General features: G+C 44.2%; 49 protein-coding genes, 2 tRNA genes and 3 rRNA genes (2 of these 54 running past the window's edge). 46 read left to right on the top strand and 8 right to left on the bottom strand.

Features of this window, described 5'->3' with window-relative positions; genetic code table 11:
• From OGM16_18265 to hemW, 8 genes are all read left to right on the top strand, one after another.
• Positions 1-392, top strand: partial view of a sugar ABC transporter permease gene (locus tag OGM16_18265; GenBank protein UYJ46677.1) — the end only. It extends 469 nt beyond the left edge of the window; only the last 392 of its 861 coding nucleotides appear in the window; the start codon falls outside the window, past its left edge; it ends in the stop codon at positions 390-392.
• Between the two features lie 4 nt (positions 393-396).
• Complete coding sequence (locus tag OGM16_18260; GenBank protein UYJ46676.1) at positions 397-1242, top strand: carbohydrate ABC transporter permease; 846 nt, start codon at positions 397-399, stop codon at positions 1240-1242.
• A 152-nt stretch (positions 1243-1394) separates the two neighbouring features.
• The gene (locus OGM16_18255) at positions 1395-1961 is read left to right on the top strand and encodes a glycerol-3-phosphate responsive antiterminator (protein ID UYJ46675.1); all 567 of its coding nucleotides are present in this window, start codon (positions 1395-1397) and stop codon (positions 1959-1961) included.
• Between the two features lie 230 nt (positions 1962-2191).
• Positions 2192-3157, top strand: coding sequence for a GPR endopeptidase (gene gpr, locus OGM16_18250; GenBank protein UYJ46674.1), 966 nt, complete (start codon positions 2192-2194; stop codon positions 3155-3157).
• 246 nt (positions 3158-3403) lie between these two features.
• Entirely contained in the window at positions 3404-4303 is a 900-nt protein-coding gene (locus OGM16_18245) for a DMT family transporter (protein UYJ46673.1), read from the top strand.
• 59 nt (positions 4304-4362) lie between these two features.
• Entirely contained in the window at positions 4363-5610 is a 1248-nt protein-coding gene (locus OGM16_18240) for a stage II sporulation protein P (protein ID UYJ46672.1), read from the top strand.
• Between the two features lie 147 nt (positions 5611-5757).
• Positions 5758-7572 (top strand): translation elongation factor 4, encoded by a 1815-nt coding sequence (gene lepA, locus OGM16_18235; protein UYJ46671.1) that lies wholly within the window; start codon positions 5758-5760, stop codon positions 7570-7572.
• Positions 7573-7743: 171 nt separating this feature from the next.
• Complete coding sequence (hemW, locus tag OGM16_18230) at positions 7744-8949, top strand: radical SAM family heme chaperone HemW (GenBank protein ID UYJ48515.1); 1206 nt, start codon at positions 7744-7746, stop codon at positions 8947-8949.
• Positions 8950-9045: 96 nt separating this feature from the next.
• On the opposite strand, the gene OGM16_18225 is transcribed toward hemW, so the two are convergent.
• The 3 genes from OGM16_18225 to OGM16_18215 are packed head-to-tail and all read right to left on the bottom strand — an operon-like array spanning position 9046 to position 11088.
• Entirely contained in the window at positions 9046-9351 is a 306-nt protein-coding gene (locus tag OGM16_18225) for an AzlD domain-containing protein (protein ID UYJ46670.1), read from the bottom strand.
• Positions 9352-10059: an AzlC family ABC transporter permease gene (locus OGM16_18220; protein ID UYJ46669.1), complete on the bottom strand. Its 708-nt coding sequence runs from the start codon at positions 10057-10059 to the stop codon at positions 9352-9354.
• An 18-nt stretch (positions 10060-10077) separates the two neighbouring features.
• A complete protein-coding gene (locus OGM16_18215; protein UYJ46668.1) occupies positions 10078-11088 on the bottom strand; it encodes an asparaginase in 1011 nt (336 codons plus the stop codon).
• Positions 11089-11408: 320 nt separating this feature from the next.
• On the opposite strand from OGM16_18215, the gene OGM16_18210 reads away from it, so the two are divergent.
• The 6 genes from OGM16_18210 (at position 11409) to ilvC (ending at position 17206) form a co-directional block, all read left to right on the top strand.
• Positions 11409-12347 carry an SPFH/Band 7/PHB domain protein gene (locus OGM16_18210; protein ID UYJ48514.1) on the top strand — a complete coding sequence of 313 codons (939 nt, stop codon included), beginning with the start codon at positions 11409-11411 and terminating at the stop codon, positions 12345-12347.
• Between the two features lie 96 nt (positions 12348-12443).
• A complete protein-coding gene (locus OGM16_18205) occupies positions 12444-13841 on the top strand; it encodes an MATE family efflux transporter (GenBank protein UYJ46667.1) in 1398 nt (465 codons plus the stop codon).
• Between the two features lie 30 nt (positions 13842-13871).
• On the top strand, positions 13872-14732 hold the full coding sequence (gene nudC / locus OGM16_18200; protein UYJ46666.1) for an NAD(+) diphosphatase: 861 nt from the start codon (positions 13872-13874) through the stop codon (positions 14730-14732).
• Between the two features lie 29 nt (positions 14733-14761).
• A complete protein-coding gene (locus OGM16_18195) occupies positions 14762-15418 on the top strand; it encodes an HAD family hydrolase (protein ID UYJ46665.1) in 657 nt (218 codons plus the stop codon).
• A 130-nt stretch (positions 15419-15548) separates the two neighbouring features.
• A complete protein-coding gene (ilvN, locus tag OGM16_18190; protein UYJ48513.1) occupies positions 15549-16052 on the top strand; it encodes an acetolactate synthase small subunit in 504 nt (167 codons plus the stop codon).
• 134 nt (positions 16053-16186) lie between these two features.
• Positions 16187-17206 (top strand): ketol-acid reductoisomerase, encoded by a 1020-nt coding sequence (gene ilvC / locus OGM16_18185; GenBank protein ID UYJ46664.1) that lies wholly within the window; start codon positions 16187-16189, stop codon positions 17204-17206.
• A 141-nt stretch (positions 17207-17347) separates the two neighbouring features.
• Here the strand turns inward: ilvC and OGM16_18180 are convergent, their stop codons facing one another.
• Together OGM16_18180 and OGM16_18175 are read right to left on the bottom strand one after the other, a co-directional pair.
• Entirely contained in the window at positions 17348-18229 is an 882-nt protein-coding gene (locus OGM16_18180) for a LysR family transcriptional regulator (GenBank protein ID UYJ46663.1), read from the bottom strand.
• Between the two features lie 129 nt (positions 18230-18358).
• A complete protein-coding gene (locus OGM16_18175; GenBank protein ID UYJ46662.1) occupies positions 18359-19240 on the bottom strand; it encodes a LysR family transcriptional regulator in 882 nt (293 codons plus the stop codon).
• Between the two features lie 166 nt (positions 19241-19406).
• Here OGM16_18175 and OGM16_18170 point away from each other — a divergent pair, with 166 nt between their 5' ends.
• On the top strand, positions 19407-20684 hold the full coding sequence (locus OGM16_18170) for an L-serine ammonia-lyase, iron-sulfur-dependent, subunit alpha (protein ID UYJ46661.1): 1278 nt from the start codon (positions 19407-19409) through the stop codon (positions 20682-20684).
• A 111-nt stretch (positions 20685-20795) separates the two neighbouring features.
• Here the strand turns inward: OGM16_18170 and OGM16_18165 are convergent, their stop codons facing one another.
• Positions 20796-21071: a type II toxin-antitoxin system HicB family antitoxin gene (locus OGM16_18165; GenBank protein ID UYJ46660.1), complete on the bottom strand. Its 276-nt coding sequence runs from the start codon at positions 21069-21071 to the stop codon at positions 20796-20798.
• Positions 21072-21260: 189 nt separating this feature from the next.
• On the opposite strand from OGM16_18165, the gene hydF reads away from it, so the two are divergent.
• From hydF to OGM16_18015, 30 genes are all read left to right on the top strand, one after another.
• A complete protein-coding gene (gene hydF / locus OGM16_18160) occupies positions 21261-22472 on the top strand; it encodes a [FeFe] hydrogenase H-cluster maturation GTPase HydF (protein ID UYJ46659.1) in 1212 nt (403 codons plus the stop codon).
• Positions 22473-22820: 348 nt separating this feature from the next.
• Complete coding sequence (locus OGM16_18155) at positions 22821-23288, top strand: ribosome maturation factor RimP (GenBank protein ID UYJ46658.1); 468 nt, start codon at positions 22821-22823, stop codon at positions 23286-23288.
• A 201-nt stretch (positions 23289-23489) separates the two neighbouring features.
• Entirely contained in the window at positions 23490-24626 is a 1137-nt protein-coding gene (gene nusA / locus OGM16_18150) for a transcription termination factor NusA (protein UYJ46657.1), read from the top strand.
• 81 nt (positions 24627-24707) lie between these two features.
• Complete coding sequence (locus OGM16_18145) at positions 24708-24932, top strand: YlxR family protein (GenBank protein ID UYJ48512.1); 225 nt, start codon at positions 24708-24710, stop codon at positions 24930-24932.
• On the top strand, positions 24922-25257 hold the full coding sequence (locus tag OGM16_18140) for a ribosomal L7Ae/L30e/S12e/Gadd45 family protein (protein UYJ46656.1): 336 nt from the start codon (positions 24922-24924) through the stop codon (positions 25255-25257). The genes OGM16_18145 and OGM16_18140 overlap by 11 nt, the downstream gene beginning before the upstream one ends.
• Positions 25244-28090 carry a translation initiation factor IF-2 gene (infB, locus tag OGM16_18135; GenBank protein ID UYJ46655.1) on the top strand — a complete coding sequence of 949 codons (2847 nt, stop codon included), beginning with the start codon at positions 25244-25246 and terminating at the stop codon, positions 28088-28090. The genes OGM16_18140 and infB overlap by 14 nt, the downstream gene beginning before the upstream one ends.
• A gap of 42 nt (positions 28091-28132) precedes the next feature.
• Complete coding sequence (gene rbfA, locus OGM16_18130; protein UYJ46654.1) at positions 28133-28516, top strand: 30S ribosome-binding factor RbfA; 384 nt, start codon at positions 28133-28135, stop codon at positions 28514-28516.
• Positions 28513-29481 carry a bifunctional oligoribonuclease/PAP phosphatase NrnA gene (locus OGM16_18125; protein ID UYJ46653.1) on the top strand — a complete coding sequence of 323 codons (969 nt, stop codon included), beginning with the start codon at positions 28513-28515 and terminating at the stop codon, positions 29479-29481. Before rbfA ends, OGM16_18125 begins: the two co-directional genes overlap by 4 nt.
• The gene (gene truB, locus OGM16_18120; protein ID UYJ46652.1) at positions 29482-30423 is read left to right on the top strand and encodes a tRNA pseudouridine(55) synthase TruB; all 942 of its coding nucleotides are present in this window, start codon (positions 29482-29484) and stop codon (positions 30421-30423) included.
• Positions 30420-31373, top strand: coding sequence for a bifunctional riboflavin kinase/FAD synthetase (locus OGM16_18115; protein ID UYJ46651.1), 954 nt, complete (start codon positions 30420-30422; stop codon positions 31371-31373). The genes truB and OGM16_18115 overlap by 4 nt, the downstream gene beginning before the upstream one ends.
• Positions 31374-31478: 105 nt before the next feature.
• A complete protein-coding gene (rpsO, locus tag OGM16_18110; GenBank protein UYJ46650.1) occupies positions 31479-31745 on the top strand; it encodes a 30S ribosomal protein S15 in 267 nt (88 codons plus the stop codon).
• Between the two features lie 300 nt (positions 31746-32045).
• Positions 32046-34154: a polyribonucleotide nucleotidyltransferase gene (locus OGM16_18105; protein ID UYJ46649.1), complete on the top strand. Its 2109-nt coding sequence runs from the start codon at positions 32046-32048 to the stop codon at positions 34152-34154.
• A 17-nt stretch (positions 34155-34171) separates the two neighbouring features.
• Entirely contained in the window at positions 34172-35620 is a 1449-nt protein-coding gene (gene gltX, locus OGM16_18100; GenBank protein ID UYJ46648.1) for a glutamate--tRNA ligase, read from the top strand.
• A gap of 3 nt (positions 35621-35623) precedes the next feature.
• The gene (locus OGM16_18095) at positions 35624-37522 is read left to right on the top strand and encodes an ATP-dependent helicase (GenBank protein ID UYJ46647.1); all 1899 of its coding nucleotides are present in this window, start codon (positions 35624-35626) and stop codon (positions 37520-37522) included.
• A gap of 4 nt (positions 37523-37526) precedes the next feature.
• Positions 37527-38069, top strand: coding sequence for a cob(I)yrinic acid a,c-diamide adenosyltransferase (locus tag OGM16_18090; GenBank protein UYJ48511.1), 543 nt, complete (start codon positions 37527-37529; stop codon positions 38067-38069).
• A gap of 89 nt (positions 38070-38158) precedes the next feature.
• Positions 38159-38482 (top strand): DUF1292 domain-containing protein, encoded by a 324-nt coding sequence (locus tag OGM16_18085; GenBank protein UYJ46646.1) that lies wholly within the window; start codon positions 38159-38161, stop codon positions 38480-38482.
• Between the two features lie 216 nt (positions 38483-38698).
• The gene (locus OGM16_18080) at positions 38699-39379 is read left to right on the top strand and encodes a response regulator transcription factor (GenBank protein UYJ46645.1); all 681 of its coding nucleotides are present in this window, start codon (positions 38699-38701) and stop codon (positions 39377-39379) included.
• Positions 39376-40899, top strand: a complete 1524-nt coding sequence (locus OGM16_18075; GenBank protein ID UYJ46644.1) for a HAMP domain-containing histidine kinase — start codon at positions 39376-39378, stop codon at positions 40897-40899. The genes OGM16_18080 and OGM16_18075 overlap by 4 nt, the downstream gene beginning before the upstream one ends.
• A gap of 415 nt (positions 40900-41314) precedes the next feature.
• Positions 41315-42842: ribosomal RNA gene (locus tag OGM16_18070) — 16S ribosomal RNA — on the top strand.
• Between the two features lie 75 nt (positions 42843-42917).
• Positions 42918-43035 (top strand): 5S ribosomal RNA (gene rrf / locus OGM16_18065).
• Positions 43036-43040: 5 nt separating this feature from the next.
• A tRNA-Ala gene (locus tag OGM16_18060) sits at positions 43041-43113 on the top strand.
• A gap of 308 nt (positions 43114-43421) precedes the next feature.
• Positions 43422-46311: ribosomal RNA gene (locus tag OGM16_18055) — 23S ribosomal RNA — on the top strand.
• Together the 16S, 23S and 5S rRNA genes with 2 tRNA genes alongside form the textbook arrangement of a ribosomal RNA operon.
• 87 nt (positions 46312-46398) lie before the next feature.
• Positions 46399-46470 (top strand) — tRNA-Gly (locus OGM16_18050).
• 148 nt (positions 46471-46618) lie between these two features.
• Positions 46619-47797 carry an aminotransferase class I/II-fold pyridoxal phosphate-dependent enzyme gene (locus OGM16_18045; GenBank protein ID UYJ46643.1) on the top strand — a complete coding sequence of 393 codons (1179 nt, stop codon included), beginning with the start codon at positions 46619-46621 and terminating at the stop codon, positions 47795-47797.
• The gene (locus OGM16_18040; protein UYJ46642.1) at positions 47794-48333 is read left to right on the top strand and encodes a VanZ family protein; all 540 of its coding nucleotides are present in this window, start codon (positions 47794-47796) and stop codon (positions 48331-48333) included. The genes OGM16_18045 and OGM16_18040 overlap by 4 nt, the downstream gene beginning before the upstream one ends.
• The gene (truA, locus tag OGM16_18035) at positions 48323-49150 is read left to right on the top strand and encodes a tRNA pseudouridine(38-40) synthase TruA (GenBank protein UYJ46641.1); all 828 of its coding nucleotides are present in this window, start codon (positions 48323-48325) and stop codon (positions 49148-49150) included. The genes OGM16_18040 and truA overlap by 11 nt, the downstream gene beginning before the upstream one ends.
• A complete protein-coding gene (locus OGM16_18030; GenBank protein ID UYJ46640.1) occupies positions 49150-50340 on the top strand; it encodes a cation diffusion facilitator family transporter in 1191 nt (396 codons plus the stop codon). Before truA ends, OGM16_18030 begins: the two co-directional genes overlap by 1 nt.
• A gap of 310 nt (positions 50341-50650) precedes the next feature.
• Positions 50651-51832, top strand: coding sequence for a transposase (locus tag OGM16_18025; protein UYJ46639.1), 1182 nt, complete (start codon positions 50651-50653; stop codon positions 51830-51832).
• Positions 51833-52100: 268 nt separating this feature from the next.
• On the top strand, positions 52101-52961 hold the full coding sequence (locus tag OGM16_18020; GenBank protein UYJ46638.1) for a DegV family protein: 861 nt from the start codon (positions 52101-52103) through the stop codon (positions 52959-52961).
• A 15-nt stretch (positions 52962-52976) separates the two neighbouring features.
• On the top strand, positions 52977-54224 hold the full coding sequence (locus OGM16_18015; GenBank protein UYJ46637.1) for a CapA family protein: 1248 nt from the start codon (positions 52977-52979) through the stop codon (positions 54222-54224).
• A 657-nt stretch (positions 54225-54881) separates the two neighbouring features.
• Here OGM16_18015 and OGM16_18010 read toward each other — a convergent pair.
• On the bottom strand, positions 54882-55829 hold the full coding sequence (locus OGM16_18010) for a TIGR01212 family radical SAM protein (protein ID UYJ46636.1): 948 nt from the start codon (positions 55827-55829) through the stop codon (positions 54882-54884).
• 264 nt (positions 55830-56093) lie between these two features.
• Between OGM16_18010 and OGM16_18005 the strand changes: the two genes are divergently transcribed.
• Positions 56094-57383: a galactokinase gene (locus OGM16_18005; protein ID UYJ46635.1), complete on the top strand. Its 1290-nt coding sequence runs from the start codon at positions 56094-56096 to the stop codon at positions 57381-57383.
• A 123-nt stretch (positions 57384-57506) separates the two neighbouring features.
• Here OGM16_18005 and OGM16_18000 read toward each other — a convergent pair whose 3' ends face one another.
• On the bottom strand, positions 57507-57671 hold the end of the coding sequence (locus OGM16_18000; protein UYJ46634.1) for a nicotinate phosphoribosyltransferase. It continues 1293 nt past the right edge of the window; 165 of the gene's 1458 nt are visible here — the last part of the coding sequence; its start codon lies beyond the right edge, outside the window — the gene reads right to left on this strand; it ends in the stop codon at positions 57507-57509.

Genomic DNA, 57671 nt, shown 5'->3' with positions numbered 1-57671 from the left:
TGATGGCTACATGGAAAGGCTGTGGATACTGGATGATGTACATTTTAGCAGGTTTAAAGGGTGTGGATACATCCATTTATGAATCTGCAAAGCTGGATGGAGCTGGATTTTTTACTATGCTGTTCCATATTACACTTCCGTTGATCAAAAGAACATTGCTTTTTGTATTTGTAGCAAATACTTCTGCAAATATGCTGTTATTTGCTCCAATGAAGCTGATTACAGAAGGGGGACCTCAGAACAGCACAAACGTGTTGATGTATGAAGTTTATAAATCAGCGTTCAGAAATGGCAATGCATCCAGAGCAGGTGCACTGACAACCATTCTGCTGCTGATCGTACTTGCTGTTGTTGTAATACAGTTCCGTTTATTAAATGAGAAGGAGGAATAAGGCCATGAAGGAGACAAAAACACCTTTGGAAAAAGCAGTTTTATATGTGGTTTTGACCGTCATTGCTTTCATTGCTATTTTTCCTCTGCTTTATATTATTTTAGCTTCATTTAGGACCAATAAAGAGATTTTTGAGTACGCACTTCCATTTACGTGGAAAACACTGATTCCTCAAAATTGGACCATGAACAACTATGTGGCTATTTTTTCAGAGATGGGCTATGGAACAGCTTTGAAAAATACACTGATTGTAGTTGCTATTTTGGTGCCTTTAAGCATGCTGATCTCAGCTCTGGGAGGTTTTACCTTTGCATTCTTTGATTTTAAAGGTAAAAACATTTTGTTTGCAATTTGCCTGATCTCATTTATGGTACCCGAAGATGCAGTAGCATTGCCACTTTATAATCTGGTCTCTTCCCTGGGAATGGTCAATTCTTATTCAGCTCTTATTTTTCCAGGAGCTGCCAGTGGACTTGCCATGTTCTTATTTACCCAGTTTTTTAAAGAGATTCCCAAAAGTCTTGTAGAAGCAGCGCGTATTGACGGAGCTTCCTGGATCCAGGTATTTTTCAGTGTAATCTTACCGCTTTCTGTTCCGGTAGCCATCACTGCCGGGCTGATGATTTTTGTAAATGAGTGGAATAACTTTTTCTGGCCGTTGCTTGCAACACGTACGGAAGCAGCAAGAACGATTCAGGTAGCTTTATCTTATTTTTCAGATGAGAACCAGGTATATTTCAGCTACATTTTTGCAGGTTCCGCAATTTCTGCTGTTGTACCTGTTCTGTTATTCCTTCCATTACAGAAGTATTTTGTACAGGGAATTACCAGCAGTGGTGTAAAGGGATAAAAATCAAAATTTACCAAAACACGATAAATACAAAAAATCCGCAGGTGTCATATGGCACAGGCGGATTTTTTATGCTGTACATATTTTGCAGATGTATGTTACAATGGTCGGGGAGAAAAAATAAACAATACCTACGATGAGGATGAAAAATAATGAAAACAACCTTACAGGATATTATAAAAAAGAACCCTATTATGGCGGCTCTCTGTAGAGAAGAAGATCTGGATGATCTTTGCCTTTCACGGGTAAAATTGGCATATATTTTCTGTGGAAACCTGAAAACGCTGCCATTTATTGTGGAGCGAGTGAGAAAAGCAGGAATTGAACCCTTTGTGTATATGGATTTTATAGATGGGCTGTCATCAAAGGACAGCGCAGTGGAATTTGTGAAATGTTATACAAGTGCAGCAGGAATCGTAACTACAAAATCCAATCAGGTAAGAAGAGCAAAGGCATTGGACTTGCTGGCAATCCAGCGTTTTTTTGTGTTTGATGCTATTTCACAGGCCAATATCCGCCATCAGATCAAGAGTTGTACAGCAGACGGTGTGGAGATTCTTCCAGGTGTCATATTAAGTGTTATAAGTGATCTTTCCAAAGAAAGTCGGATCCCTTTTATAACTGGTGGTTTTATTAATACGAAAAATGAGATCGAGGCTGCTATGGAAAGTGGAGCAGCAGGTATCACTACTTCTGTGCCTAATCTCTGGTTTTTATAATAAAACAGGCTATTCTGCTTAAACTAACCTTTATATTGATATTATGTTCTTTCGGAATCTTTCTGTACCTGATTTTGTGAGAAGATTTTTTGTCAGTTGTGCCCAAATTTCTGAGGCGTACGCGGTGCGTACGGTGATGAAATTCGGGTGCGACTGGCGGAAAATCGGCCACAAAGGCAGGTGTAGGAAAGACTCCGAGAGGACATTATTATTTAAGGAGGGCGAACAGAATGAAAACAGCCAGATTTGAAATACGCACAGATCTTGCCCTGGAAGAAAGAGAAGGATTAAAAGAGCAGGCAAAAGAAGTATCAGGTGTTTCTTTTCGAAAATGGAAGGGAAAGACGGAAGATGTGCAGATCACGGAAGTGAAGGTATTAAATGAGGCGGGAGCACAGATTTTAGGAAAGCCGGTAGGAAGTTATCTCACATTAGAAGCAGACAGACTGCTTCTGCCGGATGAGGATTTCCACAGTGAAGTTTCAGATGAGCTGGCAAACGTATTAAAAGAGCTGGCAGAGCATGCGCTGGGGAAAAAGGAAGGGGAAGAAAAGGTAGCTCCCTTTTTGCACGGCCAGCCGGTCATATTAGTTGCCGGTCTTGGAAACCAGAGCGTAACACCGGATTCCCTTGGTCCGCGCACTGTAAATAATCTTAGTGTTTCGCAAAATGAAACGGGATTAAAAGCTATTGCACCTGGTGTCATGGCACAAACAGGTATGGAAACGGCCCGGATATTATCAGGTCTCATCCGCGAAATAAAACCGGATCTGGTCATTGCCATCGATGCGCTGGCGGCAAGAAGCATCCGGCGTCTGGGAACTACCATACAGCTGACTGATACAGGGATACATCCTGGATCCGGAGTGGGAAATCACAGGCACAGCCTGACAAAGGAAACTCTGGGGATACCTGTGCTGGCTGTTGGCGTTCCTACAGTGGTGGGAGCAGCAGCCATTGTCCACGATACCATTTCTGCCCTGACCGGAGTGCTGGCATCAGAAGAAGCTACGAAAAATACAGGCAAATGGATCGAAAACATGAACCCGGAAGATCAGTACCGCATGATCCGGGAACTGCTGGAGCCAGAATTTGGAAGTCTTTATGTAACGCCTCCGGATATTGACCAGAGAGTGAAGCAGCTAAGCTTTACGATTTCGGAGGGGATACACAGAGCTGTAACAGTATTCAGATAACACGATATTTATGTCAGCCTGTGTTGGTGATTTTAGAAAATAAGATTTCAGAAACAGATAAAATGTACTCTCGGAGTCTTTCATGCACCTGCCTTTGCGGCCGATTTTCCGTCAGTCGCACCCGAATTTTAGAGGCGGACGCAACGCCAACGCCTCAAAAATCTGGGCACAACTGACAAAAAATCTTCTCGCAAAATCAAGTATAAAAAGATTCCGAGAGTACATTAAAATGAAAAGGAGCAGAAAATGAGTACACAAAAGACAAGAGTAGCCGGACATATGGCTGCTATTTTTACGATGCTGATATGGGGAACTACCTTTATATCTACCAAGGTACTGTTAGAAAGCCTGTCACCATTGGAAATACTGGTGCTGCGCTTTGTGGCCGGTTATATTTTCCTGTGGCTGATCCGCCCGGTGCCTCTTAAGCTGAAAAGCGTGAAAGAAGAACTGATCATGGTTGTTGCCGGTATTACCGGTATCGGCATTTACTATCTTCTGGAAAATATTGCCCTCACCATGACTCAGGCTTCCAATGTCAGTGTTATCGTATCTGTTGCACCGATTTTTACAGGGATCATGGCCCACTTTTTCTTAGACGGGGAGAAGATGAAGAAAAGCATTGTGGCAGGTTTTATCTGTGCCATGTTGGGAATCTGCCTGATCACTTTCCAGAAAGGTGAAAAATTAGAGTTGAACCCGGTAGGAGATTTTCTTGGTCTGGCAGCAGCAGCCATATGGGGCGTTTATTCTGTGTGTACCAGAAAGATTGGCGGTTTTGGCTATGATACCATTGTTACAACCAGAAGGACATTCTTTTATGGGATCCTTTTCATGCTGTTAGCTCTGCCGTTTATGGATTTCCATCTGCAGGTCCCGGCACTCCTTCAGCCGGTAAATCTTGCAAATGTAATATACCTGGGAATCGGTGCATCTGCTATATGCTTTGTTACCTGGAACTATGCAGTAAAATCTCTGGGTGCAACCAAAGCCAGCGTTTACATTTACGGTATTCCTGTGGTGACTATTTTAATGTCCATTCCGCTGCTTCATGAAGTTATTACTCTTCAGGCTATGGCAGGAACAGTGCTTACTCTTGCGGGACTTCTGATTTCTGAATGGCCATTTTCTGCTAATAAAAAGTAAAAAAATAATGCTTTCCTGCGTAAACTGTAAGTAGAGTGTGTGTCTTAAGGCAGGAAAATATGAGAATAAAACCTAAAATTGTAAAAAAATGGAAGATCCTGCAAAAGACAGCCCCATTTCTTATAATAGGAATGGCAGTTATCACAGCAGGATCTTTTTTTTGCGGCAGATATTTTTATACAGATATAGAAAGAGAAAAAAAACAGCTGGCGGCTGCTTTTTGGAATGCAGGGGAAGAGATTCTCTGGAAGCAGATATTTCCACTGGAAGTCAGGAAAAACAATGAAGACGGGTATGAGGGGACAGACAACCTGAAAAAGCAGAATACCGGATCTGACCCGGCTTATGAAAAATACCGTCAGACCAGTGAATTTTACCGTACCCATGGATATCTGGCGTGGATCGGAAAAGATGAGGCGGATTTTGATATGGATGAAGCAGGGGGCGTGAGCAGTCTGACAGCAGGAACAGGAGAAAATGTGTCCTCCAATGAGGAAAATGGACCGGACGGAAACACTGCCGCAAATCTCCGTATTGCCACATATCCGCTGCAGAAACTTATGGATTATGACTTCCTCATGAAACATTTCTATAATGTACATACATCCACCACAGCAGACCGCCAATTAATGAATGCTGAAAATCTTCTCTCAAAGGATATAACATTGCAAAAAGAAGAAACTCCAGATCCACAAACACCTCAGATCCTTATTTACCACACCCATTCCCAGGAAAGCTATAAAAACAGTGGGTCTGATGAAACTGTGACTGCGGTCGGTGGGTATCTGGCAAAGCTTCTTACAGAAAAAGGCTGGAGTGTTTACCATGATAAAGGCGTTTATGATCTGCAAAAGGGTAAAATGGATCGGAGCAAAGCCTATAATTATGCCTTGGAAGGACTTAACCAGATCCTGGCAAAATACCCGTCCATCCAGGTAATATTAGATATCCACAGGGACGGAGTGGGAGAAAATGTTTATTTAAAAACGGATATAAATGGAAAGGCCACTGCCAGGATCATGTTTTTTAATGGTTTAAGCCAGACTCCGGAAGGTCCCATTTCCTATCTTCCCAATCCCTACAGGGAAGAAAATCTGGCGTTCAGCTTGAAAATGCAGTTAAAAGCAGAAGAATATTATCCGGGGTTTACAAGAAAAATATATTTAAAAGGTCTGCGTTACAACGAACATCTGCGTCCAAGGTCCGCCCTTATTGAAGTAGGCGCCCAGACAAATACCTTTGAAGAAGCAAAAAATGCCATGGAGCCTCTGGCAGAACTTTTGGATATGGTGTTGCAAGGAAATTGAAAACATAGTAAAATGGATACGATATTCTAAAAGACAGTATTATCAAAGGGGTCAAAATACCTTTTGACCCCCAAATCCAAGAAAGAATATATTATTTAAAATATTATTAAAGAACAGAAAGAAAAATATGGAGAAAGAGGATAAAGAATGGCAGCAATTGACCAGAGTAAAATACGTAATTTTTGTATTATTGCCCATATAGACCACGGTAAATCCACACTGGCAGACCGAATCATTGAAAAAACCGGACTTCTTACCAGCCGTGAGATGCAGGAACAGGTTCTCGACAATATGGACCTGGAACGTGAGCGCGGCATTACCATTAAATCCCAGGCTGTACGTACTGTATACAAAGCAAAAGACGGAAACGAATATATTTTTAACCTGATCGATACACCGGGACATGTGGATTTTAACTATGAGGTATCCCGAAGCCTGGCAGCCTGCGATGGCGCTGTGCTGGTAGTAGATGCTTCCCAGGGAATCGAGGCCCAGACTCTGGCCAATGTATATCTGGCGCTGGATCATGACCTGGATGTATTCCCGGTCATTAACAAGATCGATCTTCCAAGTGCAGATCCGGACCGTGTGGCAGCAGAGATTGAAGATGTGATCGGCCTGGAAGCCCATGATGCACCAAAGATCTCCGCAAAAACGGGACTGAATGTAGAAGAAGTCTTAGAAGCTATCGTTCGTAAGATCCCGGCTCCTACTGGAGATCCAAATGCACCATTAAAGGCACTGATCTTTGATTCTGTTTACGATTCCTATAAGGGTGTTATCATTTTCTGCCGTGTTATGGAAGGAACAGTGAAAAAAGGTACGCCGATCCGTATGATGGCAACAGGGGCAGAGGAAGAAGTAGTAGAAGTGGGTTATTTTGGAGCAGGACAGTTTTTCCCCTGTGATGAACTGGCTGCCGGAATGGTTGGCTATATTACAGCCAGCATTAAAAATGTCCGTGATACCCGTGTAGGTGATACTGTAACAGACAGCAGCAACCCATGTGACGAACCACTGCCAGGCTATAAAAAAGTCACACCAATGGTTTACTGTGGACTTTATCCGGCAGATGGTGCCAAGTACAATGATCTTCGTGATGCATTGGAGAAGCTTCAGTTAAATGACGCTTCATTGTTCTATGAGCCGGAGACTTCTGTAGCATTAGGCTTTGGTTTCCGTTGTGGATTCTTAGGACTGCTGCACTTAGAGATCATCCAGGAACGTCTGGAACGTGAATACAATCTGGATCTTGTTACAACAGCACCAGGTGTTGTATACCGCGTACACAAGACCACAGGTGAGATGATCGAGCTGACTAATCCATCCAACCTTCCGGATCCAACTGAGATCGAATACATGGAAGAGCCGATCGTCAGTGCTGAGATTATGGTAACTACAGAATATGTAGGAGCTATCATGACTCTCTGCCAGGAACGAAGAGGCGTATATCTTGGAATGGAATATATTGAGACCACCAGAGCCTTATTAAAATATGAACTTCCGTTAAATGAGATTATTTACGATTTCTTTGATGCCTTAAAATCACGTTCCAGAGGTTACGCTTCCTTTGATTATGAGTTAAAGGGTTATGAGCGTTCTGAATTGGTGAAGCTGGATATTTTGGTAAATAGAGAAGAAGTGGATGCCCTTTCCTTTATTGTACATGCAGCATCTGCTTATGAAAAAGGCAGAAGAATGTGTGAAAAGTTAAAAGATGAAATTCCAAGGCATTTATTTGAAGTACCGATCCAGGCTGCTATTGGTGGCAAGATTATTGCCAGAGAAACTGTAAAGGCAGTGCGCAAGGATGTACTTGCCAAATGCTATGGCGGTGATATTTCACGTAAGAGAAAGCTGTTAGAGAAGCAGAAGGAAGGAAAAAAGCGTATGCGTCAGATCGGCAATGTGGAGATTCCGCAGAAGGCCTTTATGAGCGTGCTGAAGCTGGATGACGAATAGAGCGTAACAATTCAGCCATGCGCTGGTTTGAACAAGAAAGAGTGTTGCAAGCTTGCTTGCATAAGCTCTTTCTTGTTCAAATCGGCATATCGTGAACCAACGATGCCTCTTGTTTTCGTATATATGGAAACAAGAAGAGAAGCATGGCTGGATCAGCAGAGAAACAAGATGATGACTAACATGAAGAAAAAGCCCATTGAACTATATATCCATATCCCATTTTGTGTGAAGAAATGTGATTACTGTGATTTTCTCTCTTTTCGAGCCCTTTCATCGGTCCATGAGGCCTATGTAGAGCAGTTGATAAAAGAGATCAAGGCCCAGAGCTGTTACTGCCTGGATTGTCAGGTTGAAACTGTATTTATAGGTGGAGGGACCCCTTCTTTACTGGAGCCTTCCTGTATCCGCCGTATTGTGGAAACAGTATTTGAATGTTTTCAGGTAGAAGAAAATGCAGAGATCACCATTGAAGCAAATCCGGGAACTCTTGTAGGAAAGAAACTTCCTGTTTATAAGAAATGCGGTATCAACCGGGTAAGCTTCGGTCTGCAGTCTGCGGACAATGAGGAACTTAAAAACCTGGGAAGGATCCATTCCTTTGAGGAATTTTTAAAAAGCTTTCAAAGTGCAAGAATGGCGGGCTTTACAAACATTAGTATTGACCTGATGAGCGGGATACCGGGACAGACTTTGGAATCCTGGAAAAATACATTAAAAAAAGTCACTATGTTAAAGCCGGAACATATTTCCGCCTACAGTCTGATCATTGAAGAGGGAACTCCTTTTTGGAACCGTTTCGGGGAGAAAAACTGCAGCTGCGGATATACAGGTCCGGCTCTTCCAGATGAGGATACAGAAAATAAAATCTACCGTTTTACACGGAAATTTCTTCAGGAACAGGGCTTTGAGCGCTATGAGATATCTAACTATGCAAAACCGGGAAAAGCCTGCCGCCATAATATTGGTTACTGGACAGAGGTTGCCTATTTAGGCATTGGTCTTGGCGCATCTTCCTATATGGAAGGCTGCCGCTTTACCAATGAAAGAGACTTGGATAAGTATCTGGCTTTAGATTTTGGCAGCGAAGTACCGGAAGAGAGGGAAGCTGCCCTTAAAAAGCTTTGGGGACCTATTGAAGAGCTGACCCAGGCCCAACGCATGGAAGAATTCATGTTTTTAGGACTTCGAATGTTAAGAGGTGTATCCGATGTGGATTTTATCAGGCTTTTTGGCGTGAAAATGGAAACAGTTTACGGGGATGTGATCGCCAGGCTGATCTCCAATGGCCTGTTGAAAAAAGAAGGAAGCAGCCTTGCTCTTACAGAATGGGGCATGGATGTGAGCAATTTTGTATTAAGTGAGTTCTTGTTAGGCTGATCAGAACAGGAACATGTGTGTAAAACATAAACAAAGACCCTTGGGCGGAAAATGGGATTGATATGACCGGATCTCTGCCTGGGGGTCTTTTACTTATTAAACGAAAAATTCTAATATAAACACAACTGCACAGGCTACAATAGAAACCTGGAAAAGACTTTTTCCTTTATATGCCAGGATCAATGCTGCGATCAGCGCTGCAGCTCCTGAAACAGGGGAAGCAGTAGCGTATACAATAGCAGGAAATGTCATTACAGACAGTGTAACATAAGGTACATAGTATAAAAAAGACCGGATAAAAGGATTTTTTATCTCCTGTTTAATCAGTGTCAGTGGAAGCACCCGGATCAGGTACGTCACAATGGCCATGACCGCTATGTAAAGATATACAGGATAATTCATTTATTCTTCCTCCTTTACAGGGAACAGATAAGCGGCAGCACCTGCCACGATAAATGTAAGAATGATGATCTTAAAGCCGGAGGAAATATCCTTTAAAACCGGGATCAAAGTAAAGAGAAAGCTTAGTGCCATGGAAATAAGGATAACCATGTGCAGTACTTTCTTTTCTCTTGCCGGCGGGATGATCACTGCTAAAAACATTCCATAAAGAGCTACATTTAATGCACTTAACAGCCTTGCAGGAAGAAGGCTTCCGGAAACAGCACCAAGGAGTGTTCCAATGGTCCAGCCAGGAACTGCCACAGCCATAAGACCGTAGCTGAAATAAGGGCTAAGAATCCCGCTTTTGCATACAGATACACCAAAAATTTCGTCTGTTATACCATAAGACATAAGAAGACGGTGAAAAAATGGCATGTGACTGTCTAATTTCTGTGAAAGAGAGCAGGACATAAGACAGTAGCGCAGGTTGATGATCAGCTGGGCCAGAGCCATTTCTAATAAAGAAGAACCTGCGGTGATGATGCCAAGGCCTGCAAACTGTCCGGCACTGGTCAGGTTGGTAAGAGACAGGACTACGGCCTCTAAGGTAGTAAGTCCGGCGCCTTTAGCCATGATGCCGAAAGTAAAGGAAACTGCCAGATATCCCAGTCCAATAGGAATCCCGTCTTTTAATCCCCTTTTGAATTGTAAAATATGTTCATTCATGTAAAACCTCACAGAAATTTAAGAAGACTTCCACAAAATATCATGGTTTACGGTCTGATAGAACAGCTCCCGCACTTTTTCCGGTTCCCTTGTCTGGGTGAGGATCCACATGATCTTGGTAACAGCTGCCTCTAAGGTCATATCATAAGCTTCCAACAGGCCGAATTCACGCTTGATCTTTTTGCCTACCTCATAAACAGACATATTGCTGCCTTCGTTTGTAACCTGTGTGGTCATGATCACAGTTTTGCCAAGGCTGATCCAGTGGGCTACTGCACGGTAATAATCCCCACCGTCATCATAAGAAGGCAGTCCACCGACACCAAAGGATTCGATAATCACTGCATCATAGTGGGCAGCCATGTAGTCTAAAAGAGAAGCATCCGCAGAAGGGATCAGCTTCATCAGTCCTACGCTGGAATCCATCTGATGATAAAATTTTAATGGCCCGCAAAGCTGTGCCTTATCATCTAAATAAAATAGGATATGGTCTTCCTGGATAATGGCGATATAAGGAAAATTAATGCTGGAAAAGGCGTTATAGCTTTTAGTACGCTCTTTTTTGCCTCTGGTACCTGCAATGACCTTGCCGTCAAATACGATATTGACTCCGTGAGCCTTGTCATGGGAAGTAAAACGAAGGCTGTCAGCCAGATTTGTGCGGGCGTCTGTGTTTTCCATATCAATAGGCTTCTGTGCACCGGTAATGACAATAGGCTTTGGTGAATTCTGGATCAGATAAGAAAGAGCAGCAGCTGTATAAGCCATGGTATCTGTTCCGTGAGTGATCACAAAGCCGTCATATTCATCATAGTGCTCCTCAATGGCTTTTGCAACTGCCAGCCAGTGGGAAGGCTGTATATTGGTACTGTCAATATTTAAAATCTGTATACTGTCGATCTGGCAGTAATTACGGCTGTCCGGTACATAAGTTAAGATTTCTTCGGAAGTAATGACTGGCTTTAAGCCATCTGGTGTACGTTTGCAGGCAATAGTGCCGCCTGTTCCTAACAGAAGGATTTTTTTCATATACTAAGTATCTCCTTGCTATATTGTGATTTAACTTTTAACAATTACGATTATATTAAGAATTCATCACTTTTACAATCCTTGATTGAATAAAATCAGAAATATGTTAAACTATACTCATACAACTAAATATACTCTCGGAGTCTTTCCTGCATTTGCTTTTGCGGCCGATTTTCCGCCAGTTGCACCCGAATTTCATTAACGTACGCACCGCGTACGTTAATGAAATTTGGGCACAACTGACAAAAAATCTTCTCGCAAAATCAAGTACAAAAAGATTCCGAGAGTACATCTAAAAATTCAGGAGGTAGTATATGTTGATGTTTGGAGGTTCCGTGATATTTCTTATTTTAGTACTTTTTATTGTTTTTATTCTTACATCCTGTATCCGCATTGTTCCCCAGGCCCAGGCTCTGGTTGTAGAACGTCTTGGAGCATATCTGGGAACATATGGCGTAGGTATCCATTTTATGGTTCCGTTTATTGACAGAGTAGCAAAGAAAGTAAATTTAAAGGAACAAGTAGAGGATTTTCCGCCTCAGCCGGTTATTACCAAGGATAATGTTACCATGCAGATCGATACTGTGGTATTTTTCTATATTACAGATCCGAAATCCTATGCATACGGTGTGGAACGTCCTATTCTTGCGATTGAAAACCTGACTGCAACCACTCTTAGAAATATTATTGGTGAGCTGGAGTTAGATGAGACACTGACTTCCAGAGAGACTATTAACGCAAAGATGCAGGAGTCTCTGGATATTGCAACTGATCCGTGGGGCATTAAAGTGACCAGAGTGGAGCTTAAAAATATTGAACCCCCTGCAGCTATACAGGAAGCTATGGAAAAGCAGATGAAGGCAGAACGTGAGCGCCGTGAAGCTATTCTTCGTGCAGAAGGTGAGAAGAAGTCCATGATCCTGGTAGCAGAGGGAAATAAGGAATCTGCAGTTTTAAATGCAGAAGCAGAAAAAGAGGCAGCTATCCTTCGTGCAGAGGCAGAAAAGGAAAAGAAGATCAAAGAAGCAGAAGGACAGGCAGAAGCCATCCGTGCCGTGCAACAGGCAACTGCAGACGGTATCCGTTATATTAAAGAAGCCGGTGCAGACCAGGCGGTATTGCAGCTTAAGAGTCTGGAAGCTTTCCAGGCGGCAGCAGACGGAAAAGCAAACAAGATCATCATTCCATCTGATATCCAGGGGATTGCAGGTCTGGTAAAATCTATTTCTGAGATTGCTGCAAAAGAAGATAAAAAATAAGTATGGTGCCCATCAGTAAGTAAATTTGTAATAAGTAAATTTATAACTGGTGGGTATCATTTTCTTAAAAAAATGGAAAAATCTAGGAGAGAAGTAATGGGTGCAGGAAAAACAAATACAGGAGAGCCAGAGAAAAATAATATCACTCAGGGAAGTATTTTTGGTCAGCTTTTATTATTCTTTTTTCCTATTCTTTTTGGCACATTTTTTCAACAGCTTTATAATACGGCAGATGCAGTGGTAGTGGGACATTTTGTAGGAAAGCAGGCATTGGCAGCAGTAGGAGGTACTACCAGTACCCTGATCAACCTGCTGGTAGGCTTTTTTGTAGGTCTTTCCAGCGGTGCTACCGTAGTTATTTCCCAGTATTACGGTGCCAGAAAGCCGGATAAAGTACACTGGGCTGTACATACAGCAGTTGCCTTTTCCTTAATGGGCGGTGTTTTATTTATGGTGATCGGCATTGTTTTTGCCCACATGGCACTTTCAGCCATGCATACACCGGAGGATGTTCTTAACTATGCAGTTGTATATATACGCATATATTTTCTGGGTATGATCCCAAACCTGATCTATAATATGGGGGCTGGTATCCTGCGCGCTGTGGGGGATTCCAAACGACCTTTGTACTTTCTTATTGGAAGCTGTATGGTCAACATCCTGTTAGACATTATTCTGGTAGCAGGGCTGCGTATGGGGGTGGCCGGAGCAGCTATTGCTACTATTACGTCCCAGCTGTTCAGTGCCTGCATGGTAGTGTATGCACTGATCCATACAGATGATATGTATAAGCTGGTGTGGAGCAAGGTACGTATTGATGAACGTATGCTCCGTCGCATCGTGCGTATTGGCATTCCAGCCGGTATGCAGTCTGTTATGTATAATATTTCAAATATTATCATCCAGGCTGGTGTAAATACTCTGGGAACTGATAATGTAACTGCCTGGGCTACTTATGGAAAAGTAGACGGACTTTACTGGATGATGATCAATGCACTGGGGATTTCTGTTACTACTTTTGTGGGACAGAATTATGGTGCAGGCCGCATAGACCGTGTTCGAAAGGGAGCAGGAGCATGTATGGTCATTGGAACGATCATGACAGCCATTGTATCCACTTTACTATATTTAAAGGGATATCTGCTTATTGATCTGTTTACATCTGATGCACAGGTACAGGAGATCGGCCTGAGCCTGATCCATTTCATGGTGCCTACATTGATCACCTATATTACCATAGAGATATTATCTGGTACACTGCGTGGTGTGGGAGATGCCTGGATGCCATTGATCATGACTGGTGTAGGTGTATGCTGTCTTCGTGTGATCTGGATCATCTTTTTCCTTCCCCAGTACAGATCTATTCTGGCAGCTGCTTTTTGCTATCCGATGTCATGGACGATCACCTCAGTGGCTTTTGTGGTCTATTATTTCTTCTTCAGCAGTCTGCGCCGTGTAGATGGAATGAAATGGTTTAGAAAAAAGGATCATTAAAGCAGCTGTTAAAAGGAGCCATAAGTTAAAATGATACAGGAAATACCTTATAAATACGATCCGGCGTATAAAAAAGATAAAAAGCCGGAAATGAGCGATTATCTATTACATTATGAATACAACAAAGTTATGCTTTTAAAGGAAAAAGAAGGATACCGCATCCCGGCATTCCAGGATCTTCTGTTTGAGGAAGATTTCAGGGAAAAAGGGTATTATCTGTTTTCCATCGGGGATAGGGGATATTACCTGGTAGATGATATGAAAGTGCCGGAATTTGGCGGATTTGTTTTAAATGGTATGCAGATCTTCCGGGAAATGGAACCAGGCTATCAGGCTTTTGCCGGTATTACAGGAAGCCAGATCTACCGCTGGAGAGAGAGCAGGCGCTTCTGTGGCTGCTGCGGCGGGAAAATGGAGCCTGGAACAACAGAACGGTCCATGGTGTGTTCTTCCTGTGGGCATACAGAGTATCCTAAGATCTGCCCGGCAGTGATCGTAGCTATCCGGAAGGGAGATAAACTGCTTATGTCCCGGTATGCAAGGGGAACTTATCACCGCTATGCCCTTATTGCAGGTTATGTGGAGGTAGGAGAAACTTTTGAGGAATGTGTCCGCCGGGAAGTTATGGAGGAAGTAGGCCTGAAGGTGAAGAATATCCGCTATTACAAAAGCCAGCCATGGTCATTTTCTGATTCTGTGATGATCGGCTTTACAGCAGATCTGGACGGAGATGATGTTATCCGTTTAGAAGAAGATGAGCTGGCAGAAGCAGGCTGGTTTAGCCGGGATGAGATTGTAGAGTATCCTCCTTATATCAGTGTAGGCCATGAAATGATGAAAGCGTTTAAAGACGGAACACTTTTTGAAGATCAGGAATGCTCTAAAAATTGATTATTTATACGAAGGGAATTAATTGCAATATGAAAAACAAAGAATACCTGCTGTTTGATCTGGATGGTACCCTTACTGACCCAAAAGAGGGGATCACAAAATCAGTCCAGTATGCATTAAAGCATTATGGCATTTGGGTAGATGATCTGGATAGTTTATGCCCTTTTATTGGTCCGCCATTAAAAGACAGCTTCCAGAAATATTATGGCTTTCCGGAAGAACAGGCAAGAGAAGCGATTCAGGTCTACCGCGAATATTTTTCCGTAAAAGGATGGAGAGAAAATAAAGTATTTCCCTGCATTCCGGAAATGCTGGGGGAATTAAAAGCGGCAGGAAAGAAATTATATCTTGCTACTTCCAAACCGGAAGTTTTTGCAAAGCAGATCTTAGGGCATTTTGGTCTTACTTCTTGTTTTGAATTTATTGGTGGTGCGGACCTGGAAGAGACCCGTGTGCGTAAAGGGGACGTGATCAGATACGTTGTAGATACCTGTGGCCTTTCTGGTAAAAAAGAGCAGATCCTCATGGTAGGAGACAGGGAGCATGATGTATTAGGTGCAAGAGAACAGGGGATTGAGTGCGTAGGCGTTCTTTTTGGTTATGGTGACAGGACAGAAATGGAAGAATGTCACGCTGCTTATATAGCTGAAAGTGTTAATGAATTGAGAAAAATGCTGGTATCATAACCAGAAAGCATAATATCCATTACTATTAGGCAATTGACAAAGCAGGTAATGGTTGTTATTATAAAAACTAATATGTGGGACGCCAGAAGACGTTTGTCTTTGGCAGACCGATATGGAGGCAAATGATATGATGGAAGACAGAATCGTGTTATCATTGTTAGTGGATAATACGGCCGGTGTTCTGTCCCGTGTAGCGGGTATGTTCAGCCGCCGTGGATATAATATTGAGAGTCTGACAGTAGGTGTTACTGCAGACCCAAGGTATTCCAGAATGACAGTTGTGTCATTAGGAGACCAGACCGTTCTTGAGCAGATCAAGAACCAGTTAAATAAGCTGGAAGATGTAAGAGATATTAAGGAACTCCGCCCGGACCGCTCTGTATACAGAGAGCTTATGATGATCAAGGTGAGAGCCGGGGCAAATGACCGTCAGGCGGTCAGCGCGATCTCAAGTATTTTCCGTGCGACCATTGTGGATGTGGGAAAAGATTCCCTGACTGTTATGCTGACAGGAGACCAGTCAAAGCTGGATGCACTTATTAATCTGTTAGAAGATTATGAGATCCTGGAACTGGCCCGTACCGGACTGACCGGACTGGAACGTGGCAGTGAAGACATCCGCGTTTTGCCATAAGGCAAAGTGTTTAAAAGAGCTTAAGGGGGCAGCCAAAGGCGAACAGAGAGGCGTCGGACTTGCTGTCTTAACATAAATACGCCAGTGAATCTGCTGGTTATAAGTTTTATACGATAGTAGGAGGAAAAAACGCTATGGCAAAGATTTATTATCAGGAAGACTGTAACCTTTCAATGTTAGAGGGCAAGACAATTGCTGTTATTGGTTACGGAAGCCAGGGACATGCACATGCATTAAATTTAAAGGAGTCCGGATGCGATGTTATCATCGGTCTGTATGAAGGAAGCCGCTCCTGGAAGAGAGCAGAAGAGCAGGGCTTTACTGTATATACTGCAGCAGAGGCTGCAAAGAGAGCAGATATCATCATGATCCTGATCAACGATGAGCTGCAGGCAGATATGTATAAGAAGGACATTGAGCCAAACTTAAAGGATGGCGATATGCTGATGTTCGCACACGGCTTCAATATCCATTTCGGATGCATCAAGCCACCAAAGAATGTAGATGTTACCATGATCGCTCCTAAGGCACCAGGCCACACTGTACGCAGTGAGTACCAGGCTGGCAAGGGAACTCCTTGTCTGATAGCTGTAGAGCAGGATTATACAGGAAAAGCACTGGAGAAAGCACTGGCTTACGGTCTTGCTATCGGTGGTGCAAGAGCAGGCCTGTTAGAGACTACCTTCCGTACTGAGACAGAAACTGACCTGTTTGGTGAGCAGGCTGTTCTTTGCGGCGGTGTTTGTGCTTTAATGCAGGCTGGTTTCGAGACTCTGGTAGAAGCTGGATATGATCCAAGAAATGCTTACTTTGAGTGTATCCATGAGATGAAGCTGATCGTAGACCTGATCTATCAGTCCGGTTTCGCTGGAATGCGTTACTCCATCTCCAATACTGCTGAGTATGGTGATTATGTAACCGGACCTAAGATCGTTACTGCTGAGACCAAGAAGGCTATGAAGAAGATCCTTTCCGATATCCAGGATGGTACCTTCGCTAAGGAATTCTTACTTGATATGTCCCCAGCTGGCCGTCAGGTACACTTCAAGGCTATGAGAAAGCTTGCATCTGAGCATCCATCAGAGCAGGTTGGCGCTGAGATCCGTAAGCTGTACAGCTGGAACAACGAATCCGACAAACTGATCAATAACTAAGTTCAATTTCGTACGAAATTGAACGCTACCCAAACGTAGCGAAGCGGAGTTTGGGTTTCCCGTATGAATACAAAACTCCCGGAATTTCAGAAGGCTGTGACCTTTGGGATTCCGGGAGTTTTTTGATGCTTGATAGTACATTTAATATAAAAATTCTAAAAATGTTTTCAGGGACATGGCTTGATTTGAAGGATGATAGGCGAAACCAATGGTCCTTCTGTGGATCGGGATTTCCAAAGGAAGCTCTACTAGTGATCCGTTATCCAGTTCTTTCTGAACCAGCTCCCTGATAACACAGGCAACTCCCAGGCCGATCTTTACAAACTCGATCAACAGGTCCATGGTAGTTACTTCCAGTATCTGTCTTGGCGCAATGTGATTTTCGGACATATAATCGTCTACATGATGGCGGGTCATATTGCTGGGGTCAAGGAGCATGATATTTCCTGTTTCAAAAATATTAGTATCCTTTCCTTCACGCACGTACAGGTTGTTCAGATAAGCAGGTGTAGCCACAAAAACATCTTGGATATCCATAACCGGGATAAATGCCAGATCCTTGCGCAGAGACGGCTCAGCTACCAGTCCGAGATCTAGTTTCTGCTGTTCTAGTCTGGAAAGAGTCTGGGCAGTAGACTGGCTTTCAATGGTCACTTTCATGTGCGGATACTGGTCGATGAAGGTCTTCAGATAAGGAAGAAGTACGTATTTGCATAGTGTATTGCTGACGCCGATACGCAGGTGGCCGATATCAAATTCCTGGATCCGCTTTAATTCCTGCTCTCCTCTGCTTAAAGTATCAAAGGCTTCTTTTGCATGTTCAAACAAAATTTCCCCTTCGGAAGTCAGCTGGACCCCGCGGGAACTGCGGGTAAATAAGGAGAGACCTAAACTGTCTTCTAACTTGCTGATGGCTTTGCTGATAGCAGGCTGGCTGATGTAAAGCTCTTTGGCAGCTTTGGAAATATTGCCAGCTTTTGCTACCTCATAAAAGATCTTATATTGGGAAAGATTCTGTTCCATGGAAATGCCTCCGGTATCATAACATTAATTCATATGTGCTATATGTTTTTATTATAGCAACAGAACCGGGAAAATGTAAAGTACAGATTACTCACACCTTGGATAAAGTGTTGCAGTTTGACCACGACATTAAAGTTCCTGGGCTAGCCTGATAAATTCAGCCATTTCTCTTGTGACCCATTTGTCCTTGTGATAAAGGATCTGGCGCCAGGTGCGGATAGAAAACTTTTTAACAGATAAAATACGTAGATAACCTTCAGAAACTGCTTTTTCCACTGTAAAGCGGGGCAGAAAGGTAATGCCTGTATTCTGCTTTAAAAACTGAAGGATAAAATCGGTATTTCCAATCTCCAGATAAGGCTGAAGGCTTTTGCCCATAGCAGCCAGATACTGCTCCAGGATCAGGCGGTAACTGGCATTTTTTTCTGTTACTACCATAGGATAAGATAAAACATCATCCAGGCTTAAAGGTTCTGATCTCTGGGCAAGGGGATGGTCTGCTGTAGCTGCAAACACGATCTCTTCCGGTTCTTCTAAAACTTTTTCCCATTTCACATCATAAACACGTTTATCCATAAAATACACCAGATCCAGTTGGTTGCCATTGATCTGTTCTAACAGCTGATCCGGGGAATCGGTGCGGATGCTTATATTTACCTCAGGGTGCAGTTTATGATATTCCGTCAGCAGGGAAGGAAAGAGGGAAGCACAGATGGACTCAATGGTTCCGATACAAAGATGCCCGTTTAATTTCTGAGGGTGTGATACAGCATCCTTTGCCTGGGCAATATCCCGCATAATAGAGGCAGCATGGTCATAAAAAACACTGCCCTGGTGTGTCAGTGAGGTCTGCTTGCCGATGCGGTCAAACAGGTGGACACCCAGCTCCTGTTCTAACTGCTTGATCTGAATAGTAACAGCTGCCTGGGAGTAGCCTAATACCTTGGCGGCCTTTGAAAAACTCTGTAGTTTAGCTACCTGAAGAAAGGTAGAAAGTTCACGAAATTCCATGAAAACAGTCCTTTCAATCTATAAAAAATTTTAAACGATATATTTAAAATGTTAAATTTTACATCGGGTTATTTCTATGTTACATTAAGTGTAGAGAGAAATCAAGAACAAATATAAACAGGATAAATGATCAAAAACAAACAAAAGAAGTCGGAGGCTGTGAACAATGGAAAAAACAAATGAAAAGTATAGTGCGTATATCCAGATCCTTAAAGAAGAGCTGATCCCTGCTATGGGATGTACAGAACCTATTGCTTTAGCTTATGCAGCAGCAGTTGCAAAGAAAGTGCTGGGACAGATGCCTGAGAGAGTAGTGATCGGTGCCAGCGGAAGCATTATCAAAAATGTGAAATCAGTTATTGTCCCAAATACAGATCATTTAAAGGGTATTCCGGCAGCAGCAGCGGCAGGTATTGTTGCAGGTGATCCGGATAAAGAACTGGAAGTTATCGCTCATGTTACAGAAGACCAGGTAAAGGAAATGAGGGAATTCCTGGATAAGACTCCTATTTCTGTAGAACATGTGGATAATGGGCTTACATTTGAAATCGTGGTAACTCTTTTTAAGGGAGATGACTACGCAAAGGTACGTATTGTAAACTACCATACCAATATTGTTCTGGTTGAAAAGAACGGTGAGATCTTACAGCAGACAGAAGTAAAAGGCGAAAGCGAAGAAGGGCTTACAGACAGAAGCCTTTTAAATATGAAAGATATCTGGGATTTTATCAATACAGTAGATGCAGAAGATATCAAACCAGTTTTAAAACGTCAGATTGAGTATAACTGGACTATTGCAGAGGAGGGCATCAAGGGAAATTATGGTGCAAACATTGGTAAGGTCCTGTTAGATATGGAAGGAACCAATGTACGTGTCCGTGCCAAAGCAATGGCAGCAGCAGGTTCTGATGCACGTATGAACGGATGTGAACTGCCTGTAGTCATTAACTCCGGGAGCGGAAATCAGGGAATCACAGTTTCAGTTCCGGTTATCGTATATGCAAAGGAGTTAAATGTAGGAGAAGAGAAGATGTACCGTGCTCTTGCTTTATCTAACCTGGCAGCGATCCATCAGAAGACTCCTATTGGCCGTCTCTCTGCATATTGTGGCGCAGTCAGTGCAGGTGCAGGTGCAGGCGCTGGTATCGCATATCTTTGCGGTGGTGGTTTTAAGGAGATTACCCATACAATAGTAAATGCATTGGCTATCGTATCTGGTATTGTCTGTGACGGTGCAAAAGCTTCCTGTGCAGCTAAGATCGCATCAGCAGTAGAAGCAGGTATCTTAGGATACAATATGTACATCAGAGGCCAGCAGTTCTACGGCGGTGACGGAATTGTTACCAAGGGTGTAGAAGAAACCTTAAAGAATGTAGGCCGTCTTGGAAAAGAAGGAATGAAAGAAACAAATGAAGAGATCATTAAGATCATGATTGGAGAATAAGTAATAGTTTTCCCAACCCTGGCGGGAAATATGGCAGATTTAATTAAAAAGAAAAGCCCTGAGCACGTTTTATGGTGTGTTCAGGGCTCTTTGCGCTTGTGCAGTAGTCTGTCAGTCATTATCTGGCAGCAGCTTGATAATAACCATAATATTCTTAATGAACATGCCCTCTTTCAGCTCAATGTCATCTACATGGGTGGAAGGCGGGATCTCGCAGGTATCTTCCAGCTCTGCGGTGATCCAGTTGCGGGCTGCGTCCCTTGCATTTTCTACAGCATCTTCTAAATCCGGTCCATCTGCCTCGCAGCATTCCAGATCCGGGAATTCCACATGAAAACCATTGTCTTTTTCATGAGGGGTAAAAACAGCGGGATATACAAATGTCATAACAGGCTCCTCCTGGTGTTTCCTAATATTCGGGTTTCCCCGTGTGTTTATGTATTATACTCTATTTATATAGGAAAAGCAAATATTGCTTTTTCTGCAAAAATGACTTAAAAACCCTTTGAAAAACAGTCCTCATGCAAGTATAATAACCACAAAGCAGACGAGCAGCACAGAAAGGCAGGTACAGATATGGGAATGAACGAAACTCCATCAGGAGAACGGATACATATAAGTTTTTTCGGCAGAAGAAACGCAGGGAAATCCAGTGTATTAAATGCAGTGATCGGACAGGAACTGGCAGTGGTATCAGACGTAAAGGGAACCACTACGGATCCGGTCTATAAATCCATGGAATTGCTTCCTTTAGGCCCGGTAACGGTGATCGATACTCCTGGTATTGATGATGAAGGCGAGCTGGGTGCATTAAGGGTAAGAAAAAGCTATCAGGCGTTGAATAAAACAGACATTGCAGTGATCGTTGTGGACAGCCAGACTGGTTTTGGGGCAGAAGAGGAAAAGCTTCTTGATAAGATAAAGGATAAGCAGATCCCCTGTATTGTGGTATTTAATAAGATCGACCGGGCAGTCTGTCCAAGGACTGCACCGGAAAACATCCCGGTCCTTGCAGTTAGTGCTCGCACAAAAGAAGGCATTACAGAGTTAAAAGAAACGATCGCAAAAGCAGCAAAAACAGAAGCGGTTTCAAAACCATTGGTAGCTGACCTGTTAAATCCTTCTGATTTTGTGGTTTTAGTAGTTCCTATTGACAAAGCAGCTCCCAAAGGCCGTCTGATCCTTCCACAGCAGCAGACTATCCGCGATATTTTAGAGGCAGGTGCTGTTTCTATTGTAGTAAAGGACAATGAACTGAAAAATACACTGGAAAATATTGGGAAAAAGCCAAAGCTGGTGATCACTGACAGCCAGGCGTTTGGAAAAGTCTCAAAAGATACACCAGAAGATATCCTGCTTACCTCCTTTTCTATCCTCTTTGCCAGATATAAAGGGGAACTGGAGGCAATGATCTCTGGCGTGGCGGCTTTAAATAAGATAAAAACTGGCGATAAGATCCTGATCTCAGAAGGATGTACCCACCACAGACAGTGCGGCGACATTGGAACCGTAAAACTGCCGGACTGGATCCGCCAGTTCACAAAATCAGAACCGGAATTTACCTTTACCTCCGGCACGGAATTTCCGGATGATTTGGGCCAATATAAGCTGATCATACACTGCGGCGGCTGTATGTTAAATGGAAAAGAAATGAAGTACCGTATTAAATGTGCCTGCGACCAGAATGTTCCTATTACTAACTACGGAATGACCATCGCGTATATCCACGGTGTCTTAGAACGCAGCCTGGAACCATTCCCGCAGGCGGCAGCCCTGCTTTATGGCTAAAGGGACATTTGATCAGACCGTGACATCCATAATAAATGCAAACAGCTGTGTTACTTTTCACGGGTAGGAATTTTCTGAACTGAAAATTCCGTATGATACAGTTATGACCGCGGATTTTGCCGATTCGGAATGCGGAGCATCGGCAAAATCCTGTTACAGTGCGCGGGCATGGAGAGCCCGTGTACTGTAACACAACTGTTGCCTGACAACACTTTCAAAGCAAAAAGTGCTTGCATTTCCCCACGCATGATGATATAGTGTATACGATAACTAATGGATTTTACTTAATGTAAGAGTGGGCGCTGGTCCACTCTTTCGTATTGTTAGGGAAAGAAAGGTGGTGCAGACATGACAAAAAAGGAAAGCTATGAAAGCAGGGTAGAAGCGTTCCTCCTTCCTCTCATGGAAGAGAACAATTTTGAACTGGTAGATGTAGAGTACGTAAAAGAAGCAGGCACCTGGTACTTAAGAGCTTATATTGATAAAGAAGGCGGCATTGCAGTGGATGACTGTGAAGTGATCAGCCGCAGGTTAAGTGACTGGCTGGATAAAGAAGACTTTATTGATGACAGCTACATTTTAGAGGTAAGCTCACCGGGACTTGGAAGACCGTTAAAGAAAGAAAAGGATTACAAAAGAAGCATTGGTCGCGAAGTAGAGGTAAGACTTTACAAAGCCATTGACAGACAGAAGGAATTTACAGGTACACTGAGCGCATATGATGATAAGACAGTGACACTGACCATGGAAGATGGAAGTGAGGCTGTATTTGAAAAAGCGGATATTGCACTGATCCGTCTGGCACTTGATTTTTAACCGTATAGTGGGATGTCTTCTCGGAATTTTTCGTGTATCTGCTTTTGCGGCCGATTTTCCGCCAGCCTCACCCGAATTTCATCAACGTACGCACCGCGTACGCCTCAGAAATTTGGGTACAACTGACAAAAAATCTCCTCGCAAAATCAGATACAGAAAAACACCGAGAGAACATACGGAGAACATGATAGGAGGATAAACATGAATAAGGAACTGTTAGAGGCAATGGAGGTATTGGAAAAAGAGAAAAATATCTCTAAAGATACCATGATTGAGGCAATTGAAAATTCCCTTATCACTGCCTGTAAAAACAATTTCGGCAAAGCAGATAATGTAAAGGTTGTTATGAACCGCACAACCGGTGACTTTGCTGTATATGCAGAAAAAACCGTAGTAGAAGAGGTAGAAGACCCGGTTATGGAGATCAGCCTAGCAGACGCAAGAATGATCAGCGCCAAGTATCAGCTGGGTGATGTTGTCCAGGTGCCTTTAGATTCCAAAAAATTCGGACGTATCGCAACCCAGAACGCAAAGAATGTGATCCTTCAGAAGATCCGCGAAGAAGAGCGCAAGGCATTATACAACGATTATTATACCATGGAAAAAGATGTTGCTACCGGTATTGTACAGCGTTACCTTGGAAAAAATATCAGTGTGAATCTTGGTAAAGTAGATGCTATCTTAAATGAGAGCGAGCAGGTAAAGGGTGAGACCTTCCGTCCAAATGAGCGTATCAAGGTTTATATCGTAGAAGTAAAGGATACAACAAAGGGACCGCGTATTTCTGTATCCAGAACACATCCAGACCTTGTAAAGCGTCTTTTTGAAGAGGAAGTATCTGAAGTGCATGATGGTACTGTGGAGATCAAGGCAATTGCAAGAGAAGCAGGTTCCAGAACAAAGATCGCAGTTAAGTCCAATGATGCAAGCGTAGATCCGGTGGGTGCATGTGTAGGTGTAAACGGCGCCAGAGTCAATGCGATCGTTAATGAACTCCGCGGCGAAAAGATCGATATCATTAACTGGGATGAGAATCCTGCATATCTGATCGAAAATGCATTAAGCCCTGCAAAGGTAATCTGTGTTGTTGCAGACGAAGAAGCAAAAGAGGCACAGGTCATCGTTCCTGATTACCAGTTATCACTGGCTATTGGTAAGGAAGGACAGAATGCACGTCTTGCAGCAAGACTGACCGGATATAAGATCGATATCAAGAGTGAGACCCAGGCAAAGGAAATGGGACTGTTTGAACAGATGGGCTTACAGTACGGTGATGCTCCAGAAGAAACAGAAGAAGTTTCCCAGGATGACTACCAGGAAGAAAACAACGAACAGTAGAGAGAAGCTCTGGAAGATTAGGAGTGATAATAGGTGAGTGTAAAGAAGATCCCGCTGAGGCAGTGCATTGGCTGCGGTGAGATGAAAAGTAAAAAAGAAATGATAAGAGTGATCAAAACAGCCGAGGATCAGATCCTTTTGGATGCAACCGGACGTAAAAATGGCCGCGGCGCCTATCTGTGTCCGTCTATGGAGTGCTTTAAGAAGGCTGTGAAGGGCAGAGGCCTGGAACGATCCTTTAAAATGGCTATCCCCAGAGAGGTTTATGAAACTCTGGAAAAGGAGATGGAAGAAATTGACAGATAAAAATAAAGTATTCAGTCTGATCGGACTGGCAACCAGGGCAAGAAGAGTAGTCAGCGGAGAATTTTCCACGGAAAAGTCTGTAAAAAGCGGACGTTCCCACATGGTGATCGTGTCAGAAGAAGCTTCTGATAATACAAAGAAAATGTTTACCAATATGTGTACTCACTATAAAGTTCCTATCTATCTGTTCGGCACAAAAGAGGAACTTGGGCATGCTATGGGACAGGAATTTCGTGCTTCCCTTTCAGTTGAGGACGCAGGATTTGCTAAATCCCTGGCATCACGGATGAATGTAAATGGAGGTAGTTTGAATGAGAGTAAGTGAACTGGCAAATGAACTGGGTAAGACCAGTAAAGAAGTATTAGATATTATTAAACAGAAAGACAGCTCTGCATCTCTTTTTGCGGCTTCCAGCGTATCTAAAGACCAGGAAATTATGGTAAGAAACGCTGTCAGCCAGAAAAAAGAGGGAGCACCAAAGGCAGAAGCAGAAAAAGCAGAACCTGCAAAGAAGAAACTGACTGCTGTTTTCCGTCCGCAGAATGCAAAGCAGCAGATCAAGCGCCCGGTACCAAAGGAGCAGCCTAAGCCACAGCAGGCAGCTCCTAAGGCTGAGGAGACAAAACCAGTGCAGGCAGCAGAAGCAAAGACACAGGTACAGGAGACATCTGCTCCGGCAGTGGAAAACAGACCTGCACAGACCGAAAGAGGAGATTTCCAGAACAGAAGCCAGAATGGCTATCAGGGAAGAGACAACCGCGGTGAGAGGCCACAGGGCGGCTATCAGAACCGTGATGGAAGAACCGGAGGCTATCAGGGAAGAGACAACCGTGGAGATAGACCACAGGGCGGCTATCAGAACCGTGATGGAAGAACTGGCGGTTATCAGGGAAGAGACAACCGTGGAGATAGACCACAGGGCGGCTTCCAGAACCGTGGAGATAGACCACAGGGCGGTTTCCAGAACCGTGGTGATAGACCGCAGGGCGGCTTCCAGAATCGCGGGGACAGACCACAGGGCGGTTTCCAGAACCGTGGAGACAGACCACAGGGCGGTTTCCAGAACCGTGGAGATAGACCACAGGGCGGCTTCCAGAACCGTGACAGAAACCAGGGCGGTTTCGGCTCCCGTTTCGGAGAAGATAAGGACAGAGATAATACAAACAGAAATGGCAGCAGAGACAGCCGCCGTTCTTCTGGCAGCAGAGATAACCGTACATCTTCTTTTGACAGCCCGATCCAGACAAAGCCAAGCAGCACCCGCCAGGCAAACAAGAACGCTCATAAGAATGACCGTTTTGACAAGAGAGACAGAGAAGAAGATGGCAAGAAGAAAGCACCAAAGACAGGAAAGGGAGCTTTCATCATGCCGCAGCCTAAGAAAGAAGAAGCTAAGGTTGAGGATGTTAAGACCATTACTCTTCCAGAGCGCTTAACCATCAAGGAACTTGCTGATAAGATGAAGCTGCAGCCATCTGTTATTGTTAAGAAGCTGTTCTTAAAGGGTCAGATGGTTACATTAAACCAGGAGATTGACTATGAGCAGGCAGAAGAGATCGCAATGGAATTTGATGTTCTCTGTGAGCAGGAAGAAAAGGTTGATGTTATTGCTGAACTTCTGAAAGAAGATGATGAAAACGAAGCAGATATGGTTTCCAGACCACCTGTAGTCTGTGTAATGGGTCACGTTGACCATGGTAAAACATCCCTTCTGGATGCTATCCGCCAGACCAATGTAACTTCCAGAGAGGCCGGCGGTATCACACAGCACATTGGTGCTTCTGTTATTGAGATCAACGGAAGAAAGATCACTTTCCTTGATACACCTGGACATGAGGCATTTACCGCTATGCGTATGAGAGGTGCCCAGTCTACTGATATTGCTATCCTGGTAGTAGCAGCAGATGATGGTGTTATGCCACAGACTGTGGAGGCTATCAATCATGCAAAAGCAGCTGGCGTAGAGATCATTGTTGCTATCAATAAGATCGATAAGCCAAGTGCAAACATTGACAAGGTAAAACAGGAACTGGCTGAATATGAGCTGATCCCGGAAGACTGGGGGGGCAGCACTATTTTCGTCCCTGTATCCGCACATACAAAGGAAGGTATCACAGATCTTCTGGAAATGGTACTTTTAACAGCAGATGTCCTTGAATTAAAAGCAAACCCAAACCGAAAGGGCCGTGGTCTTGTGATCGAGGCTGAGCTGGATAAGGGCAAAGGACCTGTTGCAACTGTACTGGTACAGAAGGGTACCTTAAAAGTTGGCGAAACCATTGCAGCAGGTGCATGTTATGGTAAGATCCGTGCAATGATGGATGACAAGGGCCGCAGAGTAAAAGAAGCTGGTCCGTCCACTCCTGTAGAGATCTTAGGCTTAAATGATGTACCACAGGCTGGTGAGGTATTTGTAGCAACTGACAACGAAAAAGAGGCACGAAGCTTTGCTGAGACCTTCATTTCTGAGAGCAAGAATAAGCTTCTGGAAGACACTAAGGCAAAACTGTCCCTGGATGATCTGTTCAGCCAGATCAAGGCAGGAAATGTAAAGGAACTTCCTTTGATCATCAAGGCAGATGTCCAGGGTTCTGTAGAAGCAGTAAAGCAGAGCTTGACCAAGCTGTCTAATGAAGAAGTAGTAGTAAAGGTGATCCATGGTGGTGTTGGTGCCATCAATGAATCTGACGTTTCCCTGGCTTCTGCTTCCAATGCGATCATCATTGGTTTTAATGTACGTCCTGATGCGACTGCAAAATCTATTGCAGAGCGTGAGAAGGTAGATGTACGTCTGTATAAAGTTATCTATCAGGCGATTGAAGATGTAGAAGCTGCTATGAAGGGCATGCTGGATCCTGTATTTGAGGAAAAGGTGATCGGTCATGCAGTGATCCGTCAGCTGTTCAAGGCTTCCGGTGTTGGTACGATTGCCGGTTCCTATGTACTGGACGGCAAGTTCCAGAGAGGCTGCAGCTGCCGCATTACCAGAGAAGGAGAACAGATCTACGAAGGACCTTTAGCTTCCTTAAAACGTTTCAAAGACGATGTAAAAGAAGTTGCTGCAGGATATGAGTGCGGTCTTGTATTCGAGAAGTTTAATGACCTTCAGGAAGATGACCAGATCGAAGCTTATATGATGGTAGAGGTTCCAAGATAGTCTGCTGGTGCAAAGTTTCGTTTTTGAAAGAAAGGGATTATAATGCGTAAAAACAGCATTAAAAATACAAGGATCAATATGGAGGTCCAAAGGGAATTAAGCCAGATCATCCGTTCTGAGATCAAAGACCCGCGGATCCATCCGCTGACCAGTGTTGTAGCCGTAGAGGTGACTCCGGATTTAAAATACTGTAAAGCATATATCAGTGTGTTAGGCGATGAAGAAGCCGGCAAGGCAACCATCGAAGGGCTGCGCAGCGCAGCCTCCTTTGTACGCCGGGAACTGGCTCACAGAGTAAATTTACGTAACACTCCTGAAATTAAATTTATACTGGATCAGTCCATTGAATATGGTGTAAACATGTCAAAACTGATCGATGAAGTGACAAAAGATCTTCATGACAATGAGGAGGAGGGACTGGAATGACGGTTCTTGAACAGGCGTTAGAAGGAACAAAGTCTGTGGCGATTTTGGGTCATGTAAGGCCGGATGGTGACTGCCTCGGCTCTACTCTGGGTCTGTATAATTATCTTCTTGCTTCTTATCCGGATATACAGGCAGCTGTATATCTGGAGGAAGCTTCCTCAAAATTTGCCTATTTAAAGGGCTATGATGAGATCCATCATGAAACAGATGACAGGGAGTATGAGCTTTGCATATGTCTTGACAGCAGCGATGAAGAACGTCTGGGTGATTTTAAGATGTATCTGAGGAGAGCGAAAAAAAGCCTTTGCATTGATCATCACATTACAAACACCCGTTACTGTGAAATTAATTTAGTGGCAGCTGATGCAAGCTCTGCCAGTGAAGTCCTTTTTGAGCAGTTAAATCCGGACAGCATTGATAAAAATGTAGCAGAGTGCCTGTATACAGGATTGATACATGATACCGGTGTGTTCAAATATTCCTGCACTTCTGCAAGGACCATGGAGATCGCCGGTTTTCTCATGGAAAAGGGTGTTGACTTTGGAAGTATCATCGATAACAGCTTCTATAAAAAGACTTATGTGCAGAACCAGATCATGGGAAGAGCGCTTCTTGAAAGCATTACATTCCTTGATGGAAAGGCCATTTTCAGTGCCCTGCGCCAGTCTGATCTGGATTTTTACGGCGTGACCGGAAAAGACCTTGATGGCATCATTGACCAGCTGCGTCTTACAGAAGGAGTTGAGGTTGCTATTTTCCTGTATGAGACTGGACCTCAGCAGTACAAAGTAAGCCTGCGTTCCCAGAAAATCGTAGATGTAAGTCAGGTAGCTGCTTATTTTGGCGGCGGCGGCCATGTGCGTGCAGCAGGCTGCACCATGTCAGGAAGTATTCATGATGTGATCAATAATCTGTCCCTTCACATTGCGAAGCAGTTAGATGCTGCGGCGGCAGGGGAGGCTTAAATGTATCACGGAATCATTAATGTATATAAAGAGCCGGGCTATACATCCCATGATGTTGTAGCCCGGCTTCGAGGGATTTTAAGACAGAAAAAGATCGGGCATACCGGAACCCTTGATCCGGCGGCCCAAGGCGTACTTCCGGTATGTCTGGGAAACGGAACAAGGCTTTGTGATATGCTTACAGACCGGTCAAAGACCTATGAGGCAGTGCTTCTTCTGGGACAGACCACAGATACCCAGGATACCACAGGAACTGTGCTTACAGAAAATCATGAAAAAGCACTGAAACTGGATGAAGAGCAGGTGCGTCAGGTGATCTTGGGATTTAAGGGGGATTATGACCAGATCCCACCTATGTATTCCGCTTTAAAAGTAGACGGGAAGAAGCTTTGCGACCTTGCCAGAGCAGGAAAAGAAGTAGAGCGTAAGGCAAGAAGAGTGCAGATCTTAGACATTTCTGTTGAAAAAATAGAACTGCCCAGAGTCTGGATGAGGGTCAGCTGCTCCAAAGGAACGTATATACGTACTCTTTGTGAGGATATCGGAGCAAAACTACAGGTGGGTGGATGCATGGAATCTCTCCTGCGCACCCGCGTAGATCGTTTTCTGGTAAAGGACAGTTTAAAACTGGACCAGCTCGAAGCCTTAAGAGATGAAGGAAAAGTAGGGGAACATATCTGTTCTCTGGAAGAAGCTTTAGAAAGCTATCTGCCTGTATACACTACAGCAGAAGGGGATAAGGCTTTAAAAAATGGCAATCCCTGCTTTAAACAGCAGCTGGACCTGGAAAAAAGTACATCGTTAGAGAACCGGGAAAACGGGAACAGATACCGTATGTACAGCAGCCAGGGGATTTTTATGGGGGTATATGAATACCAGGAAGAAAAGCACTGGTGGAAGCCCTGGAAAATGTTTATGCCGGATGGAGAAGGAAACCAATGAGATATATAGCAGATACAGTGGATTTTGAACTGAAAGAGCCTACAGTTGTGACTCTTGGGAAATTTGATGGAAGACACAGGGGACACCAGAAGCTCCTTCGTACAATGGAAGAAGTAAAAGAAAGCCTGGGCTATGCAACTGCTATTTTTACATTCAGTACTGCTCCTCTTACTCTTGTAACAGGAGAAACAGCCACTGTGATCACTACAAGTGAAGAACGCCGGCATAATATGGAAAAAATGGGGATCGATTATCTAGTGGAATATCCTTTTACAGATGATGTGCGGAAAATGGATCCGGCTGTATTTGTAAAGGATATCCTGGTAAAGAGAATGAAAGCAAAGGCTGTGGTAGTGGGGCCGGATTGCAGCTTTGGTTACAAAGGCGCCGGAAATGTAGGGCTTCTCAGGACTTTAAGCAGGGAACTGGATTTTCGTCTTTATGTGATCGAAAAAGAAAAGGATCACAGAAGAGATATCAGCAGTACCTATATCAGGGAAGAACTTTCCAGGGGAAATGTGGCAAAAGCAAATGAACTGTTGGGGGAACCTTATGCTATACATGGCATTGTGGTCCACGGTAATCATATCGGAGGACCGAGACTGGGATTTCCTACAGCAAATATCATTCCACCGGAAAATAAGCGTCTGCCAAAATTCGGGGTCTACGTATCCAGAGTTCTTGCAGAAGGAAACTATTACAAGGGAGTTACCAATATTGGCAGAAAACCTACGATCCATGGAGATAATCCGGTAGGGGTAGAAACTTTTATCTTTGATTTTAACGGGGACATTTACGGCAAGATGATCGAGGTCCAGCTTTTAGAGTTTGACCGGGGAGAACAGAAATTTGCTTCCTTAGAAGAGTTAAAAGAACGGATCGAAAAAGATAAAGAATTTGCCCTTAGGTATTTTGCGGAAAATCCCCTTTACAACCCGGTTAAAATATGATACAGTAATCAGGTATGAAAAAACGCCGAAGCCCCGTTGCCTGGTGACTCCAGCCGGCAGCCTGGTTTAAGGTGAGAAAATTAATTTATTTTAGGAGGAATTACCATGATTTCTAAGGAAAAGAAAGCAGAGATTATCGCACAGTACGGACGTAAAGCAGGAGATACCGGTTCACCAGAAGTTCAGATCGCTATCCTTACAGAGAGAATCACAGAACTGACTGCTCATCTTCAGCAGAATCCAAAGGATCATCATTCCAGAAGAGGACTTCTGATGATGGTTGGACACAGAAGAGGACTTCTTGATTACCTGAAGAAGACCGATCTGGAAGGCTACCGTGCTCTGATCGAAAAGCTTGGAATCAGAAAGTAATTATGAAAGTGTTGCCGGACTGCTATGTGGACTGAGTGTTTGCACATGAGGGACGCATAGGCATTTGGCAACTTTCATTCATGCTAGGGTGGAGGTTACTCCACCCTATATTTGCATGAAGACAGTCGCAAAAGGAAAACTCCGGGACCGCTGATGTGTCCCAAACAGAAGGTTTGGGATAGATCAGTAGTTTCGGCGTCTTTTGCCCTGTGAAAAACTTATTTGTTGCAGAACGTTACAAGTTACATTAAGAGAATGTGCTCCCGGAAGGGAAGTACGCAAAGAGAAAAGGAGACACCCATGTTTAAGAGTTTCAGTATGGACCTGGCTGGACGTAAGCTGACTGTAGAAGTTGGCCGTGTAGCAGCCCAGGCAAATGGTGCAGCATTTATGCATTACGGCGATACCGTAGTACTTTCTACAGCAACTGCATCTGCAAAGCCGAGAGAAGGCATTGATTTCTTCCCTTTAAGTGTAGAATATGAGGAGAAATTTTATTCTGTAGGAAAGATCCCAGGCGGTTTTAACAAAAGAGAGGGAAAGGCATCTGAAAACGCTATCCTGACATCCCGTGTTATCGACCGTCCTATGCGTCCGCTGTTCCCAAAGGATTACCGCAATGATGTAACCTTAGACAATGTAGTTATGTCTGTAGATCCAGACTGCAGCCCGGAGCTGACTGCTATGCTTGGTTCTGCCATTGCTACCAGCATTTCCGATATCCCATTTGACGGACCTTGCGCTACCACCCAGGTAGGTCTTATTGATGGTGAGTTTATTATCAACCCGACTTCTGCCCAGAGACAGGTATCTGAAATGGCCCTGACTGTAGCTTCTACCAGAGAGAAAGTTATCATGATCGAAGCAGGCGCTAAGGAAGTTCCTGAGCAGAAGATGATCGAGGCTATTTTTAAAGCTCATGAAGTAAATCAGGAGATCATCCGCTTTATCGATACTATTGTAGCTGAGTGCGGAAAAGAAAAGCACACCTATGAAAGCTGCGCAGTTCCGGAAGAATTATTTGCAGCGATCAAAGAGATCGTTCCGTCTGAAGAGATGGAAACAGCTGTATTTACAGATGACAAGCAGACACGTGAAGCAAATATTGCTGCTATTACTGAGCGTCTGGAAGAAGCATTTGCTGAGAATGAAGAGTGGCTGCCATTATTAGGTGATGCTATTTACCAGTATGAGAAGAAGACTGTCCGCAAGATGATCTTAAAGGACCACAAGCGTCCAGACGGCCGTGCTATTACACAGATCCGTCCATTAGCAGCTGAGGTCGATATCCTTCCAAGAGTCCATGGCTCAGGCATGTTCACCCGTGGACAGACCCAGATCTTAAATGCCTGCACTCTGGCACCATTATCTGAGGCACAGAAGATTGATGGATTAGATGCAAATGAGACCACAAAGCGTTACATGCATCATTACAACTTCCCGTCATTCTCAGTAGGCGAGACAAAGCCGAGCAGAGGACCGGGCCGTCGTGAAATCGGACATGGCGCACTGGCTGAACGTGCATTAGTTCCTGTACTTCCAAGTGAAGAAGAGTTCCCATATGCGATCCGTACTGTATCAGAGACTATGGAATCCAATGGTTCTACCTCTCAGGCAAGTATCTGTGCATCTACTTTGTCCTTAATGGCAGCTGGTGTACCGATCAAGAGTATGGTAGCAGGTATTTCCTGTGGTCTGGTAACTGGTGAGACTGATGATGATTATATCGTTCTGACTGATATTCAGGGACTGGAAGATTTCTTTGGTGATATGGATTTTAAGGTAGGCGGTACTGAAAAGGGTATTACTGCTATCCAGATGGATATTAAGATCCATGGTCTGACCCGTCCGATCATTGAAGAGGCTATCGCAAGAACCCGTGAAGCGAGAATGTACATCTTAGACAATGTTATGAAGCCTGTTATCAGCGAGCCTAGAAAGCACTTAAGCCAGTACGCTCCAAAGATCAAGCAGATCACCATTGATCCTCAGAAGATCGGCGATGTAGTCGGCAAGCAGGGCAAAGTGATCAACAAGATCATTGAAGAGACCGGTGTTAAGATCGACATCAGTGATGAAGGTATTGTAAATGTTTGCGGTACTGACGAGGCTATGATCAACCGTGCGATTGCGATCATCACCGGAATCGTTACTGATATCGAAGCAGGAATGGTATTTACCGGCAAGGTAGTACGTATTATGAACTTCGGGGCATTTGTACAGTTAGCACCAAATAAAGACGGTATGGTACACATTTCCAAACTGTCTGACAAGCGTGTTGCAAAGGTAGAAGATGTTGTAAACATCGGTGACGAAGTAACTGTTAAGGTTGCAGAAGTTGACAAGATGGGAAGGATCAACCTGACCATGAGACCAAGCGATCTGGCAGAGAAGAAAGAAGAAAACTAAGATCAGAGGGTGAGAAAATGAAAGTAAGAACAAGATATGCACCAAGCCCTACAGGAAGAATGCACGTCGGAAATTTAAGAACAGCACTGTATGCGTACCTGATCGCTAAACATGAGGGAGGCGACTTCCTTTTAAGAATAGAAGATACTGACCAAGAGCGTTATGTAGAAGGCGCTGTAGATATCATTTACAGAACCCTGGAAGAAACCGGTCTGGTCCACGATGAGGGACCGGACAAGGACGGCGGCTGCGGTCCTTATGTCCAGAGTGAGCGTCAGGCTTCTGGAATCTATATGGAATATGCGAAGAAACTGGTAGAAAAGGGAGAAGCATATTACTGCTTCTGTACACCAGAGCGTCTGGAAACCTTAAGAAAGACTGTAAACGGTGAGGAGATCATGACTTATGATAAGCACTGTCTGCATCTTTCTAAAGAGGAAGTAGAAGCAAATCTGGCTGCCGGTAAGCCATTTGTTATCCGTCAGAATAACCCGACTGAGGGAACCACTACTTTCCATGATGAGATCTATGGGGATATTACTGTAGATAACTCTGAACTGGATGATATGGTCCTGATCAAATCTGATGGTTATCCTACCTACAACTTTGCAAATGTAGTAGACGATCATCTGATGGGCATTACCCATGTAGTAAGAGGAAATGAGTATCTTTCTTCTTCTCCAAAATATAACCGTCTTTACGATGCTTTTGGCTGGGAAGTTCCGGTCTATGTACACTGCCCGCTGATCACTGATGAAAGTCATCACAAGTTAAGCAAGCGCTGTGGACATTCCTCTTTTGAAGACCTGGTAGAACAGGGCTTTGTTCCGGAAGCTATCGTAAATTATGTAGCACTTCTTGGATGGTCTCCAGAAGGTAATAATGAGATTTTTTCACTTGAAGAGATGGTAAAGGAATTTGACTATCATCGTATGAATAAGTCTCCGTCTGTATTTGATATGACTAAGCTTCGCTGGATGAATGGCGAGTACATTAAGGCAATGGATTTTGAGCGTTTCTATAAGCTGGCTGAGCCATATTTAAAAGAAGTGATCAAGAAAGATTTAGATCTTAAGAAGATCGCAAATATGGTAAAGACAAGGATTGAAGTTTTCCCGGAGATCAGGGATCACATTGATTTCTTTGAGACACTGCCTGAGTACGACATTGCTATGTATACTCACAAGAAGATGAAGACAAATGCAGAGACTTCCCTTAAAGTATTAAAAGATGTACTCCCTATTCTGGAAGCACAGGAAGATTTCAGTAATGATGCCCTGTTTGCAGCGCTTTCTGCTTATGTAAGTGAAACTGGCGTAAAGACCGGATTTGTTATGTGGCCGGTCCGTACTGCTGTTTCCGGCAAGCAGATGACTCCTGCAGGCGCAACTGAGATCATGGAAGTTCTTGGAAAAGAAGAATCATTAAAACGTATCCGCAAAGGCATTGAAATGCTGGAGGCTTAATACATGGCTTTTAATGAAGCACAGAAAAGGGCGATCCGTCACACTGACGGACCTGCCCTTGTACTTGCAGGGCCCGGTTCAGGTAAGACTACGGTCATTACCAACCGGGTCCGTTATTTAACGGAAAAAGTGGGCGTGGAGCCTGGAAATATCCTGGTGATCACTTTTACCAGGGCAGCAGCCCATGAAATGAAAGAACGATATGAACGGATAACCGGGACAGGATGCAGCAGAGTTTCTTTTGGGACTTTTCATTCTGTCTTTTTTATGATATTAAAACTGGCATACCGGTATCAGGCGTCCAATATCGTAAAAGAAGAGCAGCGCATCCAGTTTATCAGGGAGCAGTTAGACCGCACAGATCTGGAGATCGAGGACGAAGGGGAGTTTATTGCCTCGGTGCTGTCAGAGATCAGTCTTATTAAAGGGGAACTAATGTCCCTTGATAATTATTATGCGAAAAGCTGCTCCCAGACAGTCTTTAAAGAGCTGTATGAAGGTTATGAAGGTTGTCTCCGCAAACAGGGACTTCTGGACTTTGATGACATGCTTGCCATGTGCTATGAGCTTTTTAAAGAACGTAAGGATATTTTACAGGCGTGGCAGAGAAAATATAAATACATACTTATCGATGAATTTCAGGATATCAACCGGATCCAGTATGAGATCATAAAAATGCTGGCACTGCCGGAAAATAACCTGTTTATTGTGGGAGATGATGACCAGTCTATTTACCGTTTTCGGGGGGCAAGACCGGAGCTGATGCTGGGATTTGAAAAGGATTATTCAGACGCTGAGCGTATTTTGCTGGATGTAAATTACCGCTGTGTGGACCCGGTGATCGAAAGTGCGGGGAAGCTGATCGCCTGTAATAAAACACGTTTCCCGAAAGAAATCCGTGGAAACCGGGGAAAAGGCTGTCCTGTATTTATAAAAGAATGGCCGGACCCATTAACTGAGACAAAGGCCATTACAGAAGAACTGCGGGATTATCACAAGATGGGCATCGCTTATGAGGATATGGCGGTTTTATACCGCACCAATCAGGGACCAAGGCTTCTTATTGAGCGGATGATGGAGTATAATATCCCTTTTCATATGCGGGATACAGTACCAAATCTTTATGAACACTGGATTTCCAGAAACGTGTTTTGCTATATTTATGCAGCATTGGGAGATTTAAGCAGGTCAAATATACTCCAGATCATTAACCGGCCCGCCAGATACATCAGCCGTGATGCATTAGACAGCAAAGTGATCCGGTGGGAGCAGCTGCGTTCCTTCTATCAGGATAAAAACTGGATGTTAGACCGTATTGATCAACTGGTATACGATCTGGAAATGCTTCGGGATATGGCTCCTGCAGGTGCAGTAAACTACATCCGGAAAGCCATTGGATATGACGATTATCTGAGACAATATGCAAATGAACGACGATTAAAGCCGGAGGATCTGTTTGAGGTTTTAGATGCCCTTCAGGAAAGCTCTATGCCATTTAAAACCTATGAGGAATGGTTTAACCATATGGACGAGTACAAAGAGCAGCTAAAGGAGCAGTCGGCCCTTCGGGAAGCAGAAAAAGAAGGCGTCAGCCTGATGACTATGCATAGCTGCAAAGGTCTGGAATTTAAAGTAGTATATATACTGGATGCAAATGAGGGCATAACTCCCCATCATAAGGCGGTCTTAGAACCTGATATGGAAGAAGAACGGCGTATGTTCTATGTGGCTATGACCAGGGCAAAGGACCGGCTGCATATTTTTTATGTGAAAGAACGGTATCACAAGAGGCAGACGGTATCACGGTTTGTTGTAGAGGCAGGACTTCTTGGCGACAAGGGAGATATGGAAAAAAATGGAAATTCAAATAAAAAAACAAATGGACAGCAGGGAAGAAAATAAAGAGATGGAAGCTGTTAAAAGGACAGGTGGCCTGGTGCATATTTACTGCGGGAACGGAAAAGGCAAAACGACAGCTTCTGTAGGTGCTGCAGTCCGTGCAGCAGGAAACGGGAAGACCGTATTGATAAAGCGATTCCTGAAAAATGATCATTCCGGGGAAGTGGAAGCTTTAAAGCAGATTCCGGGGATAACAGTTCTTCCATGCACAAGACAGTTTGGATTTTCATGGAAAATGAAACAGGAAGAAAAAGAAGAGGCAAAGGAATATTACGGAAAAGAGCTGGAAAAAGCCTGGAAAATGGCTTTGGACCAGGAGATAGATATGCTGGTCTTAGATGAGGCAGTAGGGGCCTGCACCCTTGGCTTTATAGAGGAAGAACGCTTATTGGAACTGATCGGCAGTAAGCCGGAAAAATTAGAAGTGATCCTGACTGGGAGAAATCCTTCAGAGACTCTTTTGGCAGTCGCAGATTATGTAACAGAAATGGTCATGCGTGCCCACCCTTACACGAGGGGGATCCCCGCCAGAAAAGGGATTGAATATTAGCTTGCAATTTTACAGGCAGTCTGATAAAGTGTAAGTGGACAGCGAAAGGCTGTAACATTTAACCGGATTGGATATGAAAGGAATAAAATATGGCAGACGAGAAGAATTTAAATGAAGAAGAGGAAATGACTGTTACCCTGACATTAGATGATGATTCTGAGATCGAGTGCGTAGTTCTTAACATCTTCTCTGCAGGAGACCGTGAATATATTGCCCTTCTTCCTATGGAAGGAGCAGAGTCAGAAGAAGGAGAAGTTTATCTGTACCGTTACAGCGAGACAGAAGACGGAACTCCTGTTCTGGATAACATTGTGGATGATGATGAATATGAGATCGTTGCAGATGCATTTGACGAAATGTTAGACGATCAGGAATACGACGAGCTGGTAAGTGAAGAAGATTTAGACGACTGATGCTAAATATTTGATGAAGTAGGCCGGGATATGTAAATGAACATGTCCCGGCTGTTTTTATATTTTGGCTTTGATGATCCTGTTTTGATCTCGTTTTGCCTTGAAACTTTTCTTGCGTACTGACAAGTTGTGAAACTTGTGTGAAAGCGTAGAAAAACCGGATTTTTTTGTTATAATAAGGACGAAAGCAGGTAAAACAGGCAGGAGGAGCAGGAAATGGATGCTTTGAAAATATTAATGGTTGATGATGAAGCGAGAATGCGGAAGCTGGTAAAGGATTTCCTTACAAATAAGGGATTTTCCGTAGTAGAAGCAGGAGATGGGGAAGAGGCGCTTGAGATTTTTTTTGCACAGAAAGACATTGCACTGATCTTATTGGACGTAATGATGCCTAAAATGGACGGCAGGGAAGTACTTAAGACTATCCGGAAATATTCCAAAGTACCGGTGATCATGCTGACAGCCAGAAGCGAGGAGCGGGATGAGCTTCAGGGATTTTCTTTAGGAGTAGATGAATATATTTCGAAGCCATTTAGTCCTAAGATCCTGGTTGCAAGGGTAGAAGCTCTTCTTCGCAGGACCAATGCAGTTTCTGCAGATATAATGAATATTGGCGGTATCTGCATTGATAAGGCAGCGCATAGAGTGACGATTGACGGGAAAGAGATTGAATTAAGCTTCAAGGAATTTGAACTTCTTACTTATTTTGCGGAAAATCAGGGAATCGCCCTTTCAAGAGAGAAAATCTTAAATAATGTCTGGAATTACGATTATTTCGGCGATGCCAGAACCATAGACACACATGTAAAGAAGCTGCGCAGTAAAATGGGAGAAAAAGGCGAATATATCAAGACTATCTGGGGAATGGGTTATAAATTCGAGGTGTGTGAAGAATGAAACGTTCAGTCCGAACTACATTTATAGGTCTGTTTATAGGTCTGATGGCAATTGTCCTGTTAGCCGTATGGGCTATGAACAGCTTTTTTCTGGAAAAATATTATCTGAATGATAAATTAAATATCCTCCAGGATACGTATACCCAGATCAATGCATACGCAATGGAAAAAGCTGCTGCCGGAGAAGACATTATGGATGATCTCCAAAGCCTTTATTCCAAAGATGGAGAGCAAAATGAAATTACCAGGCTGATCCGCAATATAAATGAGAAATATAATATTACCATCGTGGTCGTAGACAGTACTAATGGTGAAACATATCCTTCTTTCTGGGATGGAAGATTTCTGGCAGATCGCGTGCAGCAGTATATCCTGGGAAGGCGGGGACCAAAAACAGAAACACTGGTACAGGAAGAAAACTATACCATTGAAAAAAGCTTTGACAAACACGCAAAAAGCTTTTATCTGCAGAATTGGGGGTTCTTTGAGGATAATAAGACCATCTTTATCATGTCCATGCCTATTGCAAGCATTCATGAAAGCGTGGATCTGTCTAATCGTTTTATGGTATATATTGGTCTTATTGCTCTGGCAGCAGGAAGCGTTATCATGTATTTTGCAGGAAAGAAGATCACTTCTCCCATTCTTTCCCTTGCGGCACTTTCTGAACGTATGTCAGAACTGGATTTTGATGCCCGATATACAGGAGATTCTGAAGATGAGATCGGTGTACTGGGAAAGAGCATGAATACCCTTTCGGAAAAGCTGAAGGAAACCATTGGAGAACTGAAAACAGCGAATAATGAACTGCAAAAAGATATTGAAGAGAAGATACGTATTGATGAGGCACGTAAGGAATTTATCGCAAATGTATCCCATGAGCTGAAAACGCCTATTGCACTGATCCAGGGGTACGCAGAAGGACTTACAGAAGGAATGGCAGAGGACCCGGAAAGCAGGGACTATTACTGTGAGGTCATCCAGGATGAAGCAGGAAAGATGAATAAAATGGTAAAACAGCTTCTTACCCTTACTGCCCTTGAATTCGGTAATGACAAGCCGGTCATGGAACAGTTTGATCTGGTTACATTAATAAACGGAGTCCTTTCGTCTGCAAAGATACTTCTCCATCAGAAAGGCGCCCAGGTATTTTTTGATGCCAGTGAACCAGTCATGGTATGGGCAGATGAGTTTAAAATAGAGGAGGTAGTAACTAACTATCTGAATAATGCCATGAACCATTTAGATGGGGAAAAACGGATTGAGATCCGTCTGGAGAAAAATGACAAAGAGGTAAAAGTAACTGTATTTAATACAGGTCAGAATATACCGGAAGAAGATCTGGGAAAACTCTGGACTAAGTTCTATAAAGTAGATAAGGCGCGCACCAGGGCTTATGGTGGAAGTGGTATCGGTCTTTCTATTGTAAAAGCGATCATGGATTCCCATAATAAAGCCTGTGGTGTACAGAATGTAAAAGATGGTGTGGAATTCTGGTTTACACTGGATTGCAGCGTTTAGGACACATGAGTCATGAGTATATAGTATAAAGGGGTGCCTGATGGCGCCCTTTTATAGCGTGAAAATATACATAAAAGAGTTCGAAAAAATGTTAAAAAAGTTGTTGACATTCTGTTGGACATCTGATAATATATATTTCGCTGTCGCAAGACAGAAAAATAAAAAGAAAAATGAATTAAAAAAGTTGTTGACAAAAGAAAATACTCATGATATTATATCAGAGTTGCTTCTGAAAAAAGTTAGCAACAACGAACCTTGATAATTGAAGATTAAACAGTATGTAAAACCCTGAAAATTCAGAAAATAAAAGGTCTGGTTTAGACCTTTGGATTTAAGAAAATTCAGAACAAAAACCAAGTAATGAAGGTTTAGGATAATTAGCCAAGCTAAGTAATCCGGACCTGGAATCAACTTTTAACATGAGAGTTTGATCCTGGCTCAGGATGAACGCTGGCGGCGTGCTTAACACATGCAAGTCGAGCGAAGCGGTTTAAATGAGACTTCGGTGGATTTTAAACTGACTGAGCGGCGGACGGGTGAGTAACGCGTGGATAACCTGCCTCACACAGGGGGATAACAGTTAGAAATGACTGCTAATACCGCATAAGCGCACAGTACCGCATGGTATAGTGTGAAAAACTCCGGTGGTGTGGGATGGATCCGCGTCTGATTAGGTAGTTGGTGGGGTAACGGCACACCAAGCCGACGATCAGTAGCCGACCTGAGAGGGTGACCGGCCACATTGGGACTGAGACACGGCCCAAACTCCTACGGGAGGCAGCAGTGGGGAATATTGCACAATGGGCGAAAGCCTGATGCAGCGACGCCGCGTGAGTGAAGAAGTATCTCGGTATGTAAAGCTCTATCAGCAGGGAAGAAAATGACGGTACCTGACTAAGAAGCCCCGGCTAACTACGTGCCAGCAGCCGCGGTAATACGTAGGGGGCAAGCGTTATCCGGATTTACTGGGTGTAAAGGGAGCGCAGACGGCGATGCAAGTCTGGAGTGAAAGCCCGGGGCTCAACCCCGGGACTGCTTTGGAAACTGTATGGCTAGAGTGCTGGAGAGGCAAGCGGAATTCCTAGTGTAGCGGTGAAATGCGTAGATATTAGGAAGAACACCAGTGGCGAAGGCGGCTTGCTGGACAGTAACTGACGTTCAGGCTCGAAAGCGTGGGGAGCAAACAGGATTAGATACCCTGGTAGTCCACGCCGTAAACGATGAATACTAGGTGTTGGTGGGCAAAGCCCATCGGTGCCGCCGCAAACGCAATAAGTATTCCACCTGGGGAGTACGTTCGCAAGAATGAAACTCAAAGGAATTGACGGGGACCCGCACAAGCGGTGGAGCATGTGGTTTAATTCGAAGCAACGCGAAGAACCTTACCAAGTCTTGACATCGTAGCGACCGGAACTTAACCGTTCCTTCCCTTCGGGGCGCTATAGACAGGTGGTGCATGGTTGTCGTCAGCTCGTGTCGTGAGATGTTGGGTTAAGTCCCGCAACGAGCGCAACCCTTATCCTCAGTAGCCAGCAGTAAGATGGGCACTCTGAGGAGACTGCCAGGGATAACCTGGAGGAAGGTGGGGATGACGTCAAATCATCATGCCCCTTATGATTTGGGCTACACACGTGCTACAATGGCGTAAACAAAGGGAAGCGAGAGGGAGACCTGGAGCAAATCCCAAAAATAACGTCCCAGTTCGGACTGTAGTCTGCAACCCGACTACACGAAGCTGGAATCGCTAGTAATCGCAGATCAGAATGCTGCGGTGAATACGTTCCCGGGTCTTGTACACACCGCCCGTCACACCATGGGAGTCAGCAACGCCCGAAGTCAGTGACTCAACCGCAAGGAGAGGGCTGCCGAAGGCGGGGCAGGTAACTGGGGTGAAGTCGTAACAAGGTAGCCGTATCGGAAGGTGCGGCTGGATCACCTCCTTTCTAAGGAAATGAGTAGGGGTTTTATATACTGTTTAGTTTTCAAATCAGGGAAACCGAAATTGAAGACGAAACCTTTCTGGTGCTGATGCGCTTAGGGGACACACCCGTTCCCATCCCGAACACGATGGTTAAGACTTAAGCGGCCGATGGTACTATACTGGAGACGGTATGGGAGAGCAGGTGAGTGCCAGATTCTATGGGGGTGTAGCTCAGTTGGGAGAGCACCTGCCTTGCAAGCAGGGGGTCAAGAGTTCGAATCTCTCCATCTCCATTGGCCGAAAGCAACTTAATGAGGATGAGCCGCAAGGCGACAGACGAATTTAGTGCGAGGCCGTTCGTGAAACTTAACGAGGTTTTTTCGAGTTTAGTTGAACGAACATACATTAGATACGTACCTTGAAAACCGCATATTGAATAGAAATGAATTGATAATTCAATTGAATATCAAGACATCCGAGGCCATATAGCCGAAAGGTTATATGGAAAACAATACAACAAATTTTGTAAACAACCCAGACCAAAAGATGCAACGCTATGCATCTGAGATGAGTAGTTTGCTCCCGCAAGCGAAAGTCAGTTGGTCAAGCTAATAAGAGCGCAGGGTGGATGCCTTGGCACTAAGAGCCGATGAAAGACGTGATAAGCTGCGAAAAGCTTCGGGGAGGAGCAAATATCCATTGATCCGGAGATATCTGAATGGGGAAACCCGGCTGAGAAGCCCTCAGCCACTGTATGGTGAATCCATAGCCATACAGAGGGAACCCGGTGAACTGAAACATCTAAGTAGCCGGAGGAAGAGAAAGAAACATCGATTCCGGAAGTAGCGGCGAGCGAACCCGGAAGAGCCCAAACCAGCGTGCGTGCATGCTGGGGTTAAGGACTGCATAAGTGAGCTGATTCGTTAGTGGAACTGCCTGGGAAGGCGGGCCGGAGAGGGTGAAAGCCCCGTACATGAAAACGATAGGCAGCGGCAGGATCCAGAGTACCGCGAGACACGAGAAACCTTGCGGGAAGTCGGAGGGACCACCCTCCAAGGCTAAATACTCCTTAGTGACCGATAGCGCATAGTACTGTGAAGGAAAGGTGAAAAGGACCCCGGGAGGGGAGTGAAAGAGAACCTGAAACCCTGTGTTTACAAACTGTGGGAGCACGTTAAGGTGCGACCGCGTACTTTTTGTAGAACGGTCCGGCGAGTTGCCGGTGCTGGCGAGGTTAAATGGTAGAGCCATGGAGCCGAAGGGAGACCAAGTCTCAAATGGGCGTAAAGTCAGCACAGGCAGACCCGAAACCGGGTGACCTATCCATGTCCAGGATGAAGCGGAAGTAAAATTCCGTGGAGGTCCGGATCCACATCCGTTGAAAAGGGTGGGAATGAGGTGTGGATAGGGGAGAAATTCCAATCGAACCCGGAGATAGCTGGTTCTCCTCGAAATAGCTTTAGGGCTAGCCCCGTATTAGTTTAGCGGAGGTAGAGCACTGAATTCCTAAGGGGGCGTCAAAGCTTACCAAGGGATATCAAACTCCGAATGCCGCATAAATGATGTACGGGAGTCAGACTGCACGAGATAAGTTGGGCAGTCAAAAGGGAAAGAGCCCAGACCTACAGCTAAGGTCCCAAAGTGTGTGTTAAGTGGAAAAGGATGTGGGATTTCAGAGACAACTAGGATGTTGGCTTAGAAGCAGCCACACATTCAAAGAGTGCGTAATAGCTCACTAGTCGAGAGGTCCTGCGCCGAAAATGTCCGGGGCTGAAACACAACACCGAAGCTTAGGAATGTAGTGATACATTGGTAGAGGAGCATTCTTAAAGGGAAGAAGCAGTACCGACAAGGAGCTGTGGACATTTAAGAAGAGAGAATGCCGGAATGAGTAGCGAGATGGAGGTGGGAATCCTCCAGGCCGAATATCCAAGGTTTCCAGAGTAAAGCTGATCTGCTCTGGGTAAGTCGGGGCCTAAGGTAAGGCTGAGAAGCGTAGCCGATGGACAACAGGTTGAGATTCCTGTACCGCGTATCATCAGAACTGTGGGGACACAGAAGGACAGCACAGCCCGGGAATGGAAAGACCGGGGCAAGCAGGGTAGGAGTCAAGCTGGCAAATCCGCTTGACGATCCGAAGCTGTGATGCGGAGCGAATTTAAGTAGCGAAGTGTGTGATTCCGGCTGTCAAGAAAAGCCGCTATTGTGTGATACGTGCCCGTACCGTAAACCGACACAGGTAGATGAGGAGAGAATCCTAAGGCCGGCGGGAGAAGCATTGTTAAGGAACTCGGCAAAATGACCCTGTAACTTCGGGAGAAAGGGTGCCTGGGAAACCAGGCCGCAGAGAATAGGCTCAAGCAACTGTTTAGCAAAAACACAGGTCTATGCAAAACCGTAAGGTGAGGTATATGGGCTGACGCCTGCCCGGTGCTGGAAGGTTAAGAGGAGGGGTTAGCGGAAACGCGAAGCTCTGAATTGAAGCCCCAGTAAACGGCGGCCGTAACTATAACGGTCCTAAGGTAGCGAAATTCCTTGTCGGGTAAGTTCCGACCCGCACGAAAGGCGTAATGATTTGAGCGCTGTCTCGACAATGCACCCGGTGAAATTGAAATACCAGTGAAGATGCTGGTTACCCGCGCCAGGACGGAAAGACCCCATGGAGCTTTACTCCAGCTTGATACTGGGATTCGGTACTGCATGTACAGGATAGGTGGGAGACTGAGAAGCTTGGACGCCAGTCTGAGATGAGTCGCTGTTGGGATACCACCCCTGCGGTATTGGATTTCTAACCTGCAGCCGTTAGCCGGCTGGGGGACAATGTCAGGCGGGGAGTTTGACTGGGGCGGTCGCCTCCGAAAGGGTATCGGAGGCGCTCAAAGGTTCCCTCATAATGGTTGGAAACCATTAGAAGAGTGCAAAGGCATAAGGGAGCTTGACTGCGACACCGACGGGTGGAGCAGGTAGGAAACTAGGACTTAGTGATCCGGTGGTATGAAAGTGGGATTGCCATCGCTCAACGGATAAAAGCTACCCTGGGGATAACAGGCTTATCACTCCCAAGAGTTCACATCGACGGAGTGGTTTGGCACCTCGATGTCGGCTCATCGCATCCTGGGGCTGTAGCAGGTCCCAAGGGTTGGGCTGTTCGCCCATTAAAGCGGTACGCGAGCTGGGTTCAGAACGTCGTGAGACAGTTCGGTCCCTATCCGGCGTGGGCGTAGGATATTTGAGAGGAGCTGTCCTTAGTACGAGAGGACCGGGATGGACGGGCCGCTGGTGTACCTGTTGGAGTGCCAACTCCATGGCAGGGTAGCCAAGCCCGGACGGGATAAACGCTGAAGGCATCTAAGCGTGAAGCCCCCCTCAAGATGAGATATCCCATACGCAGGTAGTAAGACCCCTTGAAGACGACAAGGTAGATAGGTCAGAGGTGGAAGTGTGGTGACACATGGAGCTGACTGATACTAATCGGTCGAGGGCTTGACCAAAAGGTAAGGGAACAAAAAGTTGTAGGTATTCGGTAGTTCAATATGTGGTTTTGAAGGTATGTATCAGAATTTAATATCTTTTTAAATGCGCGAGTGGCTCAGGGGTGGAGCACCACCTTGCCAAGGTGGGGGCCGCGGGTTCGAATCCCGTCTCGCGCTTGCTAAAATGTAAGAAAATCCTAGTAATGCTAGGGTTTTCTTTTTTTTCCTTGCTACTGCCAGGCATTTGTATTATAATATCCACCATGGTTTTAAAATGTTTTTCCAGAATCTGGAGAAACAGGATGCGTATTTGGAGGAAATGAAAATGAAATTTGCAAAAAGAATGGATCGTTTTGGAGAAGGGATTTTCTCCAGATTGGCTGAGATTAAAAATAAAAGGATCAGTGAAGGGAAAGAAGTCATTGACTTAAGCATTGGTGCACCTAACATCCCGCCGGCAGAGCATATCCGCAAGGCTTTATGTGAGGAAGCCATGAAGCCGGAGAACTATGTTTATGCGATCAGCGATACCAAAAAGATGTTAGATACAGTGGCAGACTGGTACAAGAGAAGATATGACGTGGAACTGGACCCGGATACAGAGATATGTTCCCTTTTAGGCTCCCAGGAAGGTCTGGCACATATTGCATTGTCTATTGCAGATGAGGGAGACATTGTTATGGTGCCGGATCCATGTTATCCTGTATTTGGAGACGGTCCACAGATCGCAGGGGCAGAGCTTTACTATATGCCCTTAAAGAAAGAAAATGACTATATCATCCAGCTTCAGGATATCCCGGAAAAAGTGGCAAAAAAGGCAAAGCTTATGGTTGTTTCCTATCCAAACAATCCTACAACTGCCATGGCACCGGCGCAGTTTTACCAGGATCTGGTAGCATTTGCAAAGAAATACGATATTATTGTTCTCCATGATAATGCATACAGCGAGTTGGTATTTGATGGTAAGACCTGTGGAAGCTTTTTAAGTTATCCAGGTGCAAAAGAGATTGGAGTGGAATTTAACTCCCTTTCCAAGACATATGGTCTTGCAGGTGCCAGAATTGGCTTCTGCCTTGGAAACAAAGAGGTAGTCAAACATATGAAAATGTTAAAATCCAATATGGACTATGGTATGTTCCTGCCGATCCAGGCAGCAGCCGTAGCAGCTCTTACAGGTGATCAGGACTGTGTATATGATACCATGAAAGCTTATGAGGCAAGAAGAGACATTCTCTGTGACGGCTTCCGTTCTATTGGCTGGGAAATGGACCGACCGGTGGCAACTATGTTCGTATGGGCTCCGATCCCGAAGCAGTATGAGTCCTCCGAAGCTTTTGTTATGGATCTGGTAGAAAAGACCGGTGTTATGGTAACTCCGGGAAGTGCTTTCGGACCGTCTGGCGAAGGATTTGTGCGAATGGCGCTGGTACAGGACAGAGAAGCTTTGGAGCGCGCCATACATGCAGTGGATGAAAGCGGAATTTTCTCGAAGGAGAATGCATGAGAAATTTCATGAAAGAAGTCATGAAAAAATGGAAATGGAAGATCCTGATCCTGTTATATCTTTGTTTTATATATGGCAATTCCCTGACTCCGGCTGTCATATCCTCGAAGGAAAGTGGATATTTTCTTATAAGGATACAGAACCTTCTTTCAGGAGCAGGGATGGATGCCTGGTGGCTGACGGAGCATCTGGTACGGAAGGCCGCTCATTTTACAGAGTATGCAGGCTTGGGATTTTTGCTGGCAATGAATACAGGTGCTGGAATAGTGCCTGTATTTTCTCTTACCAGGATCGCAAAAGCAAATTTCACAGCAGCGTTCTGTCTGCCTTTTATTGACGAAACCATCCAGCTGTTTGTAGAAGGGCGTTCCGGTCAGATAACTGATGTGTGGCTGGATATGGCGGGAATCTATATGGGGATCATGATCACTGGATGTCTGGTTAAAATAGTCAGGACTGCTTTGGAAAAAAATAGGAAAATATCGTCTGGATCAAAGTGGACACAGCAGAAACAGGAGAAAAATAATGAATTATAAAGTGGTAATGGCCTATGATGGAACCAGATATAACGGTTGGCAGAAGCAGGGAAATACAGATAAGACCATTCAGGGAAAATTAGAACAGATCCTTTTAAAAATGACAGGAGAAGAAATCGAAGTCCATGGTTCCGGCCGTACGGATGCGGGAGTCCACGCAAAAGGCCAGGTGGCAAATTTCCATATTGACTGGAAAGAACTGGAAAAAAATGGAAAAAACGGGAAAAATGGAAAGAATGTATCAGACCTGAAGAGTAAAAAGGAAGAATATGGCGGAAAGAAAACGCCGGATCAGATCATGGAGTATATTAATGAGTATCTTCCGGAAGACATTGCTGTTTTATCCTGTGAGGCAGTCCCGGAGCGTTTCCACAGCCGTCTTTCTGCTGTGAAAAAAACATATTGCTACCAGTTGGAAATGGGAGCGAAGAAAGATGTTTTCCAGAGAAATTATTATTATGGTCTGGGGAATATGCTGGATGTAGATTCCATGAAAGAGGCAGCAGCTTTTCTTACAGGCACCCATGATTTTAAAAGCTTTTGCGGCAATAAGAAGATGAAAAAAACAACGGTGCGAACTATTACAGATATAGGGTTCAGGCAGCAGGGAAGCCGTCTGCACATTTATTTTACGGGAAATGGATTCCTGCAGCAGATGGTGCGCATTCTTACAGGCACGCTGATCGAAGTGGGGATGGGAAAATGTGAGCCTGGTAAAATGTATGATATTTTAAGGGCACAGGACAGGCAGGCAGCAGGACCTACAGCACCGGCACAGGGACTGTTTCTGCTAAATGTAGAATATGAGGATAAGTGATGACTGATTTTTTAGTAAAATGTTTTGTGAAAGATCATGATAAGACAGAAGAGCCCCAGGTACGCACCAGCTATGGTATTCTGGCCAGTATCGTGGGCATCTGCTGTAATCTTTTGTTGTTTGCGTCCAAGCTGTTTATTGGCATTCTGGTAAATAGTGTGTCTGTTATGGCAGATGCCTTTAACAACTTATCGGATGCAGCTTCTTCCATTATTGGTTTTATTGGTGTGCGTATGGCGGGAAAACCAGCAGACAGTGATCATCCATTTGGGCATGGACGGATCGAGTATATTTCGGCTTTTATTGTGGCCTTTTTGGTCATTCAGGTGGGGGTTTCACTGTTTAAGACTTCGCTTGGTAAAGTCATTCATCCGGAAGAAGTGTATTTTAAATGGATTTCTGTTCTGATCCTTCTTATTTCTGTGGGAGTAAAATTCTGGCTGTCCCAGTTTAATAAAAAACTGGGAAGCAGGATCAATTCCAAGGTAATGGAAGCTACCGCTGCAGATGCCATGGGAGATGTAATGACCACCAGTGCGGCTATTTTATCACTTCTGGCATTGAAATATCTGAAATGGAATATTGATGGTGTTGTAGGTCTGGCAGTTTCTGTGGCTGTTATGTATGGCGGATTGAATATTGCAAAGGATACACTGGCACCTTTGATTGGAGAAGCGATTGATCCGGAGATTTATGAGGAGATATCTAATTTTGTGGAAGGATATGAAGGAATATTGGGAACCCATGACCTGCTCGTCCATAATTATGGGCCGTCCCATAGCATGGCGTCCATTCATGCCGAAGTTCCAAGCAATTATGACCCGGAATACTCCCATGAGATCATTGACCGGATCGAGCGGGATGCATCAAAAAAATTTAACATGATGCTGGTGATCCACATGGATCCGGTAGAGCGGGATAATAAACGTCTGGCCCAGTATCGTTCCCTGATCAGCCGTGTGCTTATGGATATTGATATCCGTCTTTCTTTCCATGATTTCCGCATGGTAGGGGCAGGAAAAAATGTGTGCCTGGTGTTTGATCTTGTAGTTCCAAGAGAATATAAAGCATCTGCGGTGAGCAGACTGAAGAACAGGATCAACAATGAAGTCAGCCGCCGGGAGCCGGGATGCCGCTGTTCTATTACAGCAGAAAACAGTTTTCGTTCAGAGAAGCATGTATCTGACTGATCTGGCATAACAGGCATTAAAAAAGGCATTGCCGCCATTTGAAATCCGGCAGGTCAGGTTGCCAGTCATGCAGCCCACGAACAGTAATAAAAACTCCCAGGGATTTCGCTTTTAAGATAAAAAGTTCCCCGTTTTGCAAGGGATCCATCTGGCAGAACGGGGAATTCTCATATTGAATAAAAAGTTACTGTTTTTTCTGCATAAGCAATCAAAAAGGACACCTTTTATTGTATAATTATGTTACCCACAAAACAACACGAAAGAAGGTGTCCTTAATGAAAAATTAGCATTAAAGAAGCTGCTAACTTATATGAAAAGTGTATATAAAATCCCGGAGAAAATCAAGGGGTTATCGGACAAAAGAAAAAGAAGAACGATCCCATTATTTAATATCGTCATGCCGGCACTGCTCTTTCTGATGCTGCAGTATGAGAGTTTTCATACAGTTTTTTCTGCGCCTGAAAGTATGGGAAAACGATTGAAAAACTGCATACATGGAAAAATACCTAAAATTGATGCGGTCCGTGACCTTCTTACCCAGATAGATCCAGATGAGATCCGTGAGATCCACGACCAGACGATCGATATCATAAAAAGCAACCGTGTATTTCGGGAAGGGACTATAGGTGGATATGTTGTAGCCGGTATCGATGGAGTGGAATTGTTCAACAGCACAAAAAAGTCCTGTTCGGACTGCCTTAGCCGGAAAAACCGTGCAGGTGAAACAGAATATTTCCACCGGAGCGTGGTCTGTATGACAGTAGGAAAAACGCCACATGTAATCCTGGGCCAGGAAATGTTAAAACCGAGGGACGGAGCGGAAAAAGATGAAGGAGAACTGACAGGAGGAAAAAAGCTGATCAGACGTCTGAAGGAAAGACACGGACATTTCGCAGATGTGATCGTAGCAGATGCGCTGTATCTGAATGCCCCATTTATCAATACGATAAAAGAGTGCGGACTGGATGCGGTGATCCGACTAAAAGATGAACGAAGGGAACTGTTTCAGGATGCGGAAAGCCTGTTTAAGCGGGATGAGGGGAAAAAAAGGTCGTTTACCTGTGGAAAAAAGAATATAGAAGTCTGGGATCTTTCAGGATTTGAGATAGATAATAGTCCCCATAAGCTTCGTGTGATCCGATATCATGAAAGCTGGAAAGAAAACGAACGCCGGATGTGGCTGGTAACGACTCTGGATCAAGGGGAACCTCGGGTTTTATGGGAGATGATGAACCGAAGATGGGATATAGAAGAGAATGGATTCCACCAGTTGAAAACGTATTATCACGCAAAACATTGCTATTGCCATGCAGCAACAGAAGTAATATTTGATCTGATGATCATCGGCTTCAACATGAGAGAATTATACCTGTATCGCCGTATTCAAAGATTTAAAGAAAGTGGAATCAGCCGAAAAAGTGTGAACCGGAAGTTTTGTGATGAGCTATTATTGGAAAAAGTAAAAAGTATCTTGTATGAAAAGGGCGGATAGTCTGTCAGTGGGAAAATAAAAACAGGCGCTTTGAAATGAGCTAAATTTAACTAAGGGGGGACGTTGTGCGCATTCAGCTATTCAGGAAGCAAAAGAGAAAATAAGCGTGAGAGGGGCACTATTTATAAATATACAGTGCTAAAAGCGAAATCCCTGAAAAACTCCGGTTATCATTGCATTTTATATAGTATACTGTTATAATAAGTAGTAATGAATACTACATGTTAAGATAATCAGATGACATGTTGGATAACCGGAGGATAGAAACATGACTTACAAGATCATTGGAGACAGCTGTCTTGATCTGACAGAAGAGCTGAAAAAGGACCCTAAGTTCCAGATGGTACCGCTGACATTGCAGGTGGGGGATGCACAGGTGGTAGATGATGAAACTTTTGATCAGAAAGCTTTTATCCGCATGGTGAAGGAGTGCCCGGAGTGCCCGAAAACTGCCTGCCCTTCCCCTGAGATCTTTAAACAAGCATATGAGGCAGCAGATGCAGAGGCTGTATTTGTGATCACTCTTTCCAGCCATTTAAGCGGAAGCTATAATTCAGCAGCCCTTGCAAAGCAGCTGTATGAAGAGGAGATGAAGGAAAAAGGGATTGAGTCTTCTAAAAAGATTGAAATTCTGGACTCTGAATCCGCATCTGCAGGACAGTTAGATCAGGCCCTTTATGTGCAGGAGCTTTGCGAACAGGGCTTAGGCTTTGAAGAAGTAGTGGAAAAACTGAGAAAGTTCCGGGATGAGATGCATACCTACTTTGTTCTTGAAAGTCTGGATACCTTACGTAAGAACGGCAGACTTTCCGGTTTGCAGGCATTTTTTGCAACAGCCTTAAATATCAAACCTATTATGGGGGCTGAACATGGCGTGATCATTAAATTAGACCAGGCAAGAGGTATTAACAAGGGACTTCAGAGAATGTGCGACATTGCCGTTAAAGAAGCTGGGGATACCACAGGAAAACGGGCTGTTGTATGTCATGTAAATAATCCGGAAAGAGGAGAGTACGTAAAGCAGGAACTGGCAAAACGTGCAGATTTTAAGGAAATCGTGGTGACCAATGCAGCTGGTGTGGCTACCGTATATGCAAATGATGGCGGAATTGTGCTGGCAATTGGTTAATAACAGGACTAAAAAATGAACAGAAAAAAATGGATATGCACAGCGGCCGCTATTACAGGGCTGCTGTTGGCAGTTATAGTGGGATTATCGGTCCGCCATATGAAAAACGGCTCTTATGTAAGTGCCAGTGAGCTGGCGGGGCAGAAAAGAGCAGAAGCTTCTAAAGACCAGGAAAATGTTGCTGAGACAGAAAAAATCGAAGACATTGAAAATAGCAGCAATGGACAAAATCTGGATGAAGCAGCAGCTAAAAATGAAAAGGAAAGCGTTATGGATGAGCCAGAAACTGACAGTCAGGAAAGTGAATCTGAGCCAGAGGAAGCTGGTCAGCCGGTAAAATTGGTCTTTTCCGGTGACATCCTTCTGTCAGACCATGTGATGAATGCCTATAAAAATGGCGGTATCCGGAGTGTACTGGACAGTCAGTTCCAGTCCGTGATCGATGAGGCAGACATTTTCATGGCAAATGAGGAATTTCCATTTAGTACCAGGGGAACGCCGGCAGAGGATAAACAGTTTACTTTCCGGGTGGCACCATCCACGATCTTTGTTTTTAAAGAACTGGGGATCGATATTGTAACACTGGCAAATAATCATGCCATGGATTATGGTACAGATGCTTTACTGGATACCTGCGATACTTTGGATGAAGCCGGTATATCAAGAGTAGGAGCAGGAAAGAATTTAGATGAGGCAAAAGCACCGGTTATTTTAGAAGCCCAGGGTAAAAAAATCGGCTTTTTAGGAGCTTCCAGAGTTATACCTGCAGGTTCCTGGAATGCTACTTCCACAAAGCCGGGTATGCTGACTACTTATGATCCGAAAATACTGGTAGATGAGATAAAGAAATTGCGCAGTCAGTGTGATTATCTGGTGGTATATGTCCACTGGGGCATTGAACGTAAGGAAACGCCGGAAGACTATCAGAGATCTCTTGGAAAGCAGTATATAGATGCAGGGGCAGATATTGTTATTGGCAGTCATCCTCATGTACTTCAGGGTGTAGAGTATTATAAGGGAAAGCCGGTTGTATACAGTCTGGGTAATTTCATTTTCGGAAGCAGCATTCCTAAGACTGCATTGCTTAAGGTGCAGTGGGACGGGGAAGACAGCCAGCTTACCTTTGTGTCGGGGACATCTTCAGCCGGATATACCAGAGTGCTTGAAAATGCAGACCAAAAGGCAGACTTTGCCTCTTATATGACAGGGATTTCTTATGGTGTTACAGTTGAGAAAGACGGAAACGTGGTGCCACAGCAGTAAGATGGAGTACATGAAGCCGGAACAGATGAAAAATATGTGTTACTAGTGTGCAGACAAATTGATTTCTAAAGCAATGTATTTCCAAGTCTGATCCATTTTTATGAGTCAAACTTGGAATTTAGTTCAATAGGGTCCGAAAGGGCTCACCCATGTATAAACGCATTCACGGCAATTTTGTCCATTTTGCTCCGCCGCCGATTAGGTAGGTCTCCGGCAAACTCGCTCACTGCGTTCGCTCAAACAGTGCCTCCAACCTACCAGCTATGCTCACAAAATGGACAAAATTGCCTACCGAATGCTTATTATACATGGGTGAGCCCTTTCTACTGTATTGGATATGTCACATGAAAACTGCTTATTGGTTTGCTCCTACATTTTTTATTGCCAATAACGTAGAAAGCCGCCGGTACACATGACAGAATAAGCATTTGTTTGAAAATCTGTGAGTGGGCGCGCATAGCGTCAGAACGGAGAACCACTGTTTGAGCATGCAAAGCGTGCGAGTTTGGTTCGCAGTTCTGACAATAGGCGACGCAAGCCCACAAACAAAGGATTTTCTCCCAAATGCGCATCTGTCATGTGTACCGGTGGCTTTCGGACCTTAGTCAACAATATCCGCAGACAAGTGAGGGGTATAGTTATTTCGAAAACAATGTACTAGGGTAAAGAGGATAAATAGCATTGTCCCTGCCATGCTCCGCGTTCCTTCAGTCTCTTATGCATCAGATTTAATACAAGTCTCTTATTTCCGCTCCATAAAGGCGCGATCAGGAGATTTTTCGGTCCGTCACCGGTCATACGGTGTATGGTGATCCGGGGAGGCAAAAGAGTGATACAGTCGATCACAAGGTCGATGTATTCTTCCATAGAAAATACGTGAAAGGGATCCTTCTGGTAGATATCTGCCAGATCGGTCCCTTTTAATATGTGCAGCAGCTGGAGTTTGATCCCGTCAATGGGCTGGTCTGCCAGATATTTTACAGTTTCCTTCATCTGATCCGTGGTCTCACCGGGAAGTCCCAGAATTACATGAACGATCACAGTGAGTCCTGCTTTTTTCAGCCGGTTTAAGGCATTCTCAAATACAGGAAGTTCATAGCCTCTGCGGATAAAATGTGCAGTTTTATCATGGATCGTCTGAAGCCCAAGCTCCACCCAGACCGGCTTCTTACTGTTTAATTCCTTTAACAGGTCAATAATATCATCCCCCAGGCAGTCCGGTCTTGTGGCAATAGACAAGGAGGCAATATCCGGATGGCTGATGGCACGTTCAAATAAAGGTTTTAAATAAGAAACAGGCCCATAGGTATTGGTAAAGGACTGAAAATAAGCAATGTAATTGATATTTTTATCAGAACCGGTCTTATTGCTTACACGCTTTTTGGCAGCTTCGATCTGATCCCATACATCGGTCTGCAGGATTTCGGCAAAATCCCCGGAACCGCCTTCGCTGCAGAAAATACATCCTCTGGTTCCCAGGGTGCCGTCCCGGTTAGGACAGGTAAGACCTGCATCCAGTGACAGTTTATATACTTTATGTCCAAATGTATGTTTCAGCTCCCAGTCCAGACTGTGATAGGGACGGCCGTTCCAGTTGTGTTCCATGACATAGACTCCTTTTTGAAAAATGCTTAAAAGTTTAAATTCTTTTGCAAAATGTCCGTATGTCCTGTTATAACAGAAAAAACAGGACCTGTCTATTTAATATATATGCAATATCGAAAAATATTGTATTGTAGCAGCCGGTGCATTTGTGTTAGACTGATGTCAGAGAGCCGGGAAGGGTGAAAACGAGGGCAGTCTACAACCAGTACATCGTTATTGGGAAAAGGATGTAAGAATAACCGGCAGAAAAAGGAGATGGCAGCTATGAATGTATGTGATACCATGAAGCAGTTAAATAGTGAAAGAACCGATGCATTTATGCATGAACTTTATGGAAATGGGGCAGCAGAAAATAAAGCAAGATATGAGGCGGTACTGAAAGGCTTTAAAGAGGCTTTTGGTGACAGCGAAGAAGTTCTTCTTTTTTCCTCACCAGGACGTACAGAGATCAGTGGAAACCACACAGACCATAATCATGGAAAAGTACTGGCTGGCAGCATTAATCTGGACTGCGTAGGAGCAGCTGCGAAAAACTATTCAAACCAGGTGCATATTATCAGCGAGACTTATGATCAGAATATTACGATTGACTTAAATGATCTGGAGCCGAGCATTAAAAAGGCTGGTACTGTAGACCTGATCAAAGGGCTTTTAAAAGGCTTTGAGACTTCTGGATATAGTGTTGGTGGATTTAATGCTTATATTACCAGCAATGTGATCAGTGCAGCAGGTGTCAGTTCCTCTGCTTCTTTTGAGATGCTGGTGTGCTCCATGTTAAATACATTTTTCAATGAAAGCCATATGGACAATGTAGCTTATGCCCATATTGGAAAGTATGCGGAAAATGTATACTGGGACAAGGCTTCCGGACTCCTTGACCAGATGGCATGTGCAGTAGGCGGTCTGATCACCATTGACTTTGTGGAACCTATGACTCCTGTGGTAAAGAAGATTGATTTTGATTTTCAGGCACAGAACCACAGTCTGATCATTGTCCAGACAGGAAAAGGTCATGCAGATTTAAGCGCTGAGTATTCTGCTGTACCTGAAGAAATGAAAAAAGTTGCAAAATATTTTGGAAAAGATGTTCTGGCACAGGTTTCAGAAGAAAAAGTGATCAAACACCTTCCGGAAGTGAGAAAATTTGCAGGAGACCGTGCTGTACTACGTGCATTACATTTCTTTGAGGAAAACAAGAGAGTAGAGGCAGAGGTAGCAGCATTAAAAGATGGTCGTTTTAATGATTTTCTGGAGAATATTACAGCTTCCGGAAATTCTTCCTGGAAATGGCTGCAGAACTGCTTTACAACCAGCAATAGTGAAGAACAGGGGATAACCGTTGCATTAGCCTTAACAGAGCTATTTATCGCAAAGAAACAGAAAGGTGCCTGCCGGGTACACGGAGGCGGTTTCGCCGGTGTTATTATGGCAATGCTGCCAAATGAGATTGTAGAAGAGTATAAAGAATACATGGAAAGCTGTCTGGGTGAAGGGTGCGTATACAAGATGAGCATCCGGCCTTATGGTGCGATCTGTGTAAGTGAATACTTATAATATTTACGGAGAACAGAGTAGGATCTATATAAAATTGGCCGCCTGCGAAAGCAGACGGCCTGTTTTGTTGCCAGCCAGTACATCGCAAATGCGCCAGTGATGCATTCGCTGAACATAGACGTATTATTTTTTATGATAACTGTCCAGTAATTTCTGTTTCGTCTGCCACAATTCATTAGAAAGATCTACATGAACGGTGTGTGGATTTACCAGACGTTTGGACTCATCCCATAAGGTATCCAGTTCTTTCTTACAGTATTTCTGGATATCCATTACCTTTGGTGATTC

This window comes from Lachnospiraceae bacterium (genome assembly GCA_025758065.1).
In the GTDB taxonomy this organism is placed as follows: domain Bacteria; phylum Bacillota; class Clostridia; order Lachnospirales; family Lachnospiraceae; genus Enterocloster.
The sequence above is the reverse complement of the archived record's forward strand: the minus strand, read 5'-3'. Positions and strand labels throughout refer to the sequence as shown.

Bases quoted from the DNA above. Each gene is read 5' to 3' on its own strand.
- gltX (UYJ46648.1), top strand. From the start codon at position 34,172: ATGAAAGTAAGAACAAGATATGCACCAAGCCCTACAGGAAGAATGCAC.
- hydF (UYJ46659.1), top strand. From the start codon at position 21,261: ATGGGAATGAACGAAACTCCATCAGGAGAACGGATACATATAAGTTTT.
- OGM16_18220 (UYJ46669.1), bottom strand. From the start codon at position 10,059: ATGAATGAACATATTTTACAATTCAAAAGGGGATTAAAAGACGGGATT.
- OGM16_18005 (UYJ46635.1), top strand. From the start codon at position 56,094: ATGAATGTATGTGATACCATGAAGCAGTTAAATAGTGAAAGAACCGAT.
- rpsO (UYJ46650.1), top strand. From the start codon at position 31,479: ATGATTTCTAAGGAAAAGAAAGCAGAGATTATCGCACAGTACGGACGT.
- OGM16_18095 (UYJ46647.1), top strand. From the start codon at position 35,624: ATGGCTTTTAATGAAGCACAGAAAAGGGCGATCCGTCACACTGACGGA.
- nusA (UYJ46657.1), top strand. From the start codon at position 23,490: ATGAATAAGGAACTGTTAGAGGCAATGGAGGTATTGGAAAAAGAGAAA.
- lepA (UYJ46671.1), top strand. From the start codon at position 5,758: ATGGCAGCAATTGACCAGAGTAAAATACGTAATTTTTGTATTATTGCC.
- ilvC (UYJ46664.1), top strand. From the start codon at position 16,187: ATGGCAAAGATTTATTATCAGGAAGACTGTAACCTTTCAATGTTAGAG.
- hemW (UYJ48515.1), top strand. From the start codon at position 7,744: ATGACTAACATGAAGAAAAAGCCCATTGAACTATATATCCATATCCCA.
- OGM16_18155 (UYJ46658.1), top strand. From the start codon at position 22,821: ATGACAAAAAAGGAAAGCTATGAAAGCAGGGTAGAAGCGTTCCTCCTT.
- OGM16_18075 (UYJ46644.1), top strand. From the start codon at position 39,376: ATGAAACGTTCAGTCCGAACTACATTTATAGGTCTGTTTATAGGTCTG.
- OGM16_18180 (UYJ46663.1), bottom strand. From the start codon at position 18,229: ATGGAACAGAATCTTTCCCAATATAAGATCTTTTATGAGGTAGCAAAA.
- truB (UYJ46652.1), top strand. From the start codon at position 29,482: ATGTATCACGGAATCATTAATGTATATAAAGAGCCGGGCTATACATCC.
- OGM16_18195 (UYJ46665.1), top strand. From the start codon at position 14,762: ATGAAAAACAAAGAATACCTGCTGTTTGATCTGGATGGTACCCTTACT.
- OGM16_18240 (UYJ46672.1), top strand. From the start codon at position 4,363: ATGAGAATAAAACCTAAAATTGTAAAAAAATGGAAGATCCTGCAAAAG.
- OGM16_18090 (UYJ48511.1), top strand. From the start codon at position 37,527: ATGGAAGCTGTTAAAAGGACAGGTGGCCTGGTGCATATTTACTGCGGG.
- OGM16_18215 (UYJ46668.1), bottom strand. From the start codon at position 11,088: ATGAAAAAAATCCTTCTGTTAGGAACAGGCGGCACTATTGCCTGCAAA.
- ilvN (UYJ48513.1), top strand. From the start codon at position 15,549: ATGGAAGACAGAATCGTGTTATCATTGTTAGTGGATAATACGGCCGGT.
- OGM16_18080 (UYJ46645.1), top strand. From the start codon at position 38,699: ATGGATGCTTTGAAAATATTAATGGTTGATGATGAAGCGAGAATGCGG.
- OGM16_18170 (UYJ46661.1), top strand. From the start codon at position 19,407: ATGGAAAAAACAAATGAAAAGTATAGTGCGTATATCCAGATCCTTAAA.
- OGM16_18145 (UYJ48512.1), top strand. From the start codon at position 24,708: ATGAAAAGTAAAAAAGAAATGATAAGAGTGATCAAAACAGCCGAGGAT.
- nudC (UYJ46666.1), top strand. From the start codon at position 13,872: ATGATACAGGAAATACCTTATAAATACGATCCGGCGTATAAAAAAGAT.
- truA (UYJ46641.1), top strand. From the start codon at position 48,323: ATGAATTATAAAGTGGTAATGGCCTATGATGGAACCAGATATAACGGT.
- infB (UYJ46655.1), top strand. From the start codon at position 25,244: ATGAGAGTAAGTGAACTGGCAAATGAACTGGGTAAGACCAGTAAAGAA.
- OGM16_18245 (UYJ46673.1), top strand. From the start codon at position 3,404: ATGAGTACACAAAAGACAAGAGTAGCCGGACATATGGCTGCTATTTTT.
- OGM16_18165 (UYJ46660.1), bottom strand. From the start codon at position 21,071: ATGACATTTGTATATCCCGCTGTTTTTACCCCTCATGAAAAAGACAAT.
- OGM16_18025 (UYJ46639.1), top strand. From the start codon at position 50,651: ATGAAAAGTGTATATAAAATCCCGGAGAAAATCAAGGGGTTATCGGAC.
- gpr (UYJ46674.1), top strand. From the start codon at position 2,192: ATGAAAACAGCCAGATTTGAAATACGCACAGATCTTGCCCTGGAAGAA.
- OGM16_18040 (UYJ46642.1), top strand. From the start codon at position 47,794: ATGAGAAATTTCATGAAAGAAGTCATGAAAAAATGGAAATGGAAGATC.
- OGM16_18115 (UYJ46651.1), top strand. From the start codon at position 30,420: ATGAGATATATAGCAGATACAGTGGATTTTGAACTGAAAGAGCCTACA.
- rbfA (UYJ46654.1), top strand. From the start codon at position 28,133: ATGCGTAAAAACAGCATTAAAAATACAAGGATCAATATGGAGGTCCAA.
- OGM16_18030 (UYJ46640.1), top strand. From the start codon at position 49,150: ATGACTGATTTTTTAGTAAAATGTTTTGTGAAAGATCATGATAAGACA.
- OGM16_18125 (UYJ46653.1), top strand. From the start codon at position 28,513: ATGACGGTTCTTGAACAGGCGTTAGAAGGAACAAAGTCTGTGGCGATT.
- OGM16_18020 (UYJ46638.1), top strand. From the start codon at position 52,101: ATGACTTACAAGATCATTGGAGACAGCTGTCTTGATCTGACAGAAGAG.
- OGM16_18260 (UYJ46676.1), top strand. From the start codon at position 397: ATGAAGGAGACAAAAACACCTTTGGAAAAAGCAGTTTTATATGTGGTT.
- OGM16_18085 (UYJ46646.1), top strand. From the start codon at position 38,159: ATGGCAGACGAGAAGAATTTAAATGAAGAAGAGGAAATGACTGTTACC.
- OGM16_18175 (UYJ46662.1), bottom strand. From the start codon at position 19,240: ATGGAATTTCGTGAACTTTCTACCTTTCTTCAGGTAGCTAAACTACAG.
- OGM16_18205 (UYJ46667.1), top strand. From the start codon at position 12,444: ATGGGTGCAGGAAAAACAAATACAGGAGAGCCAGAGAAAAATAATATC.
- OGM16_18105 (UYJ46649.1), top strand. From the start codon at position 32,046: ATGTTTAAGAGTTTCAGTATGGACCTGGCTGGACGTAAGCTGACTGTA.
- OGM16_18225 (UYJ46670.1), bottom strand. From the start codon at position 9,351: ATGAATTATCCTGTATATCTTTACATAGCGGTCATGGCCATTGTGACG.
- OGM16_18045 (UYJ46643.1), top strand. From the start codon at position 46,619: ATGAAATTTGCAAAAAGAATGGATCGTTTTGGAGAAGGGATTTTCTCC.
- OGM16_18015 (UYJ46637.1), top strand. From the start codon at position 52,977: ATGAACAGAAAAAAATGGATATGCACAGCGGCCGCTATTACAGGGCTG.
- OGM16_18010 (UYJ46636.1), bottom strand. From the start codon at position 55,829: ATGGAACACAACTGGAACGGCCGTCCCTATCACAGTCTGGACTGGGAG.
- OGM16_18255 (UYJ46675.1), top strand. From the start codon at position 1,395: ATGAAAACAACCTTACAGGATATTATAAAAAAGAACCCTATTATGGCG.
- OGM16_18210 (UYJ48514.1), top strand. From the start codon at position 11,409: ATGTTTGGAGGTTCCGTGATATTTCTTATTTTAGTACTTTTTATTGTT.